The 56027-nt window shown below is 58.7% G+C and carries 56 protein-coding genes, 2 tRNA genes and 3 pseudogenes (2 of these 61 cut by a window edge); 29 read left to right on the top strand and 32 right to left on the bottom strand.

Annotation, left to right across the window (positions count from 1 at the left end; genetic code table 11):
- The 8 genes from RBH10_RS16960 to RBH10_RS16925 all read left to right on the top strand — a co-directional run.
- A protein-coding gene (locus RBH10_RS16960) for a heavy metal translocating P-type ATPase (protein ID WP_281036420.1) crosses the window boundary here: on the top strand, positions 1-1943 show its 3' portion. 562 nt of this gene lie to the left of the window's left edge; only the last 1943 of its 2505 coding nucleotides appear in the window; the start codon falls outside the window, past its left edge; its stop codon occupies positions 1941-1943.
- 12 nt (positions 1944-1955) lie between these two features.
- The gene (locus RBH10_RS16955; protein WP_281036421.1) at positions 1956-2963 is read left to right on the top strand and encodes a 2Fe-2S iron-sulfur cluster-binding protein; all 1008 of its coding nucleotides are present in this window, start codon (positions 1956-1958) and stop codon (positions 2961-2963) included.
- A gap of 23 nt (positions 2964-2986) precedes the next feature.
- The gene (gene cueR / locus RBH10_RS16950) at positions 2987-3475 is read left to right on the top strand and encodes a Cu(I)-responsive transcriptional regulator (protein ID WP_281036422.1); all 489 of its coding nucleotides are present in this window, start codon (positions 2987-2989) and stop codon (positions 3473-3475) included.
- Between the two features lie 73 nt (positions 3476-3548).
- On the top strand, positions 3549-4493 hold the full coding sequence (locus RBH10_RS16945) for an ABC transporter permease (protein ID WP_281036423.1): 945 nt from the start codon (positions 3549-3551) through the stop codon (positions 4491-4493).
- Positions 4483-5388, top strand: coding sequence for an ABC transporter permease (locus tag RBH10_RS16940; RefSeq protein ID WP_281036424.1), 906 nt, complete (start codon positions 4483-4485; stop codon positions 5386-5388). The genes RBH10_RS16945 and RBH10_RS16940 overlap by 11 nt, the downstream gene beginning before the upstream one ends.
- A 99-nt stretch (positions 5389-5487) precedes the next feature.
- Positions 5488-6552, top strand: coding sequence for an ABC transporter ATP-binding protein (locus tag RBH10_RS16935; protein ID WP_281036425.1), 1065 nt, complete (start codon positions 5488-5490; stop codon positions 6550-6552).
- 12 nt (positions 6553-6564) lie between these two features.
- Positions 6565-7575: an ABC transporter ATP-binding protein gene (locus RBH10_RS16930; RefSeq protein WP_281036426.1), complete on the top strand. Its 1011-nt coding sequence runs from the start codon at positions 6565-6567 to the stop codon at positions 7573-7575.
- A 239-nt stretch (positions 7576-7814) separates the two neighbouring features.
- Complete coding sequence (locus RBH10_RS16925) at positions 7815-9308, top strand: ABC transporter substrate-binding protein (RefSeq protein WP_281036427.1); 1494 nt, start codon at positions 7815-7817, stop codon at positions 9306-9308.
- Positions 9309-9706: 398 nt separating this feature from the next.
- Here RBH10_RS16925 and RBH10_RS16920 read toward each other — a convergent pair whose 3' ends face one another.
- Both RBH10_RS16920 and RBH10_RS16915 read right to left on the bottom strand, forming a co-directional pair.
- The gene (locus RBH10_RS16920) at positions 9707-9961 is read right to left on the bottom strand and encodes a heavy-metal-associated domain-containing protein (protein WP_003502257.1); all 255 of its coding nucleotides are present in this window, start codon (positions 9959-9961) and stop codon (positions 9707-9709) included.
- Between the two features lie 107 nt (positions 9962-10068).
- The gene (locus RBH10_RS16915; protein WP_045015903.1) at positions 10069-11526 is read right to left on the bottom strand and encodes a TrkH family potassium uptake protein; all 1458 of its coding nucleotides are present in this window, start codon (positions 11524-11526) and stop codon (positions 10069-10071) included.
- Between the two features lie 79 nt (positions 11527-11605).
- Between RBH10_RS16915 and ilvA the strand changes: the two genes are divergently transcribed.
- From ilvA to RBH10_RS16900, 3 genes are all read left to right on the top strand, one after another.
- Entirely contained in the window at positions 11606-12880 is a 1275-nt protein-coding gene (gene ilvA, locus RBH10_RS16910) for a threonine ammonia-lyase (RefSeq protein ID WP_082065646.1), read from the top strand.
- Positions 12881-12957: 77 nt separating this feature from the next.
- The gene (locus RBH10_RS16905) at positions 12958-13269 is read left to right on the top strand and encodes an HlyU family transcriptional regulator (protein ID WP_281036428.1); all 312 of its coding nucleotides are present in this window, start codon (positions 12958-12960) and stop codon (positions 13267-13269) included.
- Between the two features lie 117 nt (positions 13270-13386).
- Positions 13387-14652: a diguanylate cyclase gene (locus RBH10_RS16900; protein WP_281036429.1), complete on the top strand. Its 1266-nt coding sequence runs from the start codon at positions 13387-13389 to the stop codon at positions 14650-14652.
- Positions 14653-14693: 41 nt separating this feature from the next.
- Here the strand turns inward: RBH10_RS16900 and RBH10_RS16895 are convergent, their stop codons facing one another.
- On the bottom strand, positions 14694-15311 hold the full coding sequence (locus tag RBH10_RS16895) for an FMN-dependent NADH-azoreductase (RefSeq protein ID WP_003512545.1): 618 nt from the start codon (positions 15309-15311) through the stop codon (positions 14694-14696).
- Positions 15312-15461: 150 nt separating this feature from the next.
- On the opposite strand from RBH10_RS16895, the gene RBH10_RS16890 reads away from it, so the two are divergent.
- The gene (locus tag RBH10_RS16890; protein ID WP_045015907.1) at positions 15462-16430 is read left to right on the top strand and encodes a LysR family transcriptional regulator; all 969 of its coding nucleotides are present in this window, start codon (positions 15462-15464) and stop codon (positions 16428-16430) included.
- A gap of 199 nt (positions 16431-16629) precedes the next feature.
- A complete protein-coding gene (locus tag RBH10_RS16885) occupies positions 16630-17172 on the top strand; it encodes a DUF2087 domain-containing protein (protein ID WP_281036430.1) in 543 nt (180 codons plus the stop codon).
- A 184-nt stretch (positions 17173-17356) separates the two neighbouring features.
- Here RBH10_RS16885 and RBH10_RS16880 read toward each other — a convergent pair whose 3' ends face one another.
- The 3 genes and pseudogenes from RBH10_RS16880 to RBH10_RS16870 form a co-directional block, all read right to left on the bottom strand.
- On the bottom strand, positions 17357-19345 hold the full coding sequence (locus RBH10_RS16880) for a bifunctional 2',3'-cyclic-nucleotide 2'-phosphodiesterase/3'-nucleotidase (protein ID WP_281036431.1): 1989 nt from the start codon (positions 19343-19345) through the stop codon (positions 17357-17359).
- A 215-nt stretch (positions 19346-19560) separates the two neighbouring features.
- Positions 19561-19897, bottom strand: a pseudogene (locus tag RBH10_RS16875) (PilZ domain-containing protein).
- Positions 19898-19995: 98 nt separating this feature from the next.
- Positions 19996-20463 (bottom strand): DUF1203 domain-containing protein, encoded by a 468-nt coding sequence (locus RBH10_RS16870; RefSeq protein ID WP_281036432.1) that lies wholly within the window; start codon positions 20461-20463, stop codon positions 19996-19998.
- Between the two features lie 163 nt (positions 20464-20626).
- On the opposite strand from RBH10_RS16870, the gene RBH10_RS16865 reads away from it, so the two are divergent.
- Entirely contained in the window at positions 20627-21511 is an 885-nt protein-coding gene (locus tag RBH10_RS16865) for a DUF4344 domain-containing metallopeptidase (protein WP_281036433.1), read from the top strand.
- 54 nt (positions 21512-21565) lie between these two features.
- Positions 21566-22210, top strand: a complete 645-nt coding sequence (locus RBH10_RS16860; RefSeq protein ID WP_281036434.1) for a dihydrofolate reductase family protein — start codon at positions 21566-21568, stop codon at positions 22208-22210.
- A gap of 158 nt (positions 22211-22368) precedes the next feature.
- On the opposite strand, the gene sseA is transcribed toward RBH10_RS16860, so the two are convergent.
- The 4 genes and pseudogenes from sseA to RBH10_RS16840 form a co-directional block, all read right to left on the bottom strand.
- Positions 22369-23790, bottom strand: coding sequence for a 3-mercaptopyruvate sulfurtransferase (gene sseA / locus RBH10_RS16855; protein ID WP_281036435.1), 1422 nt, complete (start codon positions 23788-23790; stop codon positions 22369-22371).
- Positions 23791-23806: 16 nt separating this feature from the next.
- A complete protein-coding gene (locus RBH10_RS16850) occupies positions 23807-24544 on the bottom strand; it encodes an alanyl-tRNA editing protein (RefSeq protein WP_306180712.1) in 738 nt (245 codons plus the stop codon).
- A 12-nt stretch (positions 24545-24556) separates the two neighbouring features.
- A pseudogene (locus RBH10_RS16845) lies at positions 24557-25593 on the bottom strand (cysteine synthase A).
- A gap of 122 nt (positions 25594-25715) precedes the next feature.
- Positions 25716-27155, bottom strand: coding sequence for a deoxyribodipyrimidine photo-lyase (locus RBH10_RS16840; RefSeq protein ID WP_281036437.1), 1440 nt, complete (start codon positions 27153-27155; stop codon positions 25716-25718).
- Between the two features lie 189 nt (positions 27156-27344).
- Between RBH10_RS16840 and RBH10_RS16835 the strand changes: the two genes are divergently transcribed.
- The 3 genes from RBH10_RS16835 (at position 27345) to RBH10_RS16825 (ending at position 28875) form a co-directional block, all read left to right on the top strand.
- A complete protein-coding gene (locus RBH10_RS16835) occupies positions 27345-27629 on the top strand; it encodes a DUF982 domain-containing protein (RefSeq protein ID WP_281036438.1) in 285 nt (94 codons plus the stop codon).
- Positions 27630-27760: 131 nt separating this feature from the next.
- Positions 27761-28318, top strand: a complete 558-nt coding sequence (locus tag RBH10_RS16830; RefSeq protein WP_281036439.1) for a methylated-DNA--[protein]-cysteine S-methyltransferase — start codon at positions 27761-27763, stop codon at positions 28316-28318.
- 113 nt (positions 28319-28431) lie between these two features.
- Positions 28432-28875, top strand: coding sequence for a TIGR02594 family protein (locus tag RBH10_RS16825; RefSeq protein ID WP_281036440.1), 444 nt, complete (start codon positions 28432-28434; stop codon positions 28873-28875).
- 69 nt (positions 28876-28944) lie between these two features.
- Here RBH10_RS16825 and RBH10_RS16820 read toward each other — a convergent pair whose 3' ends face one another.
- Positions 28945-29184, bottom strand: coding sequence for a hypothetical protein (locus RBH10_RS16820; RefSeq protein WP_045015920.1), 240 nt, complete (start codon positions 29182-29184; stop codon positions 28945-28947).
- 169 nt (positions 29185-29353) lie between these two features.
- On the opposite strand from RBH10_RS16820, the gene RBH10_RS16815 reads away from it, so the two are divergent.
- A complete protein-coding gene (locus RBH10_RS16815) occupies positions 29354-29713 on the top strand; it encodes a DUF2934 domain-containing protein (protein ID WP_281036441.1) in 360 nt (119 codons plus the stop codon).
- A 100-nt stretch (positions 29714-29813) separates the two neighbouring features.
- On the opposite strand, the gene RBH10_RS16810 is transcribed toward RBH10_RS16815, so the two are convergent.
- Positions 29814-29889, bottom strand: a tRNA-Asn gene (locus RBH10_RS16810).
- A gap of 176 nt (positions 29890-30065) precedes the next feature.
- Between RBH10_RS16810 and RBH10_RS16805 the strand changes: the two genes are divergently transcribed.
- Positions 30066-30344, top strand: coding sequence for a hypothetical protein (locus RBH10_RS16805; protein WP_045015922.1), 279 nt, complete (start codon positions 30066-30068; stop codon positions 30342-30344).
- Between the two features lie 2 nt (positions 30345-30346).
- Here the strand turns inward: RBH10_RS16805 and RBH10_RS16800 are convergent, their stop codons facing one another.
- On the bottom strand, positions 30347-30991 hold the full coding sequence (locus RBH10_RS16800; RefSeq protein WP_281036442.1) for an exopolysaccharide biosynthesis protein: 645 nt from the start codon (positions 30989-30991) through the stop codon (positions 30347-30349).
- Between the two features lie 516 nt (positions 30992-31507).
- On the opposite strand from RBH10_RS16800, the gene RBH10_RS16795 reads away from it, so the two are divergent.
- Together RBH10_RS16795 and RBH10_RS16790 are read left to right on the top strand one after the other, a co-directional pair.
- On the top strand, positions 31508-32095 hold the full coding sequence (locus tag RBH10_RS16795; RefSeq protein ID WP_281036443.1) for a YqaA family protein: 588 nt from the start codon (positions 31508-31510) through the stop codon (positions 32093-32095).
- Between the two features lie 105 nt (positions 32096-32200).
- The gene (locus tag RBH10_RS16790; RefSeq protein ID WP_281036444.1) at positions 32201-32782 is read left to right on the top strand and encodes a dual specificity protein phosphatase family protein; all 582 of its coding nucleotides are present in this window, start codon (positions 32201-32203) and stop codon (positions 32780-32782) included.
- A gap of 107 nt (positions 32783-32889) precedes the next feature.
- On the opposite strand, the gene RBH10_RS16785 is transcribed toward RBH10_RS16790, so the two are convergent.
- From RBH10_RS16785 to RBH10_RS16775, 3 genes are all read right to left on the bottom strand, one after another.
- A complete protein-coding gene (locus RBH10_RS16785) occupies positions 32890-33093 on the bottom strand; it encodes a hypothetical protein (protein WP_045015925.1) in 204 nt (67 codons plus the stop codon).
- Positions 33094-33265: 172 nt separating this feature from the next.
- Positions 33266-33526 carry a hypothetical protein gene (locus RBH10_RS16780; RefSeq protein WP_045015926.1) on the bottom strand — a complete coding sequence of 87 codons (261 nt, stop codon included), beginning with the start codon at positions 33524-33526 and terminating at the stop codon, positions 33266-33268.
- Between the two features lie 137 nt (positions 33527-33663).
- Positions 33664-33740: transfer RNA gene (locus tag RBH10_RS16775), tRNA-Pro, on the bottom strand.
- 233 nt (positions 33741-33973) lie between these two features.
- On the opposite strand from RBH10_RS16775, the gene RBH10_RS16770 reads away from it, so the two are divergent.
- Entirely contained in the window at positions 33974-34510 is a 537-nt protein-coding gene (locus RBH10_RS16770) for a DUF1269 domain-containing protein (protein WP_045015927.1), read from the top strand.
- 146 nt (positions 34511-34656) lie between these two features.
- Here RBH10_RS16770 and RBH10_RS16765 read toward each other — a convergent pair whose 3' ends face one another.
- From RBH10_RS16765 to uppC, 6 genes are all read right to left on the bottom strand, one after another.
- The gene (locus RBH10_RS16765) at positions 34657-35337 is read right to left on the bottom strand and encodes a hypothetical protein (RefSeq protein ID WP_281036445.1); all 681 of its coding nucleotides are present in this window, start codon (positions 35335-35337) and stop codon (positions 34657-34659) included.
- A gap of 239 nt (positions 35338-35576) precedes the next feature.
- Complete coding sequence (locus RBH10_RS16760) at positions 35577-35726, bottom strand: hypothetical protein (RefSeq protein WP_281036446.1); 150 nt, start codon at positions 35724-35726, stop codon at positions 35577-35579.
- 78 nt (positions 35727-35804) lie between these two features.
- Positions 35805-37046: a polysaccharide biosynthesis O-antigen ligase family protein UppF gene (gene uppF, locus RBH10_RS16755; RefSeq protein ID WP_281036447.1), complete on the bottom strand. Its 1242-nt coding sequence runs from the start codon at positions 37044-37046 to the stop codon at positions 35805-35807.
- On the bottom strand, positions 37043-38596 hold the full coding sequence (uppE, locus tag RBH10_RS16750; RefSeq protein ID WP_281036448.1) for a polysaccharide biosynthesis glycosyltransferase UppE: 1554 nt from the start codon (positions 38594-38596) through the stop codon (positions 37043-37045). The genes uppF and uppE overlap by 4 nt, the downstream gene beginning before the upstream one ends.
- 220 nt (positions 38597-38816) lie before the next feature.
- Entirely contained in the window at positions 38817-39959 is a 1143-nt protein-coding gene (gene uppD / locus RBH10_RS16745) for a polysaccharide biosynthesis type 4 glycosyltransferase UppD (RefSeq protein ID WP_281036449.1), read from the bottom strand.
- 16 nt (positions 39960-39975) lie between these two features.
- On the bottom strand, positions 39976-40548 hold the full coding sequence (uppC, locus tag RBH10_RS16740) for a polysaccharide export protein UppC (protein WP_045015932.1): 573 nt from the start codon (positions 40546-40548) through the stop codon (positions 39976-39978).
- Between the two features lie 210 nt (positions 40549-40758).
- Here uppC and uppB point away from each other — a divergent pair, with 210 nt between their 5' ends.
- A complete protein-coding gene (gene uppB, locus RBH10_RS16735; RefSeq protein WP_281036450.1) occupies positions 40759-43035 on the top strand; it encodes a polysaccharide biosynthesis protein UppB in 2277 nt (758 codons plus the stop codon).
- A 22-nt stretch (positions 43036-43057) separates the two neighbouring features.
- On the opposite strand, the pseudogene uppA reads toward uppB, so the two are convergent.
- Both uppA and RBH10_RS16725 read right to left on the bottom strand, forming a co-directional pair.
- Positions 43058-44279 (bottom strand): annotated as a pseudogene (gene uppA / locus RBH10_RS16730) (polysaccharide biosynthesis GNAT family N-acetyltransferase UppA).
- 98 nt (positions 44280-44377) lie between these two features.
- Positions 44378-44590 carry a DUF2842 domain-containing protein gene (locus RBH10_RS16725; RefSeq protein ID WP_045015935.1) on the bottom strand — a complete coding sequence of 71 codons (213 nt, stop codon included), beginning with the start codon at positions 44588-44590 and terminating at the stop codon, positions 44378-44380.
- Between the two features lie 242 nt (positions 44591-44832).
- Between RBH10_RS16725 and RBH10_RS16720 the strand changes: the two genes are divergently transcribed.
- Positions 44833-45942 carry a COX15/CtaA family protein gene (locus RBH10_RS16720; RefSeq protein ID WP_281037361.1) on the top strand — a complete coding sequence of 370 codons (1110 nt, stop codon included), beginning with the start codon at positions 44833-44835 and terminating at the stop codon, positions 45940-45942.
- Between the two features lie 6 nt (positions 45943-45948).
- Here the strand turns inward: RBH10_RS16720 and RBH10_RS16715 are convergent, their stop codons facing one another.
- The 6 genes from RBH10_RS16715 to RBH10_RS16690 form a co-directional block, all read right to left on the bottom strand.
- A complete protein-coding gene (locus tag RBH10_RS16715; protein WP_281036452.1) occupies positions 45949-46794 on the bottom strand; it encodes an aminoglycoside phosphotransferase family protein in 846 nt (281 codons plus the stop codon).
- Positions 46791-47723, bottom strand: a complete 933-nt coding sequence (gene argC, locus RBH10_RS16710; protein WP_281036453.1) for an N-acetyl-gamma-glutamyl-phosphate reductase — start codon at positions 47721-47723, stop codon at positions 46791-46793. Before argC ends, RBH10_RS16715 begins: the two co-directional genes overlap by 4 nt.
- A 71-nt stretch (positions 47724-47794) precedes the next feature.
- Positions 47795-48748: an agmatinase gene (gene speB / locus RBH10_RS16705; RefSeq protein WP_045015938.1), complete on the bottom strand. Its 954-nt coding sequence runs from the start codon at positions 48746-48748 to the stop codon at positions 47795-47797.
- A 127-nt stretch (positions 48749-48875) separates the two neighbouring features.
- Positions 48876-49343 (bottom strand): 30S ribosomal protein S9, encoded by a 468-nt coding sequence (gene rpsI, locus RBH10_RS16700; protein WP_003512631.1) that lies wholly within the window; start codon positions 49341-49343, stop codon positions 48876-48878.
- 2 nt (positions 49344-49345) lie between these two features.
- Entirely contained in the window at positions 49346-49810 is a 465-nt protein-coding gene (gene rplM, locus RBH10_RS16695) for a 50S ribosomal protein L13 (protein ID WP_038490710.1), read from the bottom strand.
- A 252-nt stretch (positions 49811-50062) separates the two neighbouring features.
- Entirely contained in the window at positions 50063-50899 is an 837-nt protein-coding gene (locus tag RBH10_RS16690) for an EamA family transporter (protein ID WP_281036454.1), read from the bottom strand.
- A gap of 127 nt (positions 50900-51026) precedes the next feature.
- Between RBH10_RS16690 and RBH10_RS16685 the strand changes: the two genes are divergently transcribed.
- The 4 genes from RBH10_RS16685 (at position 51027) to RBH10_RS16670 (ending at position 53955) form a co-directional block, all read left to right on the top strand.
- Positions 51027-51383 (top strand): hypothetical protein, encoded by a 357-nt coding sequence (locus RBH10_RS16685; RefSeq protein WP_281036455.1) that lies wholly within the window; start codon positions 51027-51029, stop codon positions 51381-51383.
- Between the two features lie 396 nt (positions 51384-51779).
- On the top strand, positions 51780-52214 hold the full coding sequence (locus tag RBH10_RS16680) for a CoA-binding protein (protein ID WP_045015941.1): 435 nt from the start codon (positions 51780-51782) through the stop codon (positions 52212-52214).
- A gap of 73 nt (positions 52215-52287) precedes the next feature.
- Complete coding sequence (locus RBH10_RS16675; protein WP_045015942.1) at positions 52288-53571, top strand: O-acetylhomoserine aminocarboxypropyltransferase; 1284 nt, start codon at positions 52288-52290, stop codon at positions 53569-53571.
- Between the two features lie 15 nt (positions 53572-53586).
- Positions 53587-53955: a cupin domain-containing protein gene (locus tag RBH10_RS16670; protein WP_281036456.1), complete on the top strand. Its 369-nt coding sequence runs from the start codon at positions 53587-53589 to the stop codon at positions 53953-53955.
- A 56-nt stretch (positions 53956-54011) separates the two neighbouring features.
- Here the strand turns inward: RBH10_RS16670 and RBH10_RS16665 are convergent, their stop codons facing one another.
- Together RBH10_RS16665 and RBH10_RS16660 are read right to left on the bottom strand one after the other, a co-directional pair.
- The gene (locus tag RBH10_RS16665) at positions 54012-55259 is read right to left on the bottom strand and encodes a cytochrome P450 (protein WP_281036457.1); all 1248 of its coding nucleotides are present in this window, start codon (positions 55257-55259) and stop codon (positions 54012-54014) included.
- A 91-nt stretch (positions 55260-55350) separates the two neighbouring features.
- Positions 55351-56027: the 3' portion of a diguanylate cyclase gene (locus RBH10_RS16660; protein ID WP_045015945.1), read on the bottom strand. Its footprint extends 571 nt past the window's final position; only the last 677 of its 1248 coding nucleotides appear in the window; its start codon lies beyond the right edge, outside the window; its stop codon occupies positions 55351-55353.

Here is a 56027-nt window from a genome sequence, read left to right as displayed (position 1 = left end):
CCGCCATCCATGATTTCGTGATGGAAACCGTTGGTATGCGGGAAAGCTGGTATCTGCAATTTGCGCTGACCACGCTTGTCCTCTTCGGGCCGGGCTTGCGGTTCTTCAAAAAGGGCATCCCCGCACTTTTGCGGCTGGGGCCGGATATGAATTCGCTTGTGGTGCTCGGCACCGCCGCCGCCTGGGGATTCTCGGTGGTTGCAACCTTCGTGCCTGAAATCCTGCCGAGAGGCACGGCCAATGTTTATTACGAGGCCGCGGCGGTTATCGTCACGCTCATCCTGCTCGGTCGTTTCCTCGAAGCGCGCGCCAAGGGCCGCACCAGCGAGGCGATAAAGCGGCTCGTCGGCTTGCAGGCCAAGTCGGCCCGCGTTCTGCGCAATGGCGAAACCGTCGATGTGCCGCTGCAGGATGTGCAGACCGGTGACGTGATTGTGGTCCGTCCCGGCGAGAAGGTGCCTGTCGATGGTCTGGTGCTCGATGGTTCCTCTTATGTCGATGAATCGATGATCACCGGTGAGCCGATCCCTGTAACCAAGACGGCAGGGTCCGAAGTCGTCGGCGGCACGGTCAACAGGAACGGCTCTTTCACGTTCCGCGCCACGAAGGTCGGCGCCGATACGCTGATCGCGCAGATCATCCGCATGGTCGAAGAGGCGCAGGCCGACAAGCTGCCGATACAGGCGCTGGTGGACAAGGTGACCAACTGGTTCGTGCCGGCGGTGATGCTGGCGGCGCTCGCGACCTTCTTTGTCTGGTTCGTTTTTGGGCCGGATCCCGCCTTGACCTATGCGCTGGTCAACGCCGTCGCCGTTCTCATCATCGCATGCCCCTGCGCCATGGGTCTTGCCACACCGACCTCGATCATGGTCGGAACCGGTCGCGCCGCCGAAATGGGCGTGCTGTTCCGTCGCGGCGATGCGCTCCAGACTTTGCGCGATGCCGATGTTATCGCCGTCGACAAGACCGGCACGCTGACGCTGGGCAAACCGACACTGGTTCATTTCACCACGACTGAAGGTTTCGAGCCGGACGAGGTGCTGCGCCTTGTCGCTTCGCTTGAGAGCCGTTCCGAACATCCGATTGCCGAGGCGATTGTCGAGGCCGCAAAACATGACGGCCTGACACTTGCCGATGCGCAGAACTTTGAAGCGACCCCCGGTTTCGGTGTCGCGGCAATGGTTGACGGCCGCAAGGTAGAGGCAGGCGCTGACCGGTTCATGGTGAAGCTCGGTTATGATGTCGCGATGTTTGCCGATGATGCCGACCGGCTGGGCAGGGAAGGGCAGTCGCCGCTCTATGCCGCCGTCGATGGCAGGCTGGCCGCGATCATCGCTGTTGCCGATCCGGTAAAGCCGACGACGCCGGAAGCGATCGCAGCACTGCACGCGCTTGGTCTCAAGGTGACGATGATCACCGGCGACAATCGCCGCACGGCTGAGGCCATTGCCCGCCGTCTGGGTATCGATGAGGTAGTGGCGGAAGTGTTGCCTGACGGCAAGGTCGAGGCCGTGAAAAGGCTTGCCGCCAGCGGCCGACGGGTGGCCTTTGTCGGCGATGGCATCAACGATGCACCGGCGCTTGCGGCAGCCGATGTCGGGCTTGCCATCGGCACGGGTACGGATGTCGCCATTGAAAGCGCCGATGTGGTGTTGATGTCGGGCGATTTGCGCGGTGTGGCGAATGCGATTGCGCTCTCCAAGGCCACGATCCGCAACATCGGTCAGAACCTGTTCTGGGCCTTCGCCTACAATGCCGCGCTCATACCCGTGGCAGCTGGAATATTGTATCCCTTCAACGGCGTTCTGCTGTCGCCGGTGCTTGCTGCCGGAGCAATGGCGCTTTCCAGCGTGTTCGTATTGACGAATGCGCTGCGTCTCAAAAGCTTCCGTCCGCCGCTTGCTGACAGATCATCCGGCACGCAACTCGCTGCGGCTGAATAGGAGGTGGATGTGATGACGCCTCAAAACACAGTCTATCTGCCGCAGATCGGGCGCAGCATTCTGGCAGCGCCGGGCGAGACCGTCCTTCAGGCCGCCCTTGCCGCCGGGATTTCTTATCCGCATGGCTGTCGTATGGGCCGGTGCGGCGCCTGCAAATCGCATCTCGTCTCCGGTGAGATCGACCTTCTCAAACATACGCCTTTTTCACTGACCGAAGAGGAAAAGGCGGAAGGCCTGACGCTCGCCTGCCGCGCCGTACCGATGGGCGACATGACGATCAGCTGGCTCGACGGCGAGGAGTTCGCCGATATCCCAACCGGCCGTTTCGACGGTGTGGTTGTGGAAGCGGTCGATGCAACGCACGATATCAAGCTCATCCGCATCAGGCTCAACGACCGTGAACAGTTCACCTTCAAGGCAGGGCAATATGTGCGCCTGCTTTATCCGGACTGTCCGCCGCGAGACTATTCCATTGCCAGCCGGATCGACGAGGAACTGATCGAATTCCATATCCGGCATGTGCCCGGCGGCAACACCAGCGGCCGCATCTTCGCGCTTGCCAGGGCGGGCGACCCTGTTACGTTAATTGGTCCCTTCGGGTCTTCATTCCTGCGGGAAAAGCATTGCGGGCCGATCCTCGGCATTGCCGGCGGTTCGGGGCTGGCGCCGGTCAAGGCCGTTGTCGAGGCGGCGCTCGCCACGGGTCGGGAACGCCCGATCCATGTGTATTTCGGCGCACGCGCGCAGCGTGACCTCTATATGGTCGACCGTTTCGAAGAACTTGCCGCACGCCACGGCAATCTGAGCTTCGTTCCGGTCCTCTCGGATGAAGAACATGCGCAGATGCGCTGTGGTTATGTCGGCTCAGCGGTGGCGGACGACTTCGATGATCTCGATGGCTGGAAAGCCTATCTCGCGGGTCCGCCTGCAATGATCGAAGCGACGGTGCCGCAGCTGGTGGCACGGGGCATTCGCACCGCCGACATTCATGCAGACGTGTTTTTCACCCCGGAAAGATAGATTAACCGACAGGAGCAGGATCCATGAACATTGGCACAGCCGCCACCGCATCCGGTGTTTCTGCAAAGATGATCAGGCATTACGAGATGATCGGCCTGATCAAATCGGCAAGCCGCACGGATTCCGGCTACCGGGTTTATACCGCCAACGATCTGGAAACGCTGCGTTTCATCCGCCGCGGGCGCGACCTCGGTTTTTCGATCGAAAAGATCAGGCAGCTCATGACGTTATGGCGCGATCCGGGCGGTGCGTCCTGCGATGTCAAGCGCATCGTCATGGAGCATGTCATCGATCTGGAAGCGAAGATGCACACACTTCGGGAGATGGCCGACACACTTCGAAATCTCGCCACCTATTGCCCTGATAATGGTGAGCCGGATTGTCCGATCATTCAGGATCTCGCCCAATCCGAAGACCCCGATTTTACCCCGGTGGCGATCCTGCCCAAACGATCAGGCATGCTGAAAGGCACATCCGGTTCAGTGGTGGAACTACAGCGTCATATGAAATGAACAGCCGTTCCCCGTTTGGGGGGCGATAGTCGATTGCAGTTGAAACGCCGGTTGCGGTGAAGGAAACCAGGCCATGTGGATACAGATATTACAGCGCTTCCTTATTCTATGCCTGATGCTGGCGATCGTTTCCGTCATCGCGTTTCTTCTGCCCTATATGGCGGGCGGTGATCCGGCCCGCACCATTCTGTTTTCCCGCATGCGCGATACGGCGCTCGATCCGCATGCCGTCGAGGCGCTGCGGTTAAGCCTCGGGCTCGACCGGCCACTTTACGTGCAATATTTCGCATGGCTTTCGAGCGCGCTGCGTGGCGATCTGGGTTTCTCCTTCACCAGCAGCCAGCCCGTGGCCGGCGAGCTTTTGCGCTCTCTCGGCGTGTCGGTGACACTGGCGCTGACGGCGCTGGCGATTGCGGTCGCCGTCGCCCTGCCGCTCGGCACCTTGGCGGCGATGCGTCCGGGTGGCCGGTTGGACAATTTCGCGACGCTGATGATCCAGACCTTCGTTGCAACACCCGAATACTGGTTTGCACCGATGTCGGCGCTGGTCTTTGCGCTTTATCTCGGCTGGTTGCCGTCCGCGGGATGGGATAGCTGGCGCTCGCTGGTACTTCCGGCCCTGACCCTAACGCTGCGCCCGCTGGCCTATTTCACGCAGGTGACGCGCGCCGCCATGGCCGAGGTTTTGCGCGCACCTTACATTACGGCGGCCCGCAGCCGCGGTCTCGGCATGCATGGCACGGTCATGCGGCACGGCATCCGCAACGGTTCGCTTCCGATCGTCACCTTCTTCGCCCTGTGGCTTGCTGGCCTGCTTGGCGGATCGGTGGTCGTGGAAGTGATATTCGCTATCCCCGGCATGGGTCGGCTTCTCTACGATGCCGTGGTCAACAGGGACATCCCGATGTTGCAGGGCGGTTTTATCTGCATCGTGGCCCTGTCCATCCTGATCAATACCCTTGCCGATGGCTTCTATGTCCTGATCAATCCAGCAATGCGAGGCCAACATGACCATTAGTCACTTCCCCAGCGCGCCGGTCGCCGCCTTGCCTTTGACCTTGCCCAAGCGCCCGTCGACACTTTTCCGGTTCGCGGACTTCCTCCGCCGGCGGCATTGGACCTTCTACGCGGGATCGGTGATTTTTCTCGCCATCATCCTGCTGCTGGTGATCGCACCGTGGATATCGCCCTATAATCCCGCGCAGCAGAACCTGCGCCTGCGGCTGAATGCCCCCAGCGCCGCCTACTGGCTGGGAACGGACCATCTCGGGCGTGATGTCCTGAGCCGTCTGCTTATCGGCGGTCGTTTCACGGTCACGATCGCCGCCATCACGGTCATTCTGTCGGTTGCCATCGGCACCTTCATCGGCATTATCAGCGGGCGCAGCCGTGGTGTACTCGACGAAATCCTGATGCGTGTGGTCGATCTGCTCATCGCCATACCTGACGTGGTGATCGCCATTTTCCTCGTCGCCATCTTCGGCCCGGGATACGGAACGCTGATCGCGTCGCTGACGATTGTCGGCTGGACACCTTTTGCGCGGCTGGCACGCGGGCTGACCCTTTCGATCAATTCCCGCGAATATATCCGCGCCGCCGAGGTGCTTGGATGCACACGGCGCTTCATCATCTTCCGGCACATCATTCCCAACACGATCTGGCCCATCGCGGCCGTTGCCTTCCTGCGTTTCGGTCACAAGCTGATCACGGTGGGCGGGCTGTCGTTTCTCGGCCTTGGCGTACAGCCGCCGGCCGCCGACTGGGCGCTGATGCTGGCCGATGCGCAGGCTTATGCGGAACGCATGCCCATTCTCGTGATCGCACCGGGTCTGGCGATTTTCCTGTCGGCGCTCAGCGTGACGTGGATCGGCCATGGCCTGAACCTTGAGACCAAAAAAGCGAACGGTCATTGAGGCCATAAGGGCGAGTGAACCCGAAGGAGAGTAATATCGTCTGACACCGCATGAAAATACGCAAATGCCTCCGATGCAATAATAATAAGGGGAACTCTTATGAATATCGAAGGACACACGCATGCCGATACGGCCATATCCCCGCAGCGGACACCGCTTCTGGAGATAGAGGACCTGCACGTTTCGGTGCCGTCTCAAAATGGCCGGAAGTTTGTTATTTCGGGCCTGACACTTTCCGTTAATGCCGGGGAGGTCGTCGCACTTGTTGGCGAATCCGGGTCCGGCAAGAGCATGACGGCTCTGTCGCTGATGCGGCTGTTGCCGCAGGGCGCGGAAATCAACTCCGGCCGCATTTCCTTTGCCGGGCGCGATATACTCGCACTTTCATCCTCCGAGCTTGATGCACTGCGCGGCGCCGATATCGGCATGCTGTTCCAGCAACCGCAGGCCATGCTCGATCCGACCAGCCGGGTGAGGACGCAAGTTGCCGAACCGTTATGGGTCCATCGCAAGATGAGCCGGCATGCCGCACTCGGCCGGGTTGTCGGCCTGCTGTCGGATGTCGGAATTCCCGATCCGACCGCGCGGGCACAATGTTTCGCGCATGAACTTTCCGGCGGCATGGCGCAGCGCGTCATGATTGCCGCCGCACTCTCCGGCAATCCGCAACTGTTGATCGCCGATGAACCGACGACCGCACTCGATGTCACCGTCCAGGCACAGATATTGCGCCTGCTGGATGATGAGCGCCGCAAGCGGCGGCTTGCCACGCTGCTCATCACTCACGACCTGTCGGTCGTCGCCGCTTTCGCGGACCGGATCGCGGTGATGTATGCCGGCCGTATCGTTGAGGAGGGGCCGACCCAGGCAATCCTCAAGGCGCCGCAACACCCCTACACCAAGGCGCTGATCAGTTGCTCGCTTCTGACCACCGACAGCGAGGGGCAATTGCTGACGATCCCCGGCTCTAGCTCGCAGGCGCATGACATGTCGTGCGGCTGCCGGTTTCATCCGCGCTGCGCGCTCGCCAAATCGGCCAGCATGGGCAACCGGTGCATGGCAACGGAACCGGATCTGAATGCCTTGCCCGAAGGGCGCAAGGCCCGGTGCTGGGCAGTCGGCGACGAGCACGCCGGCAGCCATGGCAATCACGCAGTCTGCTGAGGGAGGATGGTGATGTTATCGACAGCGAAAACTGAGACCCCGCCATCGGCGGACGGCAAGAAGAACCCGTATGTGGTCGCAAACAACCTCTGCAAATATTATCCGATATCGGGCCTTGGTCACCGGGTGGTGAAATCCGTCGACGATGTGTCCCTGACCATCGGCGAGGGGGAAGTGCTTGGCCTCGTCGGCGAATCCGGCTGTGGCAAAAGCACCGTCGCCGGACTGATAACGCGGCTGACCCACGCAACGAAGGGCGAGGTCAGCATCGGGGAACACGATATTCTGCACATGCAGGGTGAGACGTTGCGGCGCATGCGCCGGGTCGTGCAACTGGTGTTTCAGGATCCCTATTCCGCGCTCGATCCGCGCATGCGCATCGGGCAGAGCATGGAAGCGCCGCTTGCCCAGCACGGCATCGGCACACGCGAAGAACGGATAGCGCGCGTGTTCAAGATGCTGGAGGAGGTCGGCCTCGATGCTTCCTATTATGATCGTTATCCAAGCCAGTGTTCCGGCGGGCAATTGCAGCGCGTCGTCATAGGCCGCGCGCTTCTTCTCAACCCAAGCTTCCTCGTGTGCGACGAACCGACCTCGGCGCTCGATGCCTCGATGCGCACGCAGATCCTCAACCTCCTGATGGACATGAAGCGCCGTCACGGTTTGACGGTGCTGATGATTTCCCATGACCTGCGCGTGGTGCGTTATCTCTGCGACCGTATCGCGGTGATGTATCTCGGGCGGATCGTTGAAATCGCCGACCGGGAGGAGCTTTTCCGGGCACCGAAGCATCCCTATACGAAGGCTCTGATTGCCTCGTCCATGCTGGATGAAACGGGATTATATGCGCCGGAAATGCTTCTGGATGGTGATCTGCCAAGCCCGCTCAATCCTCCAAGTGGCTGCAAGTTTCATACCCGCTGCAAATATGCGACGCAGATTTGCAGCGAACAGGAACCGGTTCTGGAAGACGTTGCCGGGGAGCATTTCGCTCGTTGCCATCACTGGCGCGAATGGGGTTGAGGAGCAGCGCAGTTACGGTCTTCTGGTTTGGTAAAAACAGATGAATTATGCGTTTGTGGATTAATATCGGAATTAAATTCCGAGTATAAAAACATAAAATGAATAATATTCAAGCGGATGTTTGCGAAACGTCCGAGGGATATTCTTATGCCTTTCGAGGTTTGTGAAATTTTAGTCGTAAATCTCGTGAAACAACTGACTTTTTAGCGTTGTCATCAAAAATAAAAGGGGAATATTCAATGATGAAGCACGCACTTTTGGCGACATGCGCCGTTGTGGTCTCGTTTGGGACGCAGGCGGCGATGGCCGGAACAATCACCTATGACGATTATACCGGCGTCAAGACCGGCTGGCAGATGGCTTCCGACGATGCCTATCTCGGTTCGCGCGCGGGGTGTTTCGAAAGCCTGGTCCGCGTCGGCTATGACACCGTACTGGAGCCGGGCCTGGCCGAATCCTGGACACAGACCTCGCCGAAGGTTTGGGAATTCAAGCTGCGCAAGGGCGTGAAGTTCCAGAACGGCGAGCCGCTTAATGCAACAGCCGCGGTCAATGCACTGACCAATCTTCTGAAAGCGCCCGTTCCGGCCCGGGCCTTTTCGCCCAAGCTGGTCGCTGCCGTCGAGGCTGGTGGCGACGATATCGTGAAGATCACGACCATCGAGCCATCGGTGCTGCTGCCGGCGCAAATGGCAAGCCCGGCAACTTCGATCCTCGCGCCATCCGCCTATAAGGATGGCAAGGTCGATCCGATCGGAACCTGCACCGGACCGTTCAAGATCACCAAGGTCGATGCCAGCCAATATATGGAACTGACGGCCAACCACGAATATTGGAACGGTATGCCGAAGCTCTCGGGCGGTCGTGTGAACTTTATTCCGGATGCCGATACGCGCGCCACCCAGATAAGAAGTGGTGAAGTGCAGATTTCGCGCGTGATTCCACCTTGGGCGGTAAAGACCATTGAAGCCACGAAGGGTGTCAAGGTTGCGCCAATTACTGTGCCCCGGATCACGGAAATGCTGCTCAATAATTCGAAGCCGCCGTTCAAGGATATCAAGGTTCGGCAGGCGATCCGGGCTGCCATCGACACCGCCGGTATTGCCGACAGCATCTATGAAGGCATGGTAAAGCCCGCAACGATGCCCTTCGCACCGGGAGAGCCGTGGGCGCCGCAAAACGTCACACCCGCTTATGACGTGGAGAAGGCAAAGGCTCTGCTGAAAGAGGCGGGAATTGCTCCCGGCAGCCTGAAGCTGACGCTTCTGGCCTATACTGAAAGAACCGAACTCAAGGATGTTGCCGCCGTTATTCAGGCCCAATTGCAGGAAATAGGCATCAAGGTCGATGTTCGCGTTGCCGATTACACTGCGATCGAGCCCGATCTCCTGTCCGGCAATTTCGACATGGTTCTTCTGTCACGCGGTTATGCCACCGATGTTGCAGAACCGATCGGGTTCCTCAACGCCGACTATACCTGCGGAGGCGGCTACAACATCTCGCATTATTGCAGCGAGGAGACGGACAAGCTGATCAAATCGGCCTATGCGGCGGCTGAGCCGGCCAAGCGTTACGCCATCTATGCCGAGGCGGCGAAGAGGGTTTACGATGAAGCCGTCACCGTCTACCTCGTCCACGAGACCGCTTTCGATGCCTATTCGGACAAGGTCCAAAACTTCAAGCCGCATCCGATCAACTACTTTATCATGACCAAGGATCTGGCGGTGAAATAAGCCAATGTGACGTTGCTGACGAGATATGGCCCGGCTCGAAAGAGCCGGGTTTTGCATGTCGATAGGCCATCGCCCACACTCAACGTCATCCTCGGGCTCGTCCCGAGGATCTATCCACCTATCGTAAAACCAATAGGTAGCAGATGCCCGGACAGGCCGGAGCATGACGAAGGACAGGTTTTCAGACCTTGTCAGCCGTTGAAAATATGAATTTCAGAAATCCGGAAAACCTCCACCGTCATCCCTGATCAAAAGAGAGAGGCATTTGCCGCGGGAGGTATGGAAAAGGACGAACGTTGATGTCGTCCAGCGGCTATCGTGCAGGTTCAGCGCGAAGCGGGGGCAGGCGGGGCGACCCGGCGGCGGCAGGATGAAAGCGCCGCCGGTATCTCTTCGGATCAGGCGCGTGCTTCCGGCGTATAGCCTGCAGCGGTGATGATTTCAGCAATACGTGCCGCGTCGGAGACGCCGCCAACCACAACCGTGCGGCTTGCCGGATCGGCATGCACGGCGGCGCCGGGAACGGTCTTTTCGATCGCGCCCTTGATCACACCAGCGCAGTGACCGCAGGTCATGTCTTCAACGTGGAAAGAAAGGTCGGCATCGACGGGTGCGGCAGTGGTTTCGGGGTGATGCTGATGGGCGGTGCACATAGGCGGTTCTCCATGGTTTGGAATTCGTAACAGGAGGAGCCTGAACTATTCCAACGTGGGAAGGTCAAGCGCTTTATTCAGACGGGCTCAACAAGCGCATCCATACTTTAGTTGCGCCAGAAAATCGGCATCAGCAACACGAGAACCGTCAGGATTTCCAGACGCCCAAGCAGCATCAACACCGACAGGAGATAAAGCGCGGGGTCGCTGATTGTGGAGAAATTGCCGACAGGCCCGATGATCGGGCCGATGCCGGGTCCGACATTGGCAAGCGCCGTCGCAACACCCGACGTGGCGGTGAGGAAATCGTAACCCATCAGGCTCATGGCGAGACTGCCGGCGATCCAGAGCGCGATGAAACAGCTGATGAACAGGAAGATGGTGCGGATGGTCTCCGGATCGACCACCTGCTGGCCGTAACGCACCGAATAGACGGCATTCGGATAGATTAGCTTCTTCAAGCCGGCTCGTGCCACATTGAAGATGATGAGGAAACGATAGGCCTTGATGCCGCCCGCCGTCGAGCCGGAGCAGCCGCCCATGAAGGTCGCGAAAAAGGCAACGACAACAACGAACGGCCCCCAGAGCGTATAGTCGTCGCTGGCAAAGCCGCCGGTCGAAAGGATCGAGGTCATGTTGAAGAAGGAATGGCTGAGCGCGTCATCCAGCGGCACGCCGTTTCTAAGATGGTGATAAACGCCCACAGCAATCGAGATCGCGCAGAGATAACCGAGGAAGACGGCAATCTGCGGGTCGCGCAGCGTCTCCAGCCTGCGGCGCACGGCAAGCAGGATCATGACAGAGAAGGGCAGGCTGCCGAAGATCAGGAAGATGGTGGCAATCCACAGCAGCGCCGTGTTGTTGAAATAAGCGAAGGAAGCGTCATGGGTCGAAAACCCGCCGGTCGCGACCGTCGACATCGCATGGTTCAAGGCATCGAAATGCGACATGCCCGCAAAATCGAAAGCCACCGTGCAGGCAATCGTCATGATGATGTAGATCGCCACGAAAGCACGGGTGAAACTCGCCAGCCGCGCGAAAGGCCGATCATTGCCGGTATCGGAAGATTCCATGCGGAAAAAGGTCATGCCACCGACGCGCAGGAGCGGCAGGATGAAGAGGCCGAGTGCGACGATACCGATGCCGCCGAGCCAGCAGAGCAACGACCGCCACAGAAGAATGCCCTGCGGCGCGTTATCGAGGCCGGATATGGCGGTCGATCCGGTCGTGGTGATGGCTGAAACGGATTCGAAGATAGCCTGACCGGGCGTCAGGTTGAGATCGGAAAGATAGAGCGGTACGGCTCCCACCAGCGAAAACACCAGCCACAGCACGTTGACGAGCAGGAAGCCGAAACGTTTGTTGTAGGACGCAATCGGCGCGCGGGTGGCCAGCGCGCAGGCGAGCGCAAAGCCGCCGCACATGAAACCAGAAAGCGCAAACACCATCCAGTCGTCATTGCCGTAATAAAGGTCCGTCAGCGCGGGCAGAAACATGGCCGTCGCAAGGTAGAGCCCGAAGATGGACGCCACATATATGACCGAGCGCAGAAGGTTGCTGTTCAAGAAATGAAACCCAGGGTTCGTGGCAGCGTGAAATGAGTCTTTGTCTCTGACGCCTTCCTATGGCATAGCGGGTGCCATTATGAATTTCAATGGATTGACAATCGTGGACAAGCAGCTTGTGGAAGCAGCGCGGCGGGAAGTGCGGGAGATATTCCCGGAAACGCCGTTGCAGTTGAATGAACATCTCAGCCGTCGGTATGGCGCGTCGATTTGGCTGAAGCGTGAGGATCTGTCCCCGGTTCGTTCCTACAAGATTAGAGGCGCTTTCAACTTTCTCCGCAAGGCGGTGGCGAAGGCCGGCAAGGACAAGATTTTCGTCTGCGCTTCGGCCGGCAACCATGCGCAGGGCTTTGCTTTCGCCTGCCGCCATTTCGGCGTTCACGGCGTCGTTTTCATGCCGGTGACGACACCGCAGCAGAAGATCGACAAGACCCGCATCTTCGGCGGCGAATTCATCAGCATCCGTCTGGTAGGCGATATATTCGACCAGTGTTATGCCGCCGCGCGCAAATACGTGGAAGACAATGACGGCTATATGGTGCCGCCTTTCGACCATGAGGATATCGTCGAAGGCCAGGCAACGGTCGCCGCCGAAATCATGGACCAGCTTCCGGAAGGCACCAAGCCGGAGATCGTCATCATGCCGGTTGGCGGTGGCGGGCTGTCGGCTGGCCTGACTGGTTTTCTGGCTGGCACGGTTAAGAAGGACAATTTCGTGTTCTGCGAGCCGGAAGGCGCGCCGAGCCTGAAAAAGAGCCTCGAACGCGGTGAGCCGGTGACGCTCACCAAGGTCGACAATTTCGTCGACGGTGCCGCCGTTGCCCGCATTGGCGACCTGAACTTCAACGCGCTGAAGGGGTTTCCGGCCGAGCAGGTTGTTCTCATTCCCGAAAACGCCATTTGCGTGACGATCATCGAGATGCTGAACCTTGAAGGCGTGGTGCTCGAACCGGCGGGAGCGATGTCGATCGCCGCGCTGGAGAAGCTCGGCCGCGAGAAGCTGGAAGGCAAGACGGTTATCGTCGTCGTTTCCGGTGGCAATTTCGATTTCGAGCGCCTGCCGGACGTGAAAGAACGCGCCATGCGTTACACCGGCGTGAAGAAGTATTTCATTCTGCGCCTGCCTCAGCGCCCCGGCGCGTTGCGCGATTTCCTCAACCTGCTCGGCCCGGACGACGATATCGCCCGTTTCGAATATCTGAAGAAATCGGCCCGCAATTTCGGTTCGATCCTGATCGGCATCGAAACAAGCGCGACGGAAAACTTCGCGGGACTTCTGGAGCGCTTCGAGGCCGCAGGTCTCGGTTATGAGGATATTACCGAAAACGACATCCTGTCGAACCTGATCATCTGATCGGGGCAAGAGCGACGGGGAAGGGCGGAGCATATCCGCCCTTCGAAAGACGGCATAGATTTGAGGGAGTGAAAGCCATGGCATCGTTTTTTTCCAAAATCCTTTCGGCCTTCGGCTCCGGCGGCCAGTCCGCAGACGCGCCGCAGAAGGCAGCTCAGTCCGAACCGCATTTGCATGGAGACTATCTGATCTATGCGACGCCGTTGAAGGAAGGCGGCCAGTTTCGCCTTGCGGGCCGTATCGAGAAAAAGGACGGCGAGGAAACGCTGGTGCATGAATTCGTGCGTGCCGATGTCTTCACCAGCATGGACGACGCGGTGGAGTTCACGATCCGCAAGGCAAAATTGATTATCGACCAGAACGGTTCATCGCTTTTCCCAGGAAAATGATGACGGTTTCTTCCGCTGGACATTAAGATTCCGTTGGTTGCTTCGGCCTATCGTCTTTGAAGGGCATGGAGTCGCGCCGATCTACCGGCGTGATATGGATTGATAGGGCGTGTGCCGATGCAATGGGCAAATCTGGCCCTCTTCGTGGCGGAGGCCATCGTCTATTTTTCGGTAATGACGGCGTTCCTTCATTACCGGCATATTCTCGGCATCGGTGTTTTTCTCACCGCGCTGGGCGTCATGCATTTCCTGGAAACCTATCTGGCGGCCGTCTTTTACGTCGGCCTGCCTTTCGGCGTGGCGTCGCCGGGTTCCTCCATCCTCTTTGCCGGCAAGCTGATGATGATCCTCATGCTCTACATGCGGGAGGATGCGGCGGTCGTGCGCCAGCCGATCTACGGCCTGTTTCTCGGCAATATATTAACCGTCATTATGGCGCAGATCATCCGCTTTCATCAGACGGTGGCGATTGTCCCCGGACAGTCGGTAAACACCGGTTTTCTGGATGAGATGGGCGTGTTGATGGTCTGGGGCACCAGCCTTCTTTATATCGACGCCATCGCCATCATTCTGCTTTACGAAAAGCTGGGGCGCTATTTGCAGCGCCACATCGTTCTGCGTTTTGCGATCTGCGGCGTAGTTATCCTGAGTTTCGATCAGGCCGGATTTTACGGGGCGCTGCGCTATCTGCTGAACGCGCCGGTCGATGTCTTTTACGATGGCTGGAAGGCGAAGATGGCGGCGGTCGCGATCTATTCGGTGCTGTTCGCCGTCTATCTCAGGCTGTCTTCGGCCAAGGGGCGTTTCCTCAAGCGCCGCAGCGTTGCCGATGTCTTCAACGACCTGACTTTCAGGGAGCGTTACGAGGAGCTTCTGTCCCGGTCGGGCCGCGATATGCTGACCGGCGTGTCGGACCGCGCCCGCATGGAACTGGATGCGCCTTCGGTCGTCGTGGAATGCCTGGAGAAGCAACGGCCGGTCAGCGTGCTGATCGTCGATATCGATCACTTCAAGACTGTCAACGACACCTTCGGGCATTTGCAGGGTGACGAGATATTGCGGGAATTTGCCGCCGTTCTGAAGCGTTCAGTGCAGCCGCATGGGCATCTTTACCGGTTCGGCGGTGAGGAGTTCGTGGCCCTGTTGCCGACCATGGCGCATGAGGCGGCACTTGCCTTTTCGGCAGGTCTGCGGACAGCGATATTGGCGGATCTGCGCCGGCCGGATGGTTCGCCACTGACCGTCAGTATCGGGGTCGCCACGGCCTTCGAGGACGGGCAACTTTTCCGCGCGCTTCTATCGGAAGCCGATGCACGGCTTTATGCGGCAAAAAATAACGGCCGTGATCAGGTGCACGGCCGTTATGGAATGTGGGTTGGCTGATACCGGCAACCGTGCCGGCATCACCATGCATCAAATGTGCCTCAGGCGGCCTGCGCCAGTTCGGCAACCTTTGCTTCGGCGGCTGCAACGGCCTTTTCAACGGCTTCCGGGCCGAATGCCAGACCTTCGACGTAGATCACTTCCACATCCGTCATGCCCATGAAACCGAGAACGGTCTTGAGGTAAGGAACGGCGTGGTTCATCGAGACGGCCGGGCCTTCGGAATAAACGCCGGCGGCGGCCAGCACGATGTAGACCTTCTTGCCGGTAGCAAGGCCAACCGGGCCGGTTTCGGTGTACTTGAAGGTCTGGCCAGCGCGGGCGACGTTGTCGATCCACGACTTCAGGCCGGAATAGATGTTGAAGTTGATGAGGCCGGTGCCGATGACGACAGTGTCGGCGGCCATAAGCTCTGCAACCAGCTTGTCGGAATAATCGGCTGCAACCGCTTCTTCAGCCGTGCGCTGGTCGGGAGCCTTGCGGATCGCAGCGGTCTTGACGGTGTCGAGATGCGGAATGGGGTCGGCAGCGAGATCGCGGTGGACAAGGGTGTTGGAAGCCGACTTGGCCTTCAGCTTGTTTGCGAGTTCGCCGGAAAACTTGTTGGAAACCGATTCGTCGCCACGCGGGCTGGAGGTGATGAGCAGAATGTTGGACATGGTCTTTTCCTTGCATAAGCGATGGATTGACGGGCGCCTTGGGAGGGCAGGAGGGCACGATGCATCTCCTTTGCCCCCTATATGGAAAATTGCAGCCATCAAGAAAACTGTGATAATGTGGAAGCGATCTATCGAAGAAATGGATGGAATATGGACGCGAACCCGACGCTCGACCAATTGCAGGTATTTTTGACGGTTGCCGAGACCGGCAGTTTCTCCGCCGCTTCGCGGGCGCTCAATCGTGCCCAGTCGGTGGTCAGCTACACCATCGCCAATCTCGAGGCGCAGCTTGAAGTCAGCCTGTTCGAGCGCAACGGCGTGCGCCAGCCGCGGCTGACGGACGAGGGGCGCGCCATGCTGGAGGATGCAAGGCGCATCGTCGCTGGTCTGCAGGAAATGCGCGCGCGCGCCAAGGGGTTGAAACAGGGGCTGGAGGCCGAGCTCTCCGTCGCCATCAGCACCATGGTGCCAGCGGAGGCCGTGGTTGCGGTGCTTCGCGATTTTCGCAAGGAATTCCCTACCGTTACCCTCAACCTCAATGTGGGTGAGTTGGGCATGGTGATGGATATGGTGCTCTCCCGCAAGGCTGGCATCGGCATCGGCGGGGCGCTGCTGCGCCAGGATGACGAACTCGTCGTCGAAAAGGTAGGCCATTCCTTCATGCTGCCGGTCGCCGCCGCCGATCATCCGCTGGCACAGATCGAGAGGCCGCTGGTTCTGGGCGATGTCCGCGAGGAGGTCCAGCTCGTCGTCACCGATGCATCGGGGCTGACCAAGGGCCGTGATTTCAACGTGCTGTCCTACAAGACATGGCGGGTCAGCGACATCGCCACGAAATACCAGCTCATCAAGGGCGGTCTCGGCTGGGGCGGTCTGCCCGCATCGATCGTGCGCAACGATCTTACCAATGGCAGCCTGAAGGCACTTGATCTCGAAGCCTATGAGCAGGGTGAATATCCGATCTTTGCGCTGCGCCGGGTGGATTCACCCGCCGGTCCCGCTGGCCAGTGGCTTGCCACGGCCTTTCAGCAGCGTCTGTCGGCATGTCCGAACCAGAAGGATTTCAACAGGATAATTGCCGGAGGCAAACAGCGGACTATTTCTGTCGCCGCCGAGTGACATGCGTTGATTGAGTGACCAATTGACGAAGGTGAATGGCCTGCCTTATACAGGAAACACGGTCAGCAGTTCACCGAGGCATCGCCGTCCCGCAAGGGAAGCTAAACCTGCATTTGAAAGATTGACAGCACTTATCCCGTGCCTTGTCGGAAGCCGGCGATCAGCGACACCTTTTCGGAATGGCACTTGAGGGTAAGTCATGCCACGTTCGATTCTTTCCATTGATATCTCAGACCTCTCGACCTTTGCCAAATCGCTGCGCGAACAGATCGGCAGGCTGGACCACCAGCCGAGCCATGTGGAGATGCTCAATCTTTTGAGCCGTGCTGCTGGGTTTCGCAATTTCCAGCATCTGCGCGCCGCGCATGCGCCATCCGCTGAAAGCGGGTCTTCTCCGCCGGAAACGATGCCAGCTGCCAATGAGGGCAGGGTGCTGAAAACCGCGCGGGTTTTCGATGCCACCGGCAGGCTGGTGCAATGGCCGGCCCGCCGCTCCCAACAGGAACTGTGCCTCTGGTATCTATGGGCGAAAATTCCCGCCGGAGACAAATTTTCCGAAAGGGAATTCAGCGGGCTGCTGGATGGGCTGCATCTGTTTGGCGATGCCGCGATGTTGCGGCGCGATATGGTGGGCCTGAGGCTCATCCGCCGTAACCGCGATGGCAGCGACTATCAACGCATCGAACAAAAGCCGCCGTCGGAACTGCCGCTGTTGCTGCGGATCGTGAGCGGTCGCGATTGAGGAGCAATCCTCAATGTCGATGACATAGTTGGTGAAACCTCTTCACCATCATCTTCGGGCTTGACCCGAGGATCCACTTCCGAAGCGGTTATGGATCCTCGCCTCAAGGGCGAGGATGACGTCGGTGGAAGCGTTGTCGACAACCTCACCCTCCCAGCCAGTTAAGGCCGGGAGGGTGAAGTCTTTACAGAACGAGGCGGAACTTTGCGAAGCCTTCCGCACCGTCACCGGCATCCTCGATTTTCGCGCCCTTGATATCGGCCGCATAGTGACGACCCTTCGGGCCGGTCTCGAAGATCGCGGTCGTATTGGCGACCGGGGCAAAGGACCAGTTGGCGTCCGCCGACGGGTTGATGGTGCCCTGATCGATGATATAGCGCACGATCACGTCGCGGTTGGTGTCTGGCGCCACGAAGATTACCTTGTCGGCGGCGATATCGGGGAACTTGCCACCGCCGCTTGCACGGTAATTGTTGGTTGCCACCACGAATTTCTGCTCGGGGTCAATCGGCTTGCCGTTGAATTGCAGGTTGACGATGCGGTTGCTGTCGGGGTTGACCGCCTTGCCGTCCTTGTCGAATTTCGCCGGCTTGGAAATGTCGATCTGGTAGGTCACGCCATCGATGACGTCGTAATTATAGGACGGAAAATCCGCGTTGAGCAGCGGTGCGTCCTTTGCACCGGCCTCGACCGTGTTGAACATGCCGGCCGACATTTCCAGCCAGTTCTTTACCTGCGCACCGTTGATCAGCACCGCCTGCACCGTGTTGGGGTAGAGATAGAGGTCGGCGACGTTCTTGATGGCAATGTCACCGGCGGGGACATCGGTATAATAGTCAGCACCGCCGCGACCGCCCGACTTGAAGGGTGCCGCTGCCGAAAGCACGGGCAGGTCCTTATATTGCCCTTCCTTCAGCATGTCCTTGATGTACCAGGTCTGGGCGTTGGAGACGATCTGCACGGAAGGATCGTCAGCCACCAGCGCGAAGTAGGAATAGAGGGGGGCAGACGTCTTGCCGACCGGGCGGCGCACATAGGCAAGTGCTGCTTCGTGATCGGCCTTGGCGGCGGCGATGACCTCCGGTTTGTCCGTGAAATCGGCAACGACCTTGCGGTTTTCGTCACGGTGGTAGATCGGCCGGGCCTCGGAGGTGAAGTCGACGATCTTCCAGCTCTTGCCGTCCTTTTCGAGCAGCAGGTCGATGAGGCCCATATGCGAGCCCCAGAAACCGGCCATCACGGCGGGCTTGCCCAACAGCGTACCCTTGACCGCATCCGCACCTTCAATGCCGTCCCAGGTCTTCGGACCGGGGAAGACCAGATGCTGGTGACCGGTGAAGATGGCGTCGATGCCCTCGACGCCCGCCAGATAAAGCGAGGCATTTTCCATGCGATCGCTCTGGCCCTTGCCGTCGATGCCGGAATGGGAAAGCGCGATGATGATATCGGCGCCTTCTTCCTTCATGGCTGGCACCCAGGCTTTGGCCGCCTCGACGATGTCGCGCGTCTGGGCCTTGCCCTCGAGGTTCTTCGAATCCCACATCATGATCTGCGGCGGCACGAAGCCGATGACGCCGACCTTGACCGGGCTGGTTACGCCCGCGCCGTCACGGATCTGCTTTTCGAGGATGACGTAGGGCTTGAAGAACAGATCGTCCTTCTTGGGATCGGAAGCCAGCTCACCTTTTGTGAGGTTGGCGCAGACGTAAGGGAAACCGGCGCCCGCCAGCGTGTTGAACATGTAGTCGAGTCCGTAATTGAACTCGTGATTGCCGAGCGTGCCGCAATCATAGCCCAGTACATTCATGGCGTTGACGACGGGGTGCTTGTCGCCAGCCTTCATGCCGCGCTCATAGGCAATGTAGTCGCCGAGCGGGTTGCCCTGCAGGAAGTCGCCATTGTCCACCAGCATCGAGTTTCCGGCCTCGGCGCGGATGGCGCCGATGATCGAGGCGGTGCGCGCCAGACCCATCGTGTCGTTTGGTTTGTCGGCGTAATAATCATAGGGAAAGACGTGAACGTGGATGTCAGTCGTTTCCATGATGCGCAGATGCGCCTGATTGGCTGCGGCGCGGGCGGCAAAGGGGTGCAACAGCACCAGTGCCGAGGAGGCGGCGATGCCACCGAGAAGCGAACGGCGGGTGATGGGGTGGAGAGCGAGAAGCGACGACATGGGAACTCCTTCGTATGAAGCTTGCTCTGTCATGAAAAACGACAAGGTAGAAGCAATCGCCGAGGAGTCCATCAACAAAATGACAAGCCCATGACAGGGTGGGCCTTTTTCAACCGTTTGATAAATTTTTTGTCACAAGGCTACCGCGCGCCCATGGCGCGCATCGGGAATGCGCCATGTCCGGGTTGCGCATTCCAGCTTTCGAAAACGTCGGGTTAGCGGGCGAGTGTCGGTTTCACTTCTTCGTGGAAGAAGCGGAAATAGGAGGAAAGCTGCGCCAGCGTGTTGGTGGAAAGCTTGAGCTGCAGGCCGAGGCGGTTCTGGTGCTGCCATTGCACCTCGCCCTCGATGAAGCCCAGATCCTCGCTCTGCACCTTCACCCGGCTTCCCTTGGCGGCAGCGAAAGGTCCGTCCAGTTCGAGCGCCATGCCCGTGGCGGAAAGGTCCACCACGCGGCCCCGGGTCGACTGGCTGAAATAGTGCACAGTCGCGTAGATCTCGAGTCTTGCTGCGCGTCGCGGTGCGGGTCGCCATATTCAGGTTGTTTGTCATTTCGCTACTCAAATCAATTGTTTCCGATGCTTGCATCATGGCGCAGAAAGTTTGAAAGCCGTTTAGTTCTTCTATTAAAATTGTAAGTAATTTTGCGATTATGCTGTATCAATACGGCACTGGTAGCAATTGTTGCGGGCAGAGCGCACATGCACATAGGCAACGTCGCCACGCTCCAGCAGATGTCCCGCGCGCGCGACAATCTCGCCCGTCGCGGTCACCGCTCCGGTGCCGTAGACAATGCGGTCGTCGGCGCCATATCCGCGCACGATATAATCAGGGCTGTCCAGCATCGGTGGAACGGCATCCGTCTGCGGGTAACGCCCGCAGTCCTCCGCATGAAGAAATATCGGGCCCGTTTCGGCATAGGGCTGGAGCGAAGGGAAGGGCCGGTAGGCAAGGATCAGCATGCCTTCGCCGGCATCAATCTTGCCAAGGCAATGGCGGCAGGGCATGCCGCCGGGAGAAACGGCTTTTTCCGGCTGGTTGCCATAGGCGTCCGCAGCGCCTGCACGGAAGGCTGCGGCTTGCCTCTCCGGCATTGCGGTGAAAACGAGATCGGTCATGTGAAGCTCCATTTGGTTCGGATCGGCGTTGCTTCTTTGCAGCTATGACCCCGAAACAGACCTCTATCCACCCGATTCTTGACAGGTGATGCAACCAGCCCATTGCGTGACTCGTTAGCATCGGGAATCAGTGGCGCTCCTCGATCCCGGAAGGTCTGATTTTATGTTCCGTCGTTTTCTGGCCGCCGTCCCGCTGGCTTTCGTTTCGTTGACGGTTCCGATTGACACGCAGGCGCAGGTCGCCTCCGGTCTCGATGGCCTCTCCGACGATCAGCTGCAGCAGGCGGTCAATTTCGTCATCGGCAATGCGATCTTCTCGCTTTATCACGAGGGCGCGCGCATGCTGATCTCGGATTTCGGAACGCCGGAGACCGGCAGCGCGCAGGCCCCGGCGGACCAGCTGGCGGGCACGCTCATCCTTCAGGCCAATGAGGAATGGCTCGATACCGCGCTCGTCAACGCCACCGACAGCTGGTATCTGGCCCGCGAGGCGGAGGCCTTGCCCGAGCACGAAGCACCGGTCTTTTCGGCGCTCATTCCCGACAAGAGCCGCGACCGCAACATGGCCTGCCTGATGGTTGGCCGCGACAAGGACGGTTACGGCGATCTTGCCACCATGATGGGACTGCCCAATAACGAATTCGCCAAATGCGGTGCCGCCTATCCGCATGTCGCCTCGGCGTGGGAAGATTTCCTGACACCTCATCGCACGCAGACGCCGTCCAGATTTACCGTGAGTTACATGCCGCCGCGCGATCCGGAGCTTGAACCCTACGCCATCATGGTCAAGGAATCGAAAGTTCTCGATCTCATCAGCCGTAGTTTCGGCGCTTATGGCCTGAAGGGCGATGTCAAGTTGACGGCGCGGTCCTGTGGGCGTCCCGATGTCTACTGGTCGTCGGAAAAGCGCGAGATCACCTATTGCTACGAGCTGGGTAAATTCCAGGCGGAGCTGATTGCCGACCATCTCCTGAACAATGTCACGGAAGACAAGGGTTCCGCCGGTGGGCAGACCCCGACGGCGGTCACTCTGGAAAGAGAAATCTGAGGCCAGGCACCGGATGCACGGCAACCTGTCCTCTTGAAACGGGAGGATATTGCCATGCCGAAGGTTGTCGTTCGCAATTTTTCCATTTCGATTGACGGATATGGCGCCGGGCCGGACCAGTCTCTTCAGAACCCGCTGGGCGTGAACGGCGAAACGCTGCATCAATGGGCGTTCAAGACCCGCACCTTCCACCGCATGTTTGGAAAGGAGGGCGGCTCGACCAGTACGGATGAGGATTTTACCGAAAAGAGCTTCGCAAATATCGGCGCATGGATTTTGGGACGCAACATGTTCGGGCCTATCCGCGGCGCATGGCCGGATGAAAACTGGAAGGGCTGGTGGGGCGATGAGCCACCCTATCACGTCCCCGTTTTTGTGTTGACGCACCATGCGCGCGCCTCTTTCACGATGAAGGGTGGCACCGTCTTCCATTTCGTCACGACAGGTATCAAGGCCGCTCTCGACATGGCGCTGGAGGCGGCAAACGGCAAGGATGTCAGGATCGGCGGTGGTGTTTCCACCATCCGGCAGTATATGGCCGAAGGAATGATCGACGAATTGCATCTGGCGCTTGCGCCGGTGTTTCTCGGCAGGGGTGAGAATCTCTTCGAAGGGCTGGATATGCCTGCGCTTGGTTATCGCTGCACCGGAACGGTGGCGGGCGAGGGCGCTACCCATCTGGTTATCGACAAGGGCTGAATGCCGCGCCGTTCAGGGTATCCCCACCAACATTGCGCAGCGGTTTTCTGCGCTGACATTTCCCCCACTCCCTCATTCCTGTGACGAGCACAGGAATGAGGGAGTGGGGATCACACGCGACCGAAGAATGGCGCGCGTCGCTCTCAATCGCCCACAACTCAGTTGCGCAGCGAGATTTCCAGAAGCTCGGTATCGGACAGCGGCTCCACCCAGGCCTCATAGGTGCCAACAGGCGAAAAGCCCATCATCTGGTAAAGCTGCAGCGCGCGCGGATGGTCGAGCGTGTTGGTGGTCACCGTCACGCGTTTGGGATTGTCCTGCCAGGCGGCGTAAAGAGCCTGCAACAGGAACCACTTGCCGACGCCAGCACCAATCGCCTCTTCGAGCAGCCCGAAATAGGAAAGCTCGGTGACCTCGTCGCTCGCCTTGTTCAACTCGAAGAAACCGGCGGGCGCACCGTTCATGTAAAGAACCGTGACGCTGTTGTTCGGGTTCTTGAGGGTGGCGGACAGTTCCGCGTCGCTCATGCGCATGCGTTTTTGCCAGTGCCAGCGTTTTCCCACCCGCCAGTACATGTAACGATAGAAGTGCAGGGGAATATCGTTGACCCGCATCAGCGCCGTCTGGATGTTGACGGGGATCGCGAGGCTCACCTTCGGCGGCGCCGTCATTTCCAGCTGTGTGACATGCGCCTTCAAAGGCCCATGCGACACCACGGGAACAGGCTCGGCGGGGCCGGTAACAATAGGCGTATCTTCCAGCCCGCCCCATTCAGACCAGGAACCGTCATAGAGCGAATTGTCCTGATGGCCGAGTGACTCCAGCGCAAGGGTGATGACGGCGGCGGTGACGCCCGAGCCGCAGCTTGTGACGACGGGCTTGCCGAGATCGATACCGGCGTCAGTCACCATCTTGCGGATGGCGGTGAGGTCCTTGAAATGACCGTTCTCGGAGAAGGCGGTGGCGGGCAGGCTGCGTGCGCCGGGCATGTGGCCGGAGCGCATGCCGGCGCGCGGTTCGGCCTCATCGCCGGTGAAACGTCCCGCGCCGCGCGCATCGGCGATCTGCTTTTCACCGCCGTCGACGATGCCACGCATGGTCGAAAGCGAGGTCACGCGCTTCTCATTGAAATCGGGTGTGAAGGTTGCGGGTTCGATCTCCGGCGTGCCGGTTTCGAGCGGCCGGCCTTCGCGCTTCCAGCCGTCCAGACCGCCATCCAGCACATAGGCCTTGCGCACGCCCATCACCCGCAGCATCCACCAGACGCGCGGTGCGGAAAAGAAACCGGGGCCGTCATAGACCACGATCGTATCGGTATCGCTGAGGCCAAGCTCGCCCGCCTGTTCCGCAAAGAACTCCGGCGAGGGCAGGGAATGCGGCAGGCCGGTCGTATGATCGGCGATCTTGTCCTGATCGAAGAACACGGCGCCGGGCAGGTGACCCGCCGCAAATTCTTCCGCGCCATTGCGCTTGTGTGTGGGCAGATACCAGGAGGCGTCAACGACACGAAACCCGGCCGTGCCGAGCTGTGCTTCTACCCAGTCCGCCGAAACGACGAAACGGCTCTTATCCGTGCTCACGATGTTTCTCCCGATTTCAGGCAACAGCTTCAGGCGCGCCGAAACGAATGCGGAACCGCCTGTTCTCCTTGCCCTTCTTTTCTATCTTGGCAATGTGAATATCACCCACTTCCTGCGTTTCGGAAACATGGGTGCCGCCGCAGGGCTGGCTGTCGATGGCAGAATTTTCGCCGATGCAGACGAGGCTGACCCGGCCGAGGCCCATTGGCGGGCGAACATTCTTGGATTTGACAATGCCCGGATTGGCAGCCAGCTCTTCGTCGGTAATCCATTGCAGGAAGACGGGATGGTTGGCTTTCACCAGTTCCATCAGCTTTGCCGTCACTTCGTCCTTGTCGATGGTCTCAGACATATCGAAATCGACGCGCGATCCGTCCTCGCCGACGGCGGCTCCGGTGATCGGCCACTGGCAGACGACGGAGAGCAGGTGGCAGGCGGTGTGCATGCGCATCAGCTTGTAGCGGCGCGGCCAGTCCACATGCAAGGTCAGCTTCTCGCCGATCTCGGGGGAAGGCTGACCTTCTAGCGGCACATGGACGATCACGCTCTTGTCGGCACCGTTTTTGGTAATGCCGAGTTCGATACGCGAACCGTCTGCCCGCTCGAGAAAGCCGCTATCTCCCGGCTGGCCGCCGGAGGTGGCGTAAAAGCAGGTCTGGTCCAGCTCGATGCCGCCATCCTCATGCACCGCCGTGACGATTGCTTCTGCGGTGGAAAGATAAAAATCGTCACGGAACAGGGCATTCACAGGCATTTCGGCATGTCCTCAAACGGTTTCGTACGGAACCGCAATCTCGCTTTTCGTCGCCAGCCACTGTGGAACCGGAAGTCCCTTGGAACGCAGGAAATCCGGATTGAAGAGCTTAGACTGATAACGATTACCGTAGTCGCAAAGTATCGTCACGATGGTATGCCCCGGACCAAGCTCGCGGGCAAGGCGGATTGCACCGGCAATGTTGATGCCGGAGGAACCGCCGAGGCACAGACCCTCTTTCGTGACCAGATCGAACAGCACCGGCAGGGCTTCCGCATCCGAAATGCGATAGGAGAAATCCGGCGTGAAACCTTCCAGATTGGCGGTGATGCGTCCCTGTCCGATGCCCTCGGTGATGGAGGAGCCTTCGGATTTCAGCACGCCGTGTTTGTAAAATTCGTAAAGGGCGGCGCCTTCGGGGTCGGCAAGGCCGATCTTGATGTCGGGGTTGAAATCGCGCAGGCCGTCTGCCACGCCCGCAAGCGTTCCGCCGGAGCCGACCGAGCAAATGAAACCATCGACCTTGCCGTCCGTCTGATCCCAGATTTCCGGTGCCGTCGTTTCGATATGGGCCTGACGGTTGGCGATATTGTCGAACTGGTTGGCCCAGACGGCGCCGTTTTCATCCGTCGCGGCAAGCTGTTTTGCCAGCCGGCCGGAGACCTTCACGTAATTGTTCGGGTTGGAATAAGGTGCGGCCGGAACTTCGACCAGCTTGGCGCCGAGAAGCTTCAGCGCATCCTTTTTTCCTGGCTCTGCGTCTCGGGAATGACGATGACAGTCTTGTAGCCGAGCGCATTGGCGACCAGCGACAGGCCGATGCCGGTGTTGCCCGCCGTACCTTCCACAATGGTACCACCCGGCCGCAGCTGCCCGCGCCGTTCTGCGTCGCGGATGATGTAGAGCGCGGCGCGATCCTTCACCGACTGGCCGGGGTTGAGGAACTCCGCCTTGCCGAGGATTTCACACCCCGTCGCTTCAGAGGCGGCTTTCAGACGGATGAGCGGCGTGTTGCCGATAGCACTGAGCGCAGAGGAGTGAATGGTCATGATTGAGCCTTCTTGTCTGAGCGGAAATTAGGTGCCGTTATGTCCCGTTACAACCGCCTCAAGGCAAGAAATTATCTTCCCGCCTTTGGCTTAGCCACGCAAAATTTTGCCGATACCCAATTTTATGCGTTGTTCTTCACAGCAGCATAGGCCGCAAGCGCTCTTTCGCGTGCCTTCGTGTGGTCGACAATCGGCTGGGGATAGGTTTTGCCAAGCTCGATGCCCGCCTTCTGCAGCACCGCCTGCGGCGCCTCAAACGGCTTGTGGATGTATTTTCCTTCAAGCTTTTCAAGCTCCGGCACGAAGCGGCGCACATAATCGCCCTCGCCATCGAATTTTTCGCCCTGCAATATGGGATTAAAGATGCGGAAAAACGGCGAGGCGTCCGCGCCGGAACCCGCCACCCACTGCCAGTTGGCGGCATTCGAGGCCGGATCGGCATCAACAAGCGTATCGCGAAACCATTTCTCACCCCTCCGCCAGTCGATCAGCAGATGTTTGATGAGGAAGGAGGCGACGATCATGCGCACGCGGTTATGCATGGTGCCGTGTTTCCACAGTTGCCGCATACCGGCATCGACGATCGGATACCCCGTCATGCCGCGTTTCCAGGCGTTGAAGGATTTCTCGTCGTCCCGCCAGCCGAAGGCATCGAAACTGTCGTTCCAGTTCTTTTCGTCCAACTCAGGGAAATGAAACAGCAGATGGTAGCAGAATTCCCGCCAGACGAGTTCCTTGCGAAACCGGCTGATATCGTTGGAGGCGATATGGCGGGAGAGGCCCTTCGTCGCGTGCCAGACGGCGGCAGGCGATATTTCACCGAGAGCCAGATGCGGTGCAAGTAGCGAGGTGGCGTCCTTTGCCGGAAAATCGCGGCCTTCCTCGTAACCCTTCAGAGCGCCGTCGATGAAATCATCGAGTTTTTCCCGGGCGCTGTTTTCGCCGGGTGTCCATATTTCGCTGAAATCCCTGGCCCAGTCAGGTTTGACGGGCAGGAGCTTCCAGTCGCCAAGCTTCTCCGATTTCGGCCATGTCTGCGGTGCCGTCAGGCTTTTCACTGCATCCGCCGGCGCATGTGGTTCTTCGCCGCCCTCAAGCGCCCGCCAGAAGGGCGTATAGACGCGGTAGGGGCCGCCGGATTTCGTCTTCAGCCGGGATGGCTCGTGCAGCAGATGTCCGGCAAAGCTGCGAACGGTCATGCCGTCGTCCCGGAGCTTCTGTTTCAGCACTTTGTCCGTCGCCATGCCGGCCGGTTCGTAGCGGCGGTTCCAGAATACGGTATCAGCACCGGTTGCGGATATCAGCTGATCCAATACCTCCCCAGCATCGCCGCTCATGAACAGGAGATGGCTGCCGGTCTTTTCCAGCGCGGTGGAGAGCGAGACAAGCGAATGATGAAGCCACCATTCCTGTGCTCCACCCAGCGGGCCGCAAGACATTTCTCTTATGTAGAGCGGCAGGATGGGGCCGCCATGCTCCACGGCTGCAAGAAGGGCGAGATTGTCCGCAAGACGCAAGTCCTTGCGGAACCAGACGATGACGGGAGAGGCTGTTGTCTGCATGAAGGGATCCGGTTCACTTCCGCTTGAACGAGTGTTGAAACGCTTTGTTCCGCAAATGGCGTAGAATGGAGAAATGGAGGCGCATGGTTATTCGAGGGTTATTTTTTTGGCCTTGAAACCGCAGGTGAAGGGAACCAACTGGAGGAGCCGGCGTTTGTCGCGGGTTAATAGAGCATGGAAGTGCAATCAATGTTGCTGAATGACGTTAAGTGGGAAAAGCCCGTTACCATATCTCTGGAAAACGGTGCTCCCCGAATTTTCAACGGCGTTTACGAGGCCTTCGATTTTCTGCAGCACGAATGGCCGCAACGCGGTGGCAAGGCACACGAACAGGCACTGCGTCTGTGCCGCGCCTCGCTTATGGGGGATGTGGCGGGAGAAATAGCCCGCGCGGCCTTCGTCACCGCAAGCCGGCAGGCGCAATGCCTGTTGGAAGACGGAAACAGGGCGGAGCAGGGTAAAATTGCATCCTGAGCAATTTCTGGACTGATATGTGAAAGGCCATCCGCAAAAGCCGGGTGGCCTTGTTGTATCAGCAGCCAGAAACGGGTTGTTTCGAACGCAGGATATGGCATCTTTCGCGCCGAAAGCGGATGAATACGGCGATGAGCAACCATTACGGCTATATTGTTTTTCCGACGGCGCTTGGCCATTGCGGCCTTGCTTGGGCAGGGCGCGGTATCGTGCGTCTGCAATTGCCGAGCACTGATGCCGGCGAGACCGAAAGACTTCTCCAGAAGCGCCTGCCATCGTCATCCATCGCGGTTCCTGAAACACGGACCCGTGAGGTGATCGCGATGATCACCCGTTATTTCAATGGCGAGGAGATCGATTTTAGCACCGTCGATCTCGATCTTGCCGGACAGGAGCGGTTCTTTCTCGATGTTTACGCGGTTGCGCGGCAGATCGGCTGGGGCCGCACCACGACCTATGGCGGCATCGTGAAAACGCTGGGCCTCGGCATGGAAAAGGCCCGCGATGTCGGTCAGGCGATGGCGAGAAATCCGGTGCCGCTGATCATTCCCTGCCACCGCGTGCTGGCCGCCGGTGGCCGTCTGGGCGGCTTTTCCGCGCCGGGGGGAACGAACACCAAATTGCGGATGCTGGATCTCGAAAATGCCGGCCGTGCCCAGGCGGACGATGCACAGGGCAGCCTGTTTTGAAGCAATGACAGATCAGCCGGCATGAATAGCCGTCTGATTTCTGCCCTTTTCTCGTCAAATTGTCGCTAGATTGTCATAATACACGGACGCCCTCTAACATAAGGGCGAGACGTTTGAGAGTATCCACGTTAATTCTATCCGTAGCCTTGTCTTTTACAGCCGTTGCATCCGCTTCGGCAGGCATGTTGAACCAGGCTGAGCAATATACCGGGCTGCATGAAGCCAAAAATAACAAGAGCCTGAAGAATATTCTTGGGGCAAATCCCCGCAGTACACCATGGTGTGGTCTTTTCCTGCATGCCGTCGCCAACAAGGCCGGCCGGCAGTCTCCCAAATCCTACGGATTTGCGAAATCCTGGACCTCCTTCGGTTATGCTGTTCCCGTCGGTGCTGCCAAACCGGGCGACGTCGTCGTCCTTCGCAACGGTCGCGGTTATCACGTCGGCATTCTAAAGAGCATGAGCGGCAAGACCGCGCAAATCCTCGGCGGCAATCAGTCCGGCCGGGTGCAGGTATCGAATTTCAATCGCAAGACCATCGTTTCCGTTCGTCGCTGAAGACCGGACCACACTCACGACAATCCTTATAAAGGCGGGCTATGGCCCGCCTTATGCGTTTTAAGGCCCCTATGGCTGTTCCCTGACGCCGGGCGCCGCTTCGCGCTGGTCGTCGTCCTCTAGGTCTGTGGCGACGATGAAGGCGTCCTCATGTTGCCGTGCCGCCTGCCGCCGTGCGCGCAGGCTCATGGATTCATCCGGATAAATCTCACCTTCTTTGGATTTGAGTTCGCTGTCGGTTTCGAAACGTGCCAAATCCTCGTCTCTGATGTCGAGAGGCTCGTTTTTCTTCTGTTTCGGATCGCTCATGGATGGTCCTCCTGCGGGTTCCAGCCGGGCAAACGATCTGGCGAAGAGGACGGTTCCTTTTTTTGCGGAAATGCGCGTGCGCCACCACGGAGGGCGGAACAATTTCCGGGCTTTTCTGTTTTTCTTCCGGCACAATCCAAACCGGCGCAACGAAAGAGGGAGGCCCGTTATGAACCATGATCGCGAAGCCGCAATCCGCGAAAAAGCGCGCGCAATATGGGAGAGGGAGGGAAAGCCGGACGGGCACCACGAACGGCACTGGATGGAGGCTGAACGGGAGGTCTCCGCCGCTGCGGGAGCCGCCAAGGCCAGAGGTAAGAACGGCGCGGCGAAACCCGCTGCCGCAAAGGCTCCGGCGAAGAAAGCCAAATCGCCAGCCGTAAAATCGCTTCAGAAAGAACGAAAGGCCGCGAGCCGCGTAAAGGAAGACGACCTGACCGAAAGCCTGGAGGAAAGTTTCCCGGCCAGCGATCCGCCGGCGCTCACCAATGCGTCGACTGCGACGAAGCGTGTGGTGAAGAAGACCTGACGCCACTACCACCCGGCAATCGGGCAGGGTGAATATGCTAAGATGCAGCTTGGGCGGATGCATTTGCATCTCGCTCATCATACCATTGCTTTGAAAGAAATGGCTCCCCGGGCCGGATTCTGAACCGGCGACCTGTCGATTAACAGTCGAATGCTCTACCGCTGAGCTACCAGGGAACGTGCGCTGCTTGGCGCGGTGTGAGCGGGGTAATACAAATGCTTTTCCGATTTGCCAAGCGGTTTTTTCAAAAAAAACGCATTCATCTTGTTTTATCTCGCCGGAGTCCCGATTTTCCGGGCTTATTGACGGTCAAAAAATTATCCACAGGCCAGATGTTAAAGGGCAGTATGGAATGAAATTCGGAATGGACCACAGAACGGGTCGCCTCAATCTCGGAAAATGGAGCGTTGCCATGCCGCGTTCGCGCGTCGGCAGGATCGCCACCGGCTCGGCGCTGGTGGTGGGCGGAACGCTTGGGTTCTTGCCCATCCTTGGTTTCTGGATGATCCCGCTCGGTCTTATCGTGCTTTCCCACGATCTGCCCGCGGTTCGCCGCAGGCGGCGACGGCTGGCGGTCTGGTGGGCATCGCGAGGCAACCGCCGCGATACCCGCAACAGAGGCCGGCAATAGGCTCAGCCGCCTATGGAGCTGCTGATGCCCTGTCCGGCCCAGAAGGCGGCATAGGCGAGTGCTGCGAAATAGATCGTCGTCAGGCCGAGAAACAGATACCCGCCAAGCACGGTGACGCCGTCCCTCTGGATCATGCCCGCAGAGAAGAGCAGGATGGCGACGCCCGGCAGGGTGTTGGAAAAGGGAATAAAGCCAAGCGGCATCATCAGCAACACACCCGCCGTCATCAGGGCAAGCCCGTTTATTCTGTTGGCGACAATGCCCGCCGTCAGCGCCGGGAGACGCGGGCGGATGAAGCGATCGAGCCTCGAGACGATGGCGACGCCCTTTTGAAGGGCAGGCACCAGCTTTGCCGTTTCCATCTGCCGGTCAAGGATCCTCGCCGGCAGCCATGGCAGGCGGTTGAGGGTGATTGCGAGACTGACGAGGATGATCGCCGCGCCGAACACGGTGCTGACGCCGGGAATGGAGACGGGAATGAGGAAGGGCAGGGAGGCTATGGCACAGATGAGCAACAGGCCCTGTTCGCCGATTGCTTCCATCAGTTCGCGCAATGTGATCGTCTGACCCTGCAGTTTTCCTATCAGCTTTTCGAGCGTGGTGCTGAGCTTTTCAGACGTATCAGTGAATGCGAATTCGTTCGACATCAGGCTTCCCGGAGGTTGTTTTAACTCCGGGTTTGATAACATTCATCCGGCCGAATGCCTACCGCTGATGGAAAATCAGCGCCTTCGCCGGTCTGCGGTTTCGTTCGCCTTCGGCTAGTGGGAAACCCAGCTGCTGTAGGCGCCTGCGAGAAGAACCACCAGCAGGATGACGAGTATGACCGGATTGATCGACGTAATGAAGCTTACATAGTCCACGATAACTTCCTCCTCTTTCCGTCACGCCTTATTTTACAGCAAAAAGGCCGGTTTATCTACCTGAGGGTGAAATTTCGCATCGCAGCAACCACTTGCCGCTGCGGTCTGGAATTGTTCGTCTTTCTCCTTTGCCGCAATGCAAAAATAAATCTTCCAACATTTGCCATTCTCTTGCGTTGTCTCTAATCCTGCTTTGGCGGCGGTCGGTGGTTCGAATGTCCGCCGCAGACAAATCACCGCTGAGATGTCTTGGCTCCTGCCTTGCCTTCGGTTTACAACGATCTTCCCCGGGGACATGAAATGCTGAAAAACATCTATGCTTGGACGATGGCGCTTGCGGCGCGCAAAAGCGCCGTGTGGTGGCTGGCGATCGTGGCCTTTGTCGAAAGCTCCATCTTTGTCGTGCCTGCGGATGTGCTTTTCGTGCCCATGGTTTTGGCCAAGCCGAAGAAGGCGATGTTTTATGCGTTCGTCGCAACGGTCGCCTCCGTTCTCGGTGGTATCGCCGGCTGGTTCCTCGGTCACTATGCTTTCGAGAGCGTCGCGCGGCCCATTCTCGAATTTTACGGCAAGCTGGACAGCTTCGAGCAGCTCAAGAACTCGGTGGATTACGAAACCATCGTTCTCCTGCTGGTGACATCGGGTTTTGCACACCTGCCGCCGATCAAGGTCGTCACGATCCTCTCCGGTGCGGCCAATATCAGCCTCGGCCTGTTCATTCTCTCGGCTGTCGTCACACGCGGCGCGCGCTTTTTCATCCTCGCCGGGCTGCTGCAAAAATACGGTGAACCGGTGCGCCATTTCATCGAAAAACGCCTTGGCGTCATCGCCGCTGCGGTTGCCGCTGCGCTCATCGCCATCTATGCCGTCTACGTTTTCGTTCGTTGATCGAACGCAATTTTTCTACTCTTACAATACTGTCGCATAACTTTCAGCCTACTGTCAGAATCCACCTGTATCGGTTGTCTCGTCCAATGAGAGAACCGGTTTATTATGCGAAGATTTTGGAAAGGCTCCTGTTGGGCCGCGGGTACGGCGGTACTTGCCATGGGTGGTTATCTTTTTGCCATCCAGCTTCTCGGCAACTTCCACGAAGTGATGGCGGGGCAGGTTTATCGCTCCAATCAGCCAAGCAGTGAGCAGCTTGTCCGTTATACCAAGGACCATGGTATCAAGACGGTCATCAACCTGCGCGGAGAGAACGAATCCGAGGATTGGTACAAGGACGAAATCAAAACGTCCCGCGAGCTTGGATTGACCCACATTAATTTTGGCATGTCGGCACGGCAGGAACTCGATATGGGCAGGGTGAACCAGCTCATCGCGATCATGCGTGATGCGCCGAAGCCCATCCTCATCCATTGCAAGTCCGGGGCGGACAGGACGGGTCTTGCGACCGCGCTTTATCTCGGCCGCATCGCGAATCTCGGCGAAAAGGCGGCTGAAAGCCAGCTTTCCGTTCGCTACGGCCATATCGGCATCCCCTATCTGTCTGAGACCTATGCCATGGACCAGACCTGGGAAAATGTCGAACACATGCCGATCACCGCCGACTTCACAATTGCGTCAAACTAGTTCCGAATACAGCTTCGGATAAATCTACCGTTACTTCGCGCATGCTGTAAAAAAATGGAAAGTGCCGGTCGTTCTGCCTTGCCCCGAAAGCAACGGCGGCGGCCGGTTCAGTCGTTTCCGGCATCCGGCGTCCACCCGCGTGTATATCCTTTTCCCATGATGGCAACAGCGAGGGAAAGCTGTTCCTGCAAATGCTCGATTTCGCCCAGCAGTGTTTCGACCGCCGCCTTGGCATCGCCGTCATGACACTGGATGACGTATCCGGCTATGTCGTCAGGCCGTATAGGGGTGATTTTTTCCGCATCGGACATATCGGTTGACCTCTCGTTTGTTCACTAAATGTTCTAATTTTAGCGGAGAGTCAACAAGGCAATATGCATCGTCCAGAGACGGTCACAAGCTTTTTAATGAGATTGTATTTTCAGGAATTTGACCGATGAGTGCTCTCGCGAACCCAACGGTCTCGCGCCACACAATCAGGCGTCAATGAACCGACGGATCTTCGCCGTCCAGGAAGCTGCGAATCCCATCTTTCTCACAGGTGGCCAGGAATTCCTCCCAGGCGTCCTTGTCGGTCGTGAAAGGTTCTTCCCAAGTGGTGACATCGTCGTGCTCGCTGATAACCTCGAGCGTCCAGTCTTGCTGGGTGCCGGCGGGTCGGTAGATATCAACGAGGACCGTGATGCCGTCGTCCTCAAACTCGCCCGAGAATTCTGAGTGTTCAATTTTTGTTTTTTTGGTCATCTCAGCACACCTCGTTCTCAGGCTTGGATAAACGCACACCCGCACCGGGTCTTGTCAATTCGCGCATAGCGCTGGCTACAATGTGGCCAAAAAAATATAGCCAGCTCTGGGGGAACTGGCTATCTATCTGTTTTTAATGGTCGGAGCGGCGGGATTCGAACCCACGACCCCTTGACCCCCAGTCAAGTGCGCTACCGGGCTGCGCTACGCTCCGGACCTGAAAGCCGTTTATATATAAGCCTGTTAGGGCGCAAGCGGAAAATAGCCTTTTCTCAAAAAAAGGAAAAAAGGGTGTGGACCGCGGGGAAGGGGGCAAAAAATAGGGCGAGTTCCCTCCCAAAGACGCGGCCCGTCAAACGCGTGACACATGATCTTTCCATCATTGCGGGAACTTGCCGTGGTCTTCGGCGTTCAATCGCAGCGAACTGAAACTCAGGGAGATGAAACATGTCCGAACTCGTCGTTGTCGGTTTTGACGGAACGGAAGAGGCCGACCGGGTCCTTCTGAAGCTTGCAGGCATGAAAAAGGAATATCTGGTCGATCTGGAAGACGCAGTTGTCGTCGTTCGCGATGAGAACGGCAAGGTGCATCTGAAGCAGAGCGTCAATCTGACGGCGATCGGCGCAAGCTCCGGTTTCCTGTCTGGCGGCCTCTGGGGTGGCCTCGTCGGCCTGCTGTTCCTCAACCCCCTGGCGGGATTTGCGATCGGCGGCGCGATCGGTGCGGGTACGGGCGCGCTTGCGGGTTCGTTGACGGATTACGGCATCGATGACGGTTTCATCAAATCGCTCGGTGAAACCATTCCCAATGGCTCTTCGGCGCTGTTCGTGCTGATCCGCAAGGTACAACCGGAGAAGGTAATGGCGGAACTGGAAGGCCTGCGCGGGCGAGTCATCAAAACCTCGCTGTCGCCGGAGCAGGAAGCGCAACTGCAAAAGGCGCTTTCCGGCGGAACCGAACAGGCTGCCGCACCCGCCGCCTGAGCGGACGGGGAAAGGAACGCTGCGGCATGATCCATGTCGCAGCGGGTTGTTCTATCAATAGCGAGCAGGCGGTAAAGCTGTGGCGGAAGGCTGCGGGCCTTTCCGTCCTCGTTTCCACACATATGTCTCCAGCCGGAGACAATGGCTTAAACGGTCAGCGTGCCGGCTTTCGCCTGTGGCCAGGTGAGATAATAATAGCGGCTGCCGACATTGCCGAAAAACGCGTTGTCGCCGGAAATGCTGTCGACATAAGCGCCACCGGCAGACTTGGCATAAGCTGAACCGTCGCGCTTTAGGTGGTCCTTCAGAAAGTCGCTCCAACCGGTCGTGGTGATCTGCGTTGCGGGTTTCGAGGTGGTATTCTTGTCTGCCTCCACGTCCCAGGCCTTGATCTTTGTACCTTCGGTCGGATCGGAGACGGTCAGCGTGCCGGCGGCCAGCGCTTCCAGCATTGCTTTCGCCTGCGCAGCCTTGCTCGGGTCCTTGGACAGTTCGTCCAGCGTCCCCTTCAGGTTCTTCATGAAGCTGGCCTGCGTAATGTCGCCGGAGGGCGCCTGCGTGCCGGTATCGTCGGTCTCCGTGTCGGTGCTGGAGGACTGCGCATATTGCGCCAGAAGCTGTGTCAGCCGCGTATTGGTGGAAGAGGGGGAGGTATCGACCCCGTAGGAGCCGAGGATCGCCGCCCGTGGCGAGGAGCTGGCAGCGGAATTGTCCTCCTGCTCCTTGATGGCCTTGAGGGCGAGTTTGGTGGCGGCGATGCGTGTGGACAGGTCGACGGAGGAGACCATTGCGCTAACTGTTTCCATGATCAGGCCAATACGCATCATGCATACCGAACCGGCTCGGCGCGGATCCTCGATCCCGCCTTTCGTCTCCTCTCATAAGGAGACCGGGTGCACCCCAGCCCTCTTAAGCTTGGGATGCACCCGGTTTAATAGCCGAACTTTGCGCGACGCTTGCGGACATATGGCGTGTCCCTAATAAACGGAATCGTTGGTCGCGCTCAATTCTTTGGTTTCGGGTATTCTCCAGATGTAAAACTGCGCCACAGTTTTACTGGAAATGCTTAGTTCTCCTGAACTGAAACGCCGTTCGGGCCGATATTCATCTCGATCCCCTTCGGTTTGCTTTCCTCGTGCCAGACATAGGCTCCAAGGCTGACAAGGACCACCAGCAATGCGCCGATGATGAAATAGAGATTGTTGGTCTGCGTCATAGGATGTCTCCCCGTTCGACAATCAGGATCGGGGGCTAAACGCATGAAATAACGCAAGGTTCCGTAAGGGGAAGTATTTTAGATGGCCGTTCGGCGGCGGCGCAGGCTTTCGCGTTTTTCCAACGCCATGCATCCCCACAATATGCCGAGCAGCAGGAAGAAATGCCGCCAGTGGTCGGTGTCGATGACGTTGCCGATCATCACATGCCCGACGAAGGTCACCCAGGAAATGATGAGGAATGGCTGCCAGGGCCGCTGGCGCAGCAGCAGTTTGAAACCGGCGGCAATGGTCCAGCAGATCAGCGTGAGATAGATGACGAAGCCGAACCAGCCATGCGTGGTGAGGCTCTTCAGCCAGATATTATGTTCGGCGGCGGGAAAGATATCGTCGAACACCATGGGGCCGATGCCGAGCGGATGCTCCATCGCCAACAGGAAACCGAGATAGTGGCGGGCAAAACGCCCAAGATGGCCGCCATCATAGGATTGCACCGCCGAGGCGCGGCTGGAGAACAAGTCTGCGACCTGCTTGAATTGCAGGGCGACAATGACTGCCGCGACCATCAGCGCCGCGGCAACGAGAAACAGCACGAGGATTTTCAGGCGGAATGCCGCCGTCCGCTCCTTCAGCAGCATGACGAAAACCAGAAGGATGGTGGCGAACAGAAACAGGCCCCATGCCGCGCGTGAAAACGACAGGAAGATGCCGAGAGACAGAATCAGCAGGCCGACGATCCGCCACGGCGCATGCATCGCCTTGCCGGAAAGCAGGCCGTAGATCAGGTAAAGCGACGGCGTCACGAGGAAGGGGCCGAAGACGTTCGGATCCTGAAACGCGCCCTTGGCGCGATCGTAAAGGGTAAAGACCTCGAAACCGGGAATGGCGTGAAAATATCCGATGATGCCGAGCAGGGAGGTTATCAGCGCGGCGGCGAGCCAGGCCCGGAAAATCAGCAATAACCGCTGGTGCTTGTCCTCGATGATCGCCGCATAAAAAACCGAGGTCAGCGCCAGAAAGGTCGATACGGCGAGATAGAGCGGTCCCTCATCCAGATTGGCCATGGTGGTGAGCGAAAGATAACCGCCGACATTGAAGGCGAGCAGCAGGCACAAAAGCAGGACGACGGTGCGCGAAAGGCGCAAGCCCAGCAGGAACCAGATGGCCACTTGCCCCACCATCATCAGCTCGTAGGGCGCCGGTTCGGAAATCACGAAGCCGGAAAGAAAAACGCCAAAAGCGATGAAGAACGCGCCGACCAGCCGCATGGCGGCAAGCGGCGCGTCAAAATCCGGTGCGTGCTGGTAACCGGTGTGGGTCAATAGGCGTTTTCCGATTTGAGCAGCCGGATCGGCGTCAGGAACAGGATCTTGAGATCGAGAAACAGCGACCAGTTCTCGATATAATAGAGATCGTATTCGGTACGGAACTTGATCTTGTCGCCGTGGTCGATCTCACCGCGCCAGCCATTGATCTGCGCCCAGCCGGTAACGCCGGGCTTGACCTTGTGCCGCGCAAAATAATGCTCCACCACCTCGGTGTATTTCAGGTCTCCTGTCTGGGCATGCACGGCGTGTGGGCGTGGCCCGACCAAAGAAAGATCGCCGTGCAGAACGTTGAAAAGCTGCGGCAGCTCATCCATCGAGGATTTCCGCAGGAACCGGCCAACCGGCGTGACGCGCGGATCGTTCTTCGTGACGGCCTTTTTCGCCGTGGGATCGCTGAGTTCCGTATACATGGAACGGAACTTCCAGACATTGATCGTTTCGTTGTTGAAGCCGTGGCGCTTCTGCTTGAAGAAAATGGGGCCTTTGGAGGTTGTCTTGACGGCGATCGCGGCACCCAGCATCACCGGCCACAGAAGGACGATGCCGATGAGGCTGAAAGTGATGTCGAATATTCGCTTTGCCACCGAATCCCAGTCGCGGATCGGCTTGTCGAACACATCAAGCATCGGCACCGTGCCGACATGGGAATAGGCGCGGGGGCGGAAACGCAATTTGTTGGCATGCGCCGCGATGCGGATATCGACGGGCAGCACCCAGAGCTTGCGCAGGAGCTGGAGGATACGCGCCTCGGCGCTGAGCGGCAGGGCGATGATCAGCATGTCGAGCTTGGTCAGTCGCGCAAATTCCACCAGCTCCGCAAAGGTGCCGAGCTTGGGGTAACCGGCGACGACATCGGGCGAACGCTCGCTTTTGCGGTCGTCGAAAATGCCGCAGATGCGGATATCGTTGTCCGATTGCTGTTCGAGTGAGCGGATGAGGTCCTTGGCGGCATCGCCGCCGCCGACGATGACGGCGCGGCGTTCCATCACGCCGTTGCGGCCCCAGTGGCGAATGGCAAAGCCGAGGATCAGCCGTCCGGTGAAAACGGCAATTCCACCCGTTGCGTACCAGATGCCGAAGGCCTGCCACGAATGCAGCACCTCGGGGGAAAACAGGAGAAGGAAACAGGCGATCCCGACGAAGGACAGGCAGACGGCGCCTTGAATGCGGGCGAACATCTTCAACGGCGCGCGCAGCGTCGGAAGCTGATAACAATCGCCCGCCTGCAGAAGCAGCACGCAGAGTGCTGCACCCAGCACGCCGCTGCCAAAAAGCACGAGAAACGTTTCAAGACCACGATCGGCGCCAATGCCGTTGACGATGGCCGCGATGACCACAAGCATCGCAAATTCCAGAAGCCGCAACTGGCCAATCACCATGTTTGGCGAATGGTTGCCGGCGCGCAGCTGGTTGGCGATCTGCCGTGCAAGCGGATTGAGAACGACGGTTTCGGATGCGGGTGGCTCCCCGGCTTCGCGCTCGGAGATTTTCTTGCGCAACGACGCCAGATCGAATTGCAGTCTTTCCTTGTCAGCCTTGGTCATCGTTTTGGTCCGCACCCTCTAGTGTATCGGTCCGAAAATCGGAATCGATTTTCGACAGGAACGATGCACAACTTCAAAGTGGTAGAGCGTACTTGTCCGTCCGAATGGACGCACGTGCTCTACGAGCAGGAAACTAGCCGAAACATGCTAAGAAACGTTTATGATGAGTTTCTACAGGACGGCGAAATATACAATTAAAAATCGTGTTTTTAAAATGTTTCTAGAGCGAAAGCAGGCCGCGATAGAGCTTCATCATGTCACTGGCCATGACCGGTGTTGAAAATTTCGCCTTGAAGCTGTCGGGGCGGGGCATTACCCGTTTTGCCCAGTCGTCGTCTTCGGCGTCCTTGACCATGATCTTTGCCAGCGCATCGGCATTTCCGGCCGGAACGAGCGCCTCGCTATCCTCCCCCAGCACCTCGGGAATGCCGCCTACATGCGAAGCGATGACGGTTTTCCCCGCTGCGAGCGCTTCCAGCACGATATAGGGCATCGCCTCGGCGCGCGAAGGAACCACCACCGTCGGCGCCAGTTCGAATGCCTGTCTGGCGGGCATGGCGGCATGCATGGAAATCCGTTGAGAAAGCCCCGCCTTGTCGATCATCGAGGCATATTTGTCCCTGTCCGGCCCGTCGCCGACGATCACACCGGACATGGGCTGGCCGATGCTGCGTTCCATTCTGGCGAAGGCCTGAATGAAGACGTCCGGCCCCTTCAGGTCGCGCAGCATGCCGATATAGAGGAAACGCGCGGCACCCTCGCGGGCGGGCACGGTTTCAAACTCGTTTTCCTGCACGCCGTTATAGATCATCGCGGTGCGGGTGCGCGGTTTACCGACCTTGGTTTCGTAGGTTTCCTGTTCGAAATTGCACACGAAACACAGGGCGTCGGTGAAATGTTCCTGAAACCGCTCGATCCGCAGGAACAGCTGTCCCTTCAGGCTCTTGCGGTCGTAATGCAGGCTGCCGCCATGCGGCGAATAGAGGCGGGCTACGCGATACCTGTTTACCCGCAACAATGAGCCGATCAGCCGGGCCAGAGCGCCACCCTTGGCGCTGTGCCCGTGCAAAATGTCCGGCCGCAAACTTTTGATATGGTTGTAGGACTTAAAGAGTGCCCACAGGTCACCGGGGCTGATCGAGCGCTTGATGGGCAGACGGGTCAGCCCCAGCTCCAGCATCGGGGCGATCTGTGCGAAAAGCCGTTCCTCATGCGCGCCGCCGGTGGAGCTGTCACAGAGGATACCGACCTTGTGGCCCTGTTTGACATGTTCTTCGATCAGGTCGCGCACATGGCGGAAGACACCGCCGACGGGGGAGCGGAAACAGTGAATGATGCGCAGGGGAGGGCCGTCATCCGCCATATCAGCCACTCCGTTTTCAGAAGAAGCGTTCGCGTACATAAACCGTATCGCCCGCAAGAATTGGTGCGGTGATCCCGATCCGGCCGGTCATCACCTCGGTATTGATTTTGCGGGTTATGTCGACATCGGCCTGGTTGGCGCGCGGGGTGAAGCCGCCGGCAATGGCGATGGCATTTTGCGCGGTCATGCCGGGCACATAGGAATATTGGCCGGGACGGCCGACTTCGCCCATGATGAAAACGGGGCGATAACGGTCGATCTCGATCGTCACATCAGGATCACGCAGATAGCCCTGACGCAACTTGGCGGCAATGGCGGCTTCGAGCTGCGGGAGGGTCTTGCCTCTCGCGGGAACCTGACCGACCAGCGGGAAGGCGACGTAACCGGCCTGATCGACCGTATAGGTATTCGTCAACCCGGTCTGCTCGAACACGTTGATGCGCAACCTGTCGCCGCTATCGATGTGATAGGGCTGCAAGGCGACCTCGTGAAAAGCCTTGGGCGCGGGTTGATATGCCGCGCAACCGGAAAGGGCCGTCAGCACGGCAAGCGTCAGTGCGGTGGCATGTCGTGATCCGGCGAGCGGCATCTCATCTGGCTCCGAGTCGAACTATGAGCATTCTTATCGTTCTGTTAGGGTTAATGCGCGGTAAACGGTTGGTCCGAAGGATGGTAATATCGGCTTTATTTCGTCGGCTTCGTCGCAATTAACTGTTGTGTTACCGGAAAGACTTAAACTTCGCGAGAATTGGCCCTCTATATTTGAGCGCCCGAGGTTTATCTCGGTTACGGAGCCCGCATGAACGGCGATCGCATTGATGACAGGGATGTGGATATCGATCTCGCGCGGCTTGTCGCTGCCATATGGCAACGCAAGGGCCGGATAGCGGCCATCACGCTGCTGGCCGGGGGCGCAGCCTTCGTTGTCGCAAGCATGATGTCGCCCGCTTACAAGGGAGAGGCGCGCGTCCTTATCGAATCGCGCGCGGCCTCCTTCGGCGCGTCGCAGCAGTCGAACGCACCCGCCGAACCCGTGCTCGATGAATTGACCATCTCCAGCCAGGTGCAGATCCTGCAATCCGTCGACCTTATCAAGCAGGTCGCGAAAGACATGAAGCTTTATGAGCAGCAAGAGCTTGACCCGGCGGCGCGTCCTTCCCTTGTCTCGAAGCTGCTGGTAGCGGTCGGCCTCAAGAAGGATCCGCTGCAGGTGCCGCCCGAAGAACGGATTCTGAAGGCGTTCCGGGAGAAATTGCAAGTCTATCAGGTCGAAAGCTCGCGCGTCATCACGGTCGAGTTCTCTTCCGAGGACCCGATGCTTGCGGCTGCCATCCCCAACGCGATGATGAAAGCCTATATCGCGCTGCAAAGTGGCGCGAAACTGGACACCAGCACGGAGGCGGCGCGCTGGCTGGAGCCGGAGATCGCCAATCTGCGCGAAAAGGTACGGGATGCGGACAGGAAGGTCGCGGATTACCGCGCTTCGTCCGATATTCTGTCGGCGGGGCAGGGTGAAACGCTTGCCACCCGCCAGCTCAGTGATATTTCGACCGAACTCGGCCGTATCCGCGGGGAGAGGGCCAATGCAGAGGCACGGGCGGAAGGCGTGCGCAACGCACTTTCGAGTGGACGTCCGCTTGATACCTTCCCGGATGTCGTCGCTTCGCCGATGATCCAGAGATTGAAGGAGAGCGAAGCTGCCATGCGCAGCCAGATTTCCGACCTGTCATCCTCGCTGCTGGAAGGCCATCCGCGCATCAAGGCGCTGCGCAACCAGCTTGACGGCATACAGCGGCAAATCCAGGAAGAGACCCGCAAGGTACTCGCAAGCCTCGAAAACGAGGCCAATGTCTCTCGTCTGCGGGAACGGCAGCTTGTCCAGCAATTGAACGTGCTGAAAACGGAAAGCGTGCGTGCCGGCGAACAGCAGGTCGGCCTGAACGACCTGGAGCGTGAGGCCTCGGCCCAGCGGCAGCTTCTGGAAACCTATCTCGCCCGGTATCGCGAAGCGACGTCGCGCGCCGGTTCCGTGGATTCCACGCCCGCCGATGCGCGTGTGATCTCGACGGCAGTGGAGCCGCGCGAACCCTATTTCCCGAAGACGGGCGCCATCACCATCGTCGTCACGCTGGCGGCCTTTCTTCTCTCCTGCATCGTCGTCATGCTGGTGGAACTGTTCACCGGGCGGGCGTTGAAGCCGGTCGGCAAAAACCATGTTCCGCCGCTGTCCGATCCGCCACCGCCCGCAAGAGCGCCTGCCGAAACGGATGAGACTACGGACGAGACCACGGATATGCCGGAACAGCCTCTTCCCGCCCGTCACGAGGACGCGCCGCCCGCGGTTCGGGCCATGCCTGCCGCTGCGCGCCAGTCCGTCGTCCAAGAGGAAGAGCAAATACCGGTCGCTGCCGTTGCTGCGACACCGGCTTTGCCGGTGGAAGACGTAGCGGCTGCGAAAGCGGAAGCTGCGGAAGAAGAGATCGACACCGACGACAATTTCTCGATCGACGCCGTCGCATCTTTCCTCGCCACCCGTCTTGCCAAATCCGTCGCCGCCGTCGTGTCTCCGGCTGGTGATAGTGGCTCGACCACGACCGTCATGCTTGCACGCGCTTTGTCAGAAATGGGACGGTCCGTCGTTCTCGTCGATATGACGGCGTCGGCCTGTCCGACGCGTCTGATGGCGCCTGAGGCCGGGTTGCCGGGTGTCATGGATCTTCTGGCGGGTGCTGCTGCCTTTGGCGAAACCATTCACGGCGACCGGCTTTCCGACGCCCATATCGTTCCTCGCGGCAATGCGCAGCCGCGTGAGGCCATGCGCGCCATCGACCGCCTGACGATGATCCTCAGCGCGCTTTCCGATGCCTATGATACGGTTCTCGTGGAATGCGGTGCGGTGCAGATATCGAGCCTTGAGAAAATGTTGCGCAATCTGCCGGCGGAAATCATCGTTTCCGTTCCCGGCAATGATGGCGCGATGCTGGAAAAGACCCTGGGCGAACTGGTTTCTCACGGCTACGGGCAGGCATTGCCGATGACCGGCATGCGCAAACCGGACCGCCTGAGCGCTGCCTGACAGACCACAGGCGGTAATCCGTTCAGCCGGCGACGTCTGTGCGGGGCCTGCCGGCGCGGAAACGCTGAATGAAGGCATAGAGCGCCGGATTGGATTTGATCACGCTCTTCGTGCGGGCAATGGCGATATAGGCCGCCGCCGCCGCGGCCCTTCAATGTCACCGGCAGGAAAATATCGTGTTGCACGGTGGAAAGCGGACACCAGCTGCGCTTGTAAAGCTGATCGCCGACGCCGAAATCGAAGATCGCGGCTTTTTCGTTGCAAGCCCGTTCGATCATCAGCCAGAACAGCAGCTCGCCGGGGCTGATGTCCTCAACCGCCTCATCGATTGAACCGAACTGGCAGATGACATGGTCCTGCTTGCGCGAAAGACCCGATATGGCAGCGATGACACCTTCGTTTTCGCCATGCAGACGAATGGCGTGCAACTCCAGAAGACTGTCCGTGCCCGTCTCCGGAAACGTCGCTAGATCGTGGAAAAACTCCTGCACCGATTGATCGCGAAACACATCCGGAATGCCCTGCGAGGCGAAACGGACGGCCTTCTGCCGGAAGAACACCCGCAACAATTCGCATTTTTCCTGGGGTGATCGCGCGATCACATGGCTATAGCCACCTATTTCCCCGACCCTTCGGCTCTGGATGCGGAATTTCTTTCGCCGCCTTTTGGCGTTGATTTGCCGAAGCGTGCTCTCGAAACTCTCCATCAGGGGAAGCTGGAAGGCCGGGTTCGGGTTTTCAACGGATGCCAGATGCGCGAGCGGGTTGGTCCTGCCACGCCAGATCAGCGGTATGTTCTGCAAGGCCAGAATATCTGCCCGACCATGGAGCAGCTTTCGCGCCTCGCGAGCAATGGCCGCCGCCGTCTTATGCCCTGCCTCTTCGGCGAAGGACCGGTCGAAAAGTCCGGTATTGATATTGTTGAAACGGCCGCCGGGAAAACACGCCTTGCGGATGCCGCCTTCCTGAACGATTTCGAGCGGCAGCAGGAAGACCGTCCTGCCGCTCTGCCTGCCGCGAATGATGAGGAGGGGGCTGTCCTGTGTTTGCGCCCAGATGGAACACCAGCCGAACCCCTGATGCAGCGAATTGAGCGGGTCGCTCTCCAGCTGCTCCCAGTCAGAACGGATGGTCGAGGCATCGTCAACGAGATCGATAGCCAGACGATCGGTGCCCCGCCGCTCGATTTGCACGGCGGCTGGTCCCTTACCCTCGCTGACTGTGACCGGCCCCTCAGCCGCCATCCACTCTCTCCGGTTGTTTCGGTGAGACTATACCGTTGAGCGGCAAACAAGAGGTTTATAAAATTTCGACTTCTGGATGTCCCGTGGCAGGCAGGTGCCTATCCCTGCTTTTTGGATCCGGCCATCCATTTGATGACCAGCATGGCGGGCAGTATCCACAAAAGCCCGCTCAGCACGAAGTAGGCAAGATGCACCCACCATGGCGATTGCGCCAGCGTCGCCGACGCGATGGCCGTCGCTGCCACGGCGTAAACCACAACGAGGCAGATGATGACGATGGTGCCGATGAGCGATCTGAGGCGAGGGTGCATGAAATCTTCCGTAACCGAGCATGTCTCCCAAAACTGTCACCGGTTTTGGGAAAAAGGCATGTGTAAAACAAAAAATCTAGATCGTCTTGGTGATTCGAAGGAGAGACAGGACGATCTAATGTCTGGCGCGACTATACCGCCGCGACCGGATGCCGCAAACCCTGAGGCCTTGTTTTGTGGTGCCGGTTGGGGCTAATCAACATGACTATATGATGGAGACCTCAAAGATGCGTTCTAGCGGCATGACGATGGCAAATGGTTCTGCGGAAATGGTGGTGGAGGCTGCCCTGCAGAAACAGGAGAAGGACCGCCGCCTGCTGCGCATCTGGCTGCGCGTCGTTCTCTTCACGCTCTTCTGTCTCGTTCTTGTCGGCGGCGCGACGCGGCTTACCGAATCTGGCCTGTCGATTACCGAATGGAAACCGATTCATGGCGCCATCCCGCCGCTTTCCGTTGCCGAATGGGAAGAGGAATTCCAGCTCTACAAGCGTATTCCCCAATATCAGGAAATCAACCGGGGCATGTCGCTCGATGAGTTCAAGACGATCTTCTGGTGGGAATGGGCGCATCGTCTGCTTGCCCGCGCCATCGGCCTCATCTTCGCCCTGCCGCTCGCCTTCTTCTGGTTGACCGGCCGCATCGAAAAGCGCCTGCGTCTGCCGCTCATCGGCCTTCTTGGGCTTGGCGGCTTTCAGGGCTTCGTTGGCTGGTGGATGGTGTCATCAGGCCTCGTCAACCGCACGGATGTCTCGCAATATCGCCTTGCCACGCATCTGACGATCGCCTGCCTCATCTTTGCGGGTTGCATGTGGATATTGCGCGGCCTGTCGCACCATTCGCCCGATGCTGCCAATGAAACGACCGGCCGCCGTTTTGCCGCGCTGCTGACCTTCCTCTGTCTGTTCCAGATTTATCTCGGTGCGCTGGTGGCGGGGCTGAATGCCGGTCTCTCTTACAATACCTGGCCGCTGATGGACGGTTCTCTGGTGCCTGGCGATCTTTTCCTGCAACAGCCCTGGTGGATCAACCTGTTTGAAAACCCGAAGACGGTGCAGTTCGTCCATCGCCTGGGGGCCTACACCCTGTTTGCCGCCACGCTGTGGCACATGGTGTCCCTTGCCCTTGCCCGTGCCTTGCCCGGCACGCCGCATGCCCGCCGCGCCGTGCTGTTCTTCGTGCTGATCTCCATTCAGGCGGCACTCGGCATCACCACGCTTCTGATGCATGTCGATATTCATGTGGCGCTCGCCCATCAGGGCATGGCACTGATCGTGCTCGGTTTTTCGGTCGCCCACTGGCGCGGATTCATCGGCGAATATCCGGCCCCGGTCGCGGTTGAGGTCAGGGATTGAGAGCCGTTAAAACTGCTTCAGCACGGTGTTGATGGTCGCCGCAACGGCCAGTTCGTCGTCGCACTCCCTGGCATTGCCGTCTTCTTCATGCCACGCCGCCGAAAGGCAGCCATAAGCGAAGGCATATTGCAGAAGCACCTGTTCGTCGCGTTTGAGCGTCTTTGCGAAAATCGCCGCCATGGAGGCGATGCGCGCTTCACTGCGTGTCAGATCGAAGCGGTCTAGCGGGTTGGAGAACATGTTGGCGACATCAAGTGCCGCATCGCCGATCAGGCCAGCCGGGTCGATGACGATCCAGCCGCGCGCACTGCGCATGATGTTCTCATGGTGCAGATCGCCGTGCAGCGGCCTGATATCGCTTTGGCGGCCGATAAGCTCCTGCGCGAGCGTAGCGCCCTCGATATAGAGGCTGTCCGCACCGTCATCACGGTCCTGTTTGGCTTTACGGAACAGGCTTTGGAAATATCGCGGCAGTGTCAGCAGGCTTGTTGGCGGCGTCTGTATTGATGGCCGGTGATAGTGCAGGAGAACATCGGCGGCGATTGCGGTCGCGGCATCGTCATCACCATCCCGGAACAGCACGTCGCGTAAGGTTTCCGTGCCGGCATGTTCCATCAGGAGAATGTCGTCGGAGCGGTCGAGCAGCTTCACGCAGCCGATACCCGCTCGCCATTCAATGAAATCCGCGCCGCGCAGGCTGTCTTTCAGAACCTTGTGTTTCAGTGCCTTGGCGACGGCAAGGGAACCATCGCCAAGTCTGACTTCGTAAACCACCCCGGCCGGCGTATCGGCAATCTGTTTTGCGGCCTCGATATTCCACGAGGCCGGAAAAGCGGGGATGGCCAATCTCATGCAGACAGCATCAGTTCCATGTTCTGGACAGCTGCACCGGATGCGCCCTTGCCGAGATTGTCGAGCAACGCCACGAGATTGATGTGTTCGCCGCCCGGCGTGCCGAATACGAACAGCTTCATCGTGTCCTTGCCCGCCAGTTCCTCAGCATCGATGCGGGAAAGCCCCTTGCTCTCGGCAAGCGGAACCACGCTGACGATGTCCTGTCCGGCATAATGGGCGGCAAGCGCTGCATGCACGGTCTCGATGGTCGTGCCTTCCCTAAGGTCTGCGGCAAACAGCGGAACCTGCACGATCATGCCCTGCGGGAAACGTCCGACGGAGGGCGCAAACAGCGGCGCACGGTCGAGCTGGCCATGGATGGTCATCTCGGGAACATGCTTGTGCGCGAGCGTCAGGCCGTAGAGGAAGTTGTTGGCGCTGATCGCATCGTCCCGGCTCTGGTCTTCCATCTGCGCAATCATCTGCTTGCCGCCACCGGTATAACCGGAGACCGCATTGACGCTAACAGGATAACCGTCCGGCAGGATGCCGCTGGCGCGCAGCGGACGCAGCAGGCCGATCGCGCCTGTCGGGTAGCAGCCCGGATTGGCGACGAAGCGGGCGGAACGAACCTTTTCGCCCTGTTCCTTGTCCATTTCGGCAAAACCGTAAGCCCAGTCCTTGTGGACGCGATAGGCGGTCGAGGTGTCGATGATGCGGACATTGTTGTTGCTGGCCACCATCGAGACGGCTTCCCGGGAAGCATCGTCCGGCAGGCAGAGGATCGAAATGTCGGCGTTGTTGAGCATATCCTCGCGGATAGCAGCGTTGCGACGCTCGGCTTCGGGAATGGACAGCAATTCGATATCGCGGCGACCAGCAAGGCGCGTGCGGATCTGCAGACCCGTTGTGCCGTGTTCGCCATCGATGAATATCTTCGCTGTCATGTCCTTGTCCTGACTTTTCAAAGGGTTGTGGGGATAATCGGAATCAGTTTTTCAAGTGCCGTTTTTTACTGTCAGCCGGCCTTCGCCAGCCGTTCGGCACGCAGGCCAAGCATATACATTGCAACGGTGGCTCCGGCAATGGCGGTGATATCAGCGTGGTCGTAAGCGGGCGCAACTTCCACCACGTCGGAGCCGCGAATATCGAGCTGGCCGAGCCCGCGCAGGACGGACAGGATCTTGGCGCTGGTCGGCCCACCGGCGACAGGTGTGCCGGTTCCGGGCGCGAAGGCGGGATCGAGGCAATCGATATCGAAGGTGAGATAGACCGGTATGCCTGCCGTGTGCTTGACGATCAGCGAGGCTATGTCGCTTGCCCGCATCTCCTCCACCTCATAGCCGTGGAGAATGCGGATGCCGAAATCCTCCGGCGCATGGGTGCGGATGCCGATCTGGATCGAGCGGTCTGGATCGATCAGGCCGTCGCGCACGGCGCGCGCCACGAAGGAACCGTGGTCGATGCGTTTGCCGTCATCGAACCATGTGTCCTGATGCGCATCGAAATGCACCAGCGCCAGCGGGCCATGTTTGGCCACATGCGCCTTCAGAAGCGGCCAGGTGATGAAATGGTCGCCGCCGAGCGTCAGCAGATAATCGGTTTTGGAGATGATCTTGCGCGCTTCCTTTTCGATTGCCTCTGGCGTTTTCCAGTGATTGCCATAGTCGAGCAGACAGTCGCCATAATCGATCGTCGGCATATGGGCGAAGAGATCGCGGGCGAAGGGATATTGCGGGTCGTTATCGAAGATCGCGGAGGCGCGGCGGATCGCCTGCGGCCCGAAGCGTGCGCCCGGCCGGTTGGATGTTGCCGCATCGAAGGGGACGCCCCAGATGGCCGTCGATACGCCCTTGAGGTTCTTGGTATATTTGCGCCGCATGAAGGAGAGGACGCCCGCATGGGTGGGGTCGGTCGCAGCCGATGTGAGCGTTGCGGCGGTGAAGGCGTGGTCGATGGTTTTGGACGGCATTAATCACCTCGTTGCGGACTGTGAGGTGAGGGTGCTGTCTTCTCTTCAAAAAAACAAGGGAGCAAAACAACGAAAAAAGGCGGAGCCGAAGCCCCGCCTTTCGAAGGTATATTGCACCAGTAAGCGATTAACGCTTGGAGAACTGGAACGAACGGCGGGCCTTGGCCTTACCGTACTTCTTACGCTCGACAACGCGGCTGTCGCGGGTCAGGAAGCCACCCTTCTTCAGAACAGCGCGCAGGCCCGGTTCGAAGTAGGTGAGGGCCTTGGACAGACCGTGACGAACGGCACCGGCCTGACCGGACAGACCACCACCGGCAACGGTGGCGATGATGTCGAACTGACCCGTGCGTGCAACGGCAACGATCGGCTGCTGAAGGATCATCTGCAGAACCGGACGTGCGAAATACGTGGTGAAATCGCGGCCGTTGATGATGATCTTGCCAGAACCCGGCTTTACCCATACGCGGGCAACGGCGTTCTTGCGCTTGCCGGTCGCGTAGGAGCGGCCGAGAGTGTCAACCTTGCGGACGTGCACGGGAGCCGAAGCTTCCGATGCCGGGGCGAGGTCTTTCAGAGAGGAAAGATCGGCCATTATCAGGCGCTCCTTACGTTCTTCTTGTTGAGCACGGCTACGTCGAGAACGACCGGCTGCTGTGCTTCGTGCGGGTGGTTCGAGCCGGCGTAAACGCGCAGGTTCTTCATCTGGCGACGGCCGAGCGGGCCGCGCGGGATCATGCGCTCGACGGCCTTTTCAACGACGCGCTCCGGGAAGCGACCTTCGATGATCTGGCGAGCCGTACGCTCCTTGATGCCACCCGGGTGACCGGTGTGCCAGTAGTACTTCTTGTCGGAGTACTTGTTGCCGGTGAAGGCAATCTTTTCCGCGTTGATAACGATGACGTTGTCGCCATCATCAACGTGGGGGGTGTAGGTGGCCTTGTGCTTGCCGCGCAGGCGGGTAGCAATGATGGTGGCGAGGCGACCAACAACGAGGCCTTCGGCGTCGATGATGACCCACTTCTTCTCCACCTCAGCAGGCTTCTGAACGAAAGTAGACATAGGTTTCACTCTCTAACGTGGACCCGTCATCCTCTTTTTGAATAGAGCATACGGGCGTTTCTTGTTGCTTGGTTTGGTCGCATGGAAGGCGACCGCAAATGACCATATTCCGCTTGGAATTCGATCTGGCGCGCTTATACGGTGTAGCTGCGGAAGCGTCAATATGACGGTTTTGGCTGATCGTAAAAATAAGACAATAAAAACAATATGTTATTTATGTGGTATTATTTTACCCCATTAATCTGGTCCGTTTTATCCCAGTCGCATGACCAGAACGCCCGCCGCGATGATGCCACCGGCGAGATAACGCCAGATGCTGGCGCGTTCTTTGAGGATCACGACGGAGATAACCAGCGCAAACAGAATGGAGGTTTCGCGAAGGGCCGCGACGACGGCGACGGGGGCCTTGGTCATGGCGTAGAGCGCCAGCCCGTAGGAGAGAATGGAGCCGCCGCCACCGATCAGGCCACGCCACCAGTTGCGCTGCACATGCCGCGCGACCGCGCCTACGCCGCGCTGGTAAAAGGCAAAACCGAAAAGCAGCACGGGCGGCAGCAGCGACATCCACAGCGTATAGGAAATCGCATTACCGGAAAGCCTTGCGCCGACACCATCGACGAAGGTGTAGGAGGCGATCACGAAGGCATTGATAAGCGCAAGGATGATTGCCTTGCCGCCGCCGCGCCGTGCTTCGAAGGCAAGCGTCAGGATGCCGCCGGAAATGATAGCGATCCCGGCAAGCGCAAGCGGGCTTAGAACCTCGCTCAGAAAAAGGCTGCTCGTTGCCGCGACGATCAGGGGCGCAACGCCGCGCATGACGGGATAAACAAGGCCGATATCGCCGATCGTATAGGCGGCGGCGACAAGGCGGAAATAGGCAAATTGCAGAAAAGCCGAGGCGATGAGGAACGGAATGGCCACCGGCGCGGGAAACGGCAGGAAGGGCAGGAACGGTAACGAGCAGGCCGCGGCCCCCGCCGCGATCAGCGAGGCGTCCAGCGACTTGTCGGATCCGGATTTTACCAGCGCATTCCATCCGGCATGCAGTATCGCGCCCAGAAGCACCAGAATAAGAATGTCAAATGTCACAATAGAGACTCGCTCGCGGGCTACTCTGGGCAACCTACAGCATCGGCTTGAAAACCGGAATCCATTTTCGAGGGTGGCGATGTGAGACGCCGATCCTGCTGCGCAAGCCGCGGCAACTTTACGGATTATGACGCGCGTTAAATTTCGGGTTGGTGCCTGTTGCGAGACGAAGTGGACGGCTTTGCCTGAGCTGGTATGCACCGCTGCTCATGATTTCATCAGCGAGACGGATGCGTCGATGTCTGGCGCACAGCTTGTGGTTTCGTTACGGAGCCTATTTTTCGAAAAATGCCACCGATTTCGGCGATTATTTCCGCTCAAAATCTCCCGTATTCCGCAGGGAGAGGTGTATCAATTTATTGATGGCGCCTTTGCCAAAAATGAAAAGAAGTTTCAATTCATTACTGAAGCGCTGACTGCAACGTTGCAGTTTTGCCTATGGTTTGATTTGCAGAATAACTTTCTGAAAATTAGATGTGGCTAATTAATCGGTGAACGGAATGAAAACAAACAGGAGACGAAGGGCGCATGATATGCACGCAAATGTTGTTTTAGCAAGTATTCCCCCTAATAAGCACCTTTTGAGAACTGGACAAAAATACTCAATACAACGGTGGTTGGGGTGTTTTTGTGAAATCATTTTGCGCAGGCGACACCGTGCCGTGACGGGATGATGAACCCACCATGTTCAGTATTTTCAATCAGGCAGGGGTTCAAGAGAACGATGTCGCTTCCTAGATTGAGAATGACAGCCGCAAAAAAGCGGTGCCAAAAACGCTTTCGCTGATTTATGCGGGAGACGCGATGCTCGCGGGCTATCAAGCGTCGGACCGCGCCGGAGAACCTCAAACCGCACGATATGCCAGAGGGAGAAGTTGACATGCAGCATGATACTTATGAGCCGGATTACCTCAGAAAAATCCTGACGGATGTCAGGACCATCGCTCTGCTCGGCGCGTCTCCCAATCCGGACCGGCCGAGCCATGGCGTCATGCGTTTTCTCTTGTCCAAGGGTTACCGTGTGTTCCCGGTCAATCCCGGTCAGGCGGGCAAGGAGATATTGGGGCAGAAGGTCTATGCCCGGCTCGCTGATATTCCCGAACCTGTCGACATGGTCGATGTGTTCCGGGCACCCGAATATTTGTCGGCGATTGTCGAAGAGGCGATATTGCTGCCCGAGCGGCCATCGGTGATCTGGGGCCAGCTTTCCGTCAGGGATGACAATGCCGCCGCCAAGGCGGAGGCCTACGGCATGAACGTGGTGATGGACCGTTGCCCCGCAATTGAGTATCCGCGTCTCAATATTGTGCGATAGTTAGCACACATTGGATTTATCATTTGGCGGCAAGACATTATGATCCCTCCAAAATAGCATTGGAGGAAACATCATGCCGAGCAGCAATCCCGGGTTTTCAACGCTGGCCGTCCATGCGGGCGCGCAGCCAGACCCGACCACCGGCGCGCGCGCAACGCCGATCTACCAGACGACGGCCTTTGCCTTCCGTGACGCCGATCACGCCGCCGCCCTGTTCGGATTGAAAGAGTTCGGCAATATCTACACACGCATCATGAACCCCACCCAAGCGGTTCTGGAAGAGCGCGTGGCGGCGCTTGAGGGCGGTACGGCAGCGCTTGCCGTCGCATCCGGTCACGCCGCGCAATTGCTGGTCTTCCACACGTTGTTGCAACACGGCGATAATTTCGTCTCCGCCCGCCAGCTTTATGGCGGCTCCATCAACCAGTTCGGCCACGCCTTCAAGGGCTTCGACTGGCAGGTGCGCTGGGCCGACGCGGCCGATCCGGCCAGTTTTGAACGGCAGATCGATGACCGTACCCGCGCCATCTTCATCGAAAGCCTCGCCAATCCCGGTGGCACATTCGTAGATATTGCCGCAATTGCCGATGTCGCCCACCGGCATGGCCTGCCTCTCATCGTCGACAACACCATGGCGAGCCCCTATCTGTTGCGGCCGCTGGAGCATGGCGCGGATATCGTGCTGCATTCGCTGACGAAATTCCTCGGCGGCCACGGCAATTCCATGGGCGGTATCATCGTTGACGGTGGAACCTTCGACTGGTCGGCGACCGACAAATACCCGGCGCTGTCGCAGCCGCGGCCGGAATATTCCGGTGTCGTGCTACACCAGACCTTCGGCAATTTCGCTTTCGCCATCGCCTGCCGCGTTCTGGGCTTGCGTGACCTCGGTCCGGCAATCTCGCCCTTCAATGCCTTCCTCATCCTCACCGGCATAGAAACCCTGCCGCTGCGCGTTCAGCGCCATTCCGACAATGCGCTCGCCGTTGCCAAATGGCTGAAGGCGCATCCCAAGGTCGGCTGGGTGCATTATGCCGGGCTGGAGGACAGCGACAACTACGCCATCCAGCAGCATTATTCGCCAAAGGGGGCGGGGTCCGTCTTCACCTTCGGCATCAAGGGTGGTTATGCCGCTGGCAAGGCGCTGGTGGAAGGCCTGCAACTCTTCTCGCATCTCGCCAACATCGGCGATACGCGCTCTCTGGTCATCCATCCGGCCTCCACCACCCACGCGCAGCTGACACCGGAACAGCAGACGGCAGCAGGCGCCGGGCCGGATGTGGTGCGCCTGTCGATCGGCATCGAAGATGTCAAAGACATCATCGCCGATCTCGAACAATCGCTTGCAAAGCTCTGATAGACCGGGATCGTCATGACGAATTTTCTGGCATTCGAAGATACACAGACCGCTGCGGACGATAATGTTTCCGTTGAGGTGGAGCATAGTGCACCCGCGCCGGAAAGGCTGATTTCCGGCGATCCCAGATTCACCACATGGAATCTGGAGGAAGCGCCTGGTGGCATCTATGCCGGTATCTGGCAGTCGACGCCCGGCAAATGGCGGGTGGTCTATGACGAATGGGAATATTTCAACATTCTCGAGGGTCACTCGATCCTGACCGAGGATGGCGGAACCCCGCGCGACCTGAGAGCGGGCGACAGGCTGATCCTGCGGCCGGGATTCAAGGGCACCTGGGAGGTCGTCGAAACGACCCGCAAGGATTATGTCATCCGGCTTTAGTGGCCGGATGATTTTATACGTCCACCGCCGGGAAAAGGTAATTTCCCGCGTGGCTGTCACCAGCTGAGATCGAGCCGTTCCAGACCGTGGAAATGATAGACGTCCTTGACCCTGGGCGGCTCGGCAATCTTCAGACCCGGCAGGCGCTTGAAAAGCAACGGCAAAGCGAGGTTCAGCTCCAGCCTCGCCAGCGGCGCGCCGATGCAGAAATGGATACCGGCGCCGAAGGAGACGTTGGCGCCTTCGTTCCGGTCCGGCCTGAAGGCCAGCGGATCGGAAAATTTCGTCGGATCGAGATTGGCCGCTGCCAGAATGAGGCTGACCTTGTCGCCGCGTTTGAATTCCACGCCGTCAATCTCCACCGGTTCCAGAACCCAGCGCTGGAAGATATGGACGGGCGCGCAGATGCGCAGCGTCTCCTCAACCGTGCGTTCCGTGGCCGTCTCGTCGTGGAACAGGGTGTCGGGGGAAATGCCGCTTTCCAGAATGATGCGCACGGAATTGCCGATCTGGTGCACGGTTGCCTCGTGCCCAGCGTTCAACAGAACGATGGTGGTGGAGATCAGCTCGTCGTCGGTCAGATACTGGCCCTTGTGTTCCGTGTGGATCATGTGGCTCAGCAGATCGTCCTTCGGCTCCGCCCGCCGCTCAGCAATCACGCTGCGCACATAGTCTGAGAATTCATGCGCGGCCTTGTCGGCCAGAAGCTCGTCCTCGGGGGTGCGCTTGAACATGTACATGCCGACATAGGCGTGCGACCATTTCAGCAGCTGCGGCCCCATTTCTTCGGGAATGCCGATCATCCGCGCGATCATCGTTACCGGAATGATGTCGGCATAGGAGGCTAGCAGTTCCGTCTCGCCGTTCCGCTCGAAGGCGTCGATCAGCCGGTTGGCGAGTTCCTCGATTTTCGGCTTCATCTTGTCGACATGCCGCGAAACGAAGGCACGGTTGATGAGCGTGCGCAGCCGCGTATGTTCCGGTGGTTCCAGTTCCAGAAGCGAATGCTGCTCGGCGGCATCGAAATGCTTCACATGTTCGAGCGGCTCTGCCAAGCCGATTTCCTCGCGGCTCGCGACATGCAGGATCTGCCGTCCGAACCGGCGATCGCGCAGAAGGGCGCTGACATGCTCGTATCCGGTGAAGAACCATTGCCGCTGCTCTTCCCAATAGAAGGTGGGACATTGGGCATGCAGGGCGGCATAGACCGGGTTCGGGTCGTTGTAGAAGGCCGGGTCGCGGGCATCAAGGGAAACACGGCGCGTGGCGGTGTCGATTTTGAGAAAGGGAAATGTCGCTGTCATGCCTATGGTTTAGTCCGCGCGTGGTGGTTTGGGAAGGCCGTGAAAAAGCCCCCGCATGTGTTTCTCTATGTGTCCCTGGGTGGTGATGTCGTCACCGACTGGCGATGACGGCTATCCGGTTCAGCGCCGCAACCTGCCGGTCGGCATTGTTGTCCATCGGGTTTTCGTCCCGGTCCGGGGAGGGGACGACGACATTGGCCGAATTGACGTGGATCACGGTCCGGTTGCGGCCGGCCTTCTTTGCGGCGTAAAGCGCGCGGTCGGCCTCCGTCATCATCAGGTTCAGGTCCGCATCCTTGATCATGGCTTCGGATATGCCGACGCTGGTCGTGACCTCGATGCCTTCGCCGCGCGAACTGATCTTCGAAAGGCGCAGATTGCTGCGGATGGCTTCCGCAAGCGTCACCGTGCTGGAAGGGCTTTCCACTTCGGCGACCAGTGCGAATTCCTCGCCGCCCATTCTGACGAAAAGGCCACGATCGCCGATCACGCGCTGCGCGATATTACAGAAATGCACGAGTACCGCATCGCCGGACTGATGGCCGTATCTGTCGTTGATCTTCTTGAAATGGTCGATATCGAACAGCACCAGCGCCACGTAGCGGCTGGAGGCCGCCGACCGCTTCTTGATGCGTTCGAACTCCTCCAGCAGACCGCGCCGGTTGAGAACGCCGGTGAGGTGGTCTGTCATGGCAAGCCGGTGCAGGCGGGTTTCCGTATCTTCCATGATGATCTTGGCGCTAATCATGATGATGGCCGTGAAGCCGA

It is taken from the genome of Rhizobium sp. AN73, assembly GCF_030757975.1.
GTDB lineage: Bacteria > Pseudomonadota > Alphaproteobacteria > Rhizobiales > Rhizobiaceae > Agrobacterium > Agrobacterium arsenijevicii.
This window is presented reverse-complemented; position numbering and strand designations above follow the sequence as displayed.

What these genes read in the sequence shown, in the direction of transcription:
- RBH10_RS16945 (WP_281036423.1), top strand. Translation starts at nt 3,549, where the DNA reads ATGTGGATACAGATATTACAGCGCTTCCTTATTCTATGCCTGATGCTG.
- ilvA (WP_082065646.1), top strand. Translation starts at nt 11,606, where the DNA reads ATGAATTTCAATGGATTGACAATCGTGGACAAGCAGCTTGTGGAAGCA.
- RBH10_RS16860 (WP_281036434.1), top strand. Translation starts at nt 21,566, where the DNA reads ATGCCGAAGGTTGTCGTTCGCAATTTTTCCATTTCGATTGACGGATAT.
- RBH10_RS16805 (WP_045015922.1), top strand. Translation starts at nt 30,066, where the DNA reads ATGAAATTCGGAATGGACCACAGAACGGGTCGCCTCAATCTCGGAAAA.
- RBH10_RS16885 (WP_281036430.1), top strand. Translation starts at nt 16,630, where the DNA reads ATGCCACGTTCGATTCTTTCCATTGATATCTCAGACCTCTCGACCTTT.
- argC (WP_281036453.1), bottom strand. Translation starts at nt 47,723, where the DNA reads ATGACAGCGAAGATATTCATCGATGGCGAACACGGCACAACGGGTCTG.
- RBH10_RS16675 (WP_045015942.1), top strand. Translation starts at nt 52,288, where the DNA reads ATGCCGAGCAGCAATCCCGGGTTTTCAACGCTGGCCGTCCATGCGGGC.
- RBH10_RS16870 (WP_281036432.1), bottom strand. Translation starts at nt 20,463, where the DNA reads ATGACCGATCTCGTTTTCACCGCAATGCCGGAGAGGCAAGCCGCAGCC.
- RBH10_RS16720 (WP_281037361.1), top strand. Translation starts at nt 44,833, where the DNA reads ATGACGATGGCAAATGGTTCTGCGGAAATGGTGGTGGAGGCTGCCCTG.
- RBH10_RS16680 (WP_045015941.1), top strand. Translation starts at nt 51,780, where the DNA reads ATGCAGCATGATACTTATGAGCCGGATTACCTCAGAAAAATCCTGACG.
- RBH10_RS16880 (WP_281036431.1), bottom strand. Translation starts at nt 19,345, where the DNA reads ATGTCGTCGCTTCTCGCTCTCCACCCCATCACCCGCCGTTCGCTTCTC.
- uppB (WP_281036450.1), top strand. Translation starts at nt 40,759, where the DNA reads ATGAACGGCGATCGCATTGATGACAGGGATGTGGATATCGATCTCGCG.
- uppE (WP_281036448.1), bottom strand. Translation starts at nt 38,596, where the DNA reads ATGACCAAGGCTGACAAGGAAAGACTGCAATTCGATCTGGCGTCGTTG.
- RBH10_RS16760 (WP_281036446.1), bottom strand. Translation starts at nt 35,726, where the DNA reads ATGACGCAGACCAACAATCTCTATTTCATCATCGGCGCATTGCTGGTG.
- RBH10_RS16905 (WP_281036428.1), top strand. Translation starts at nt 12,958, where the DNA reads ATGGCATCGTTTTTTTCCAAAATCCTTTCGGCCTTCGGCTCCGGCGGC.
- RBH10_RS16670 (WP_281036456.1), top strand. Translation starts at nt 53,587, where the DNA reads ATGACGAATTTTCTGGCATTCGAAGATACACAGACCGCTGCGGACGAT.
- RBH10_RS16920 (WP_003502257.1), bottom strand. Translation starts at nt 9,961, where the DNA reads ATGTGCACCGCCCATCAGCATCACCCCGAAACCACTGCCGCACCCGTC.
- uppD (WP_281036449.1), bottom strand. Translation starts at nt 39,959, where the DNA reads ATGGCGGATGACGGCCCTCCCCTGCGCATCATTCACTGTTTCCGCTCC.
- RBH10_RS16890 (WP_045015907.1), top strand. Translation starts at nt 15,462, where the DNA reads ATGGACGCGAACCCGACGCTCGACCAATTGCAGGTATTTTTGACGGTT.
- RBH10_RS16815 (WP_281036441.1), top strand. Translation starts at nt 29,354, where the DNA reads ATGAACCATGATCGCGAAGCCGCAATCCGCGAAAAAGCGCGCGCAATA.
- RBH10_RS16780 (WP_045015926.1), bottom strand. Translation starts at nt 33,526, where the DNA reads ATGACCAAAAAAACAAAAATTGAACACTCAGAATTCTCGGGCGAGTTT.
- RBH10_RS16785 (WP_045015925.1), bottom strand. Translation starts at nt 33,093, where the DNA reads ATGTCCGATGCGGAAAAAATCACCCCTATACGGCCTGACGACATAGCC.
- rplM (WP_038490710.1), bottom strand. Translation starts at nt 49,810, where the DNA reads ATGTCTACTTTCGTTCAGAAGCCTGCTGAGGTGGAGAAGAAGTGGGTC.
- RBH10_RS16800 (WP_281036442.1), bottom strand. Translation starts at nt 30,991, where the DNA reads ATGTCGAACGAATTCGCATTCACTGATACGTCTGAAAAGCTCAGCACC.
- RBH10_RS16820 (WP_045015920.1), bottom strand. Translation starts at nt 29,184, where the DNA reads ATGAGCGATCCGAAACAGAAGAAAAACGAGCCTCTCGACATCAGAGAC.
- rpsI (WP_003512631.1), bottom strand. Translation starts at nt 49,343, where the DNA reads ATGGCCGATCTTTCCTCTCTGAAAGACCTCGCCCCGGCATCGGAAGCT.
- cueR (WP_281036422.1), top strand. Translation starts at nt 2,987, where the DNA reads ATGAACATTGGCACAGCCGCCACCGCATCCGGTGTTTCTGCAAAGATG.
- RBH10_RS16765 (WP_281036445.1), bottom strand. Translation starts at nt 35,337, where the DNA reads ATGATGCGTATTGGCCTGATCATGGAAACAGTTAGCGCAATGGTCTCC.
- RBH10_RS16715 (WP_281036452.1), bottom strand. Translation starts at nt 46,794, where the DNA reads ATGAGATTGGCCATCCCCGCTTTTCCGGCCTCGTGGAATATCGAGGCC.
- RBH10_RS16770 (WP_045015927.1), top strand. Translation starts at nt 33,974, where the DNA reads ATGTCCGAACTCGTCGTTGTCGGTTTTGACGGAACGGAAGAGGCCGAC.
- RBH10_RS16665 (WP_281036457.1), bottom strand. Translation starts at nt 55,259, where the DNA reads ATGACAGCGACATTTCCCTTTCTCAAAATCGACACCGCCACGCGCCGT.
- RBH10_RS16865 (WP_281036433.1), top strand. Translation starts at nt 20,627, where the DNA reads ATGTTCCGTCGTTTTCTGGCCGCCGTCCCGCTGGCTTTCGTTTCGTTG.
- speB (WP_045015938.1), bottom strand. Translation starts at nt 48,748, where the DNA reads ATGCCGTCCAAAACCATCGACCACGCCTTCACCGCCGCAACGCTCACA.
- uppC (WP_045015932.1), bottom strand. Translation starts at nt 40,548, where the DNA reads ATGCCGCTCGCCGGATCACGACATGCCACCGCACTGACGCTTGCCGTG.
- RBH10_RS16790 (WP_281036444.1), top strand. Translation starts at nt 32,201, where the DNA reads ATGCGAAGATTTTGGAAAGGCTCCTGTTGGGCCGCGGGTACGGCGGTA.
- RBH10_RS16850 (WP_306180712.1), bottom strand. Translation starts at nt 24,544, where the DNA reads ATGCCTGTGAATGCCCTGTTCCGTGACGATTTTTATCTTTCCACCGCA.
- RBH10_RS16895 (WP_003512545.1), bottom strand. Translation starts at nt 15,311, where the DNA reads ATGTCCAACATTCTGCTCATCACCTCCAGCCCGCGTGGCGACGAATCG.
- RBH10_RS16955 (WP_281036421.1), top strand. Translation starts at nt 1,956, where the DNA reads ATGACGCCTCAAAACACAGTCTATCTGCCGCAGATCGGGCGCAGCATT.
- RBH10_RS16940 (WP_281036424.1), top strand. Translation starts at nt 4,483, where the DNA reads ATGACCATTAGTCACTTCCCCAGCGCGCCGGTCGCCGCCTTGCCTTTG.
- RBH10_RS16925 (WP_281036427.1), top strand. Translation starts at nt 7,815, where the DNA reads ATGATGAAGCACGCACTTTTGGCGACATGCGCCGTTGTGGTCTCGTTT.
- RBH10_RS16795 (WP_281036443.1), top strand. Translation starts at nt 31,508, where the DNA reads ATGCTGAAAAACATCTATGCTTGGACGATGGCGCTTGCGGCGCGCAAA.
- RBH10_RS16685 (WP_281036455.1), top strand. Translation starts at nt 51,027, where the DNA reads ATGACGCGCGTTAAATTTCGGGTTGGTGCCTGTTGCGAGACGAAGTGG.
- RBH10_RS16900 (WP_281036429.1), top strand. Translation starts at nt 13,387, where the DNA reads ATGCAATGGGCAAATCTGGCCCTCTTCGTGGCGGAGGCCATCGTCTAT.
- RBH10_RS16840 (WP_281036437.1), bottom strand. Translation starts at nt 27,155, where the DNA reads ATGCAGACAACAGCCTCTCCCGTCATCGTCTGGTTCCGCAAGGACTTG.
- RBH10_RS16935 (WP_281036425.1), top strand. Translation starts at nt 5,488, where the DNA reads ATGAATATCGAAGGACACACGCATGCCGATACGGCCATATCCCCGCAG.
- RBH10_RS16835 (WP_281036438.1), top strand. Translation starts at nt 27,345, where the DNA reads ATGTTGCTGAATGACGTTAAGTGGGAAAAGCCCGTTACCATATCTCTG.
- RBH10_RS16930 (WP_281036426.1), top strand. Translation starts at nt 6,565, where the DNA reads ATGTTATCGACAGCGAAAACTGAGACCCCGCCATCGGCGGACGGCAAG.
- RBH10_RS16725 (WP_045015935.1), bottom strand. Translation starts at nt 44,590, where the DNA reads ATGCACCCTCGCCTCAGATCGCTCATCGGCACCATCGTCATCATCTGC.
- RBH10_RS16830 (WP_281036439.1), top strand. Translation starts at nt 27,761, where the DNA reads ATGAGCAACCATTACGGCTATATTGTTTTTCCGACGGCGCTTGGCCAT.